Source organism: Anoxybacteroides tepidamans (assembly GCF_014201465.1).
Classification (GTDB): domain Bacteria; phylum Bacillota; class Bacilli; order Bacillales; family Anoxybacillaceae; genus Anoxybacteroides; species Anoxybacteroides tepidamans.
Window position 1 is genome coordinate 1 of record NZ_JACHEP010000021.1, and the last position, 53,792, is coordinate 53,792.

The window sequence follows — 53,792 nt, forward strand, 5'->3', positions numbered from 1 at the left end:
AAACTCTCCATTGAAAGTTTTATTCCATACTCATATCAATTACTCGTCATTCAATCGACGAGGACGCTTCGTTTTGTTCAGTTTTCAAAGAACATGCTGTCTGATCGACGGCTTTTTTATACTAGCACGACAAACATAATCTTGTCAATAAAAATTTCATTTAAATTTCCCAACGACGTCTATTAATTTAACACTATCTTCGTTTTTTGTCAACATCTTTCGTGCGTTATTTTGCTATTGCTATTCCAGCAAGTTTCTGCAAACAACAAAGCTTGATAAACGGACACTGCGATAAAAAGGCTTCATAATTCCATATGACAAGCATAAGATGTTCATAAAAACACCCCATCGGACAAAAGGAGGTGGAAATATTGCGTTTTTTCTACGCCTTAAACGGCCGTTCTTTAAAAAAGGGGCTTATTATTATGTTTGCAGCATTTTTTACTGCGTTTATTTTATATGTACAAAAAACGTATCAGCCTGCATTTTCAACACCAAATGGCCCCAAAGCGATTTATAAAGCGAAAAAAAGTAAACACGAAATCGCCTTAACGTTTGATATTAGTTGGGGAGACGAAAATGCATTACCGATTCTAAATGAATTAAAGAAAAACGGGATTAAAAACGCGACCTTTTTTCTATCTGCATCTTGGGCGGAACAACACCCGCAAATCGTCACACGAATTAAGGAAGACGGGCACGAAATCGGGAGCATGGGGTATAACTACACAGACTATACACAGCTCGAAGATGCAAAAATAAGACGCGATTTAATGCAAGCGGAAAAAGTGTTTGATACACTGGGCATTAAAAAAGTTACTTTACTTCGGCCGCCGGGTGGAAATTTCAATCCAAAAGTTTTAAAAATTGCTGATTCGCTAGGCTATACCGTTATTCATTGGAGCATCGATTCAAAAGATTGGCTAAATCCCGGAGTTAACGCCATTATAAATAACGTCGTTCGCGAGATGGAGGCGGGAGATATTATTTTGCTCCACGCTTCCGACTCGGCTAAACAAACGGTGAAAGCATTGCCGCAAATTATTCAAACGATGAGGCAAAACGGTTATCGCAATGTCAACATTTCGGAACTTATTGAAAATGGTGAAACTTTAAATAAAGAAATAAATTAAGAAAGAGGCCTCTCTGTTTTGTGGGGCCTCCCCTATCGTTATTTCGTCCCTGTTAATTTATGCAAAATGAGAAGCTGATACGCATTACATACTAGCAACGGAATCAACATTAAATATAACCAATATTCATCGTTAATTCGTAAAGCCGGAAACCACTCAATCACCGTAACAACCGTCATAAAAAACAGCGCCGGAACAAACGCTTCTTTATTCGTTTTTCTTTTCTTCATAAAAGCAACAACTAGTCCTACTAACAAGATGAACAATGCGACCAATATGTAGCTTACGATCGATTCGCCTTTTTCCGCAAATACTTGATAGCGGAAATAGACTAAATCAAACAACACAAAGGAAATGAGCACAAGTTGGACCGAATTCCAAAGGGAAACAGAACGAAAAATCCCGAGTCCGAACCGATGAACGGTTAAATAAGCAAAAAAGCCCATTTGGCTAATGACGCTGAAAATAAAACCAAATCCGATAAACCATACTAATACCGCGAAAAGTTCTCCTGCCTGCAACGGAACGAAAAGTTTTTTGTATTCACTCCATCGAATCACCATTCCCGTAATCGCCGTCGTTACCCCGCCGATTGCTAACGTTGTCAAAAATAAACGAACCCATTTGCGGCTGTTCACACCCGAAACCCCCATTATCTTTCTTATTCTAGGCGTGTTGATTAACCAATAAAAACCAGTTTACATGAATCTATTCCTAGCTTTTCTGCCGGAGTCGGCAAGCGAATTGCTTGCCCTCCTCGAACAATGGACGCTTTGCGGGCAAAGAAGTGAGCCCGCTGGCGTTCCTGTTCGAGGAATGTGGCAGAAAAGCTTATGTTCAGCCATACTTTCAAGTAAAATAATGGATAATCAACACTCGTGTTCTTATTCCTTTAAAATTTTATCAGCCGTCTTTTAAAAACGCCAGCTTATTAATGAGTCAAGCGTATATTTTTTTGCCGGAAATTCATATTAAGGATAAGGAACTTTTGCAGAAAGGAGCTTATCGATACATGAAAAACTGGACATTGCTCCTCTTATTTAGCTGTTTCGTTATTCTCGGTTCTTGCGCTCCGCAAGAAAGTAGTCCAGCTCCACCTGATTATGACCAAACAAAGAAAATGGTTGTTGATATTTTAAAAACAGATGAAGGAAAAAAAGCGATTCAAGATGTCATGACAGAAGATAAAATAAAACAACAATTAATTATGGATCAAACGGTTGTTAAACAAACGATTGAGCAGATTTTAACGTCTAAAAAAGGGATGGAATTTTGGAAAAAAGCATTTGAAGATCCGAAATTTACAGAAAGCTTTGCGAAAAGTTTAAAAGCTGAACAAGAAAAAACAATCAAAGCTCTAATGAAAGACCCTGAATATCAAGGAATGATGATAGATGTTTTGCAAAATCCTGAAATGGAAAAAGCATTGCTAACTGTTTTAAAAAGCAAAGAGTTCCGTGGACATCTCCAAAAAGTGATGACAGAAACGTTCGATAGTCCATTATTCAAAGCAAAAATTCAAGACCTTTTAATTAAGGCAGCGGAAAACATGCAAGGGACAAAAAAACAAGGCGCGACAGAAAGCGGAGGAGGAGAAGACAGCGGAGGCGATCAACAACAAGGAAAAACTCAATGATGTTAACGTATCTATAAGTTGAAATTTTATGTTACATCCAGCTGATCACTCACCACGTTATATCATATGAGCTTGTGTTGAGAGGAAAACAAAAACGAAAAATCGGAAATTCTTTATTGCAACTTATATAGACAACAAGGAGCTATCTTTTGACAAATAGCTCCTTTTTTTACTAATTGATTAACATTTCTCCACTACTTTTCGAGCGATGTTCATGTAAATTTCCCCAATTGGATGATCTTCTCCATATACTGACGGAGCGAAATCTTCTTCATTCCAGTCTGGCTGTTGGAGCGGCAATTGCCCTAAAAGTTCTGTTTGCAACTCTTTTGCCAGCTTCTCGCCGCCTCCTCTGCCAAAAACATATTCTTTTTCACCCGTCAGCTTACTTTCAAAATAAGACATATTCTCAATGACACCAATCACTTCATGCTCTGTGCGAAGCGCCATTGCTCCCGCTCGTGCCGCAACAAACGCTGCAGTTGGATGCGGCGTCGTCACAATAATTTCTTTACAGGAAGGAAGCATCGTATGAACATCTAAGGCAACATCTCCTGTTCCCGGAGGCAAGTCTAACAATATGTAATCCAATTCGCCCCATTCCACTTCTTTGAAAAAGTTATTGAGCATTTTTCCTAACATCGGGCCGCGCCAAATGACCGGTGCATTATCTTCGACGAAAAAGCCCATCGAAATCACTTTTACCCCGAATCGTTCTACCGGAATGATTTTTTCGCCACGCACAACAGGACGCTCGACAATTCCCATCATATCCGGGATACTAAACCCATAAATATCCGCATCCACTAGCCCTACTTTTTTCCCAAGACGCGCAAGCGAAACAGCGAGGTTCACCGAAACCGTCGATTTTCCAACTCCCCCCTTGCCGCTGGCGATGGCAATATACGTCGTTTGTTTTTCCTCACCGCGATGTTTAGCGATTTCCTCATCTGGTAGCTGAGCAAAACGTAACCCGACCGATGCCGCCCCAGCATTTTTTAACGTTTGGACAACAGCTGTTTGCACTTGCAGCTGTTCAGCCGTCCCCGTTTTCGCCAACGCAATTTTCACGCTTATGTGCCCCTTTTCTTCCTTAATTTTGATTTCTTGAATCGCATTCGTTTCTTTAAACGGTTTATTTAAAAACGGGTCTTGTATGTTTTCCAACAGCGTTTGTACATCTTTTTCCGTTAACATTATTCATCACCAATCCCTTATATGTATTCGTTTTCATATTTTTACTATACCATATATAGCTATTGATCGTGAATGTTCGCCATCACAGGAAAAATAAAATCCTCCTTAGTCAGGAGGGTTTTTTTCGTTTGAAAAATAACGCAGCACTCCTTTGTAAATAGAAGCAGCAAGCTGAGTTTGGTAATGATCGGAAGCGAGCAGTTTACGTTCTTCTGGATTCGATAAAAAGCCGATTTCGACAAGCGCACCCGGTTTTTTGGCATATTTCAATAAGTAGACGGTATTGATGATTTTCGCCGAGCGATCGGTATTTTCTAAATTACGGCGCAGTTCAGCCTGAATAAATTTGGCGAGCCGCTCATTTTCAATCAGAGACCCATAATAAAAAGTTTGCGCCCCACGCCATCTTGGCGACGGAATAGCGTTCAGATGAATGCTAATAAACAAATCCGCCTCCGATTCATTGATCAGTTGGACGCGCTTTTTTAAATCTTCCACTTTTCGCCGGCTATACCCTTTTGTATCTTTTGCCGCCAAGTCGCTGTCATCTTCGCGCGTTAACAGGACGAGCGCACCTTGCTGCTGCAAATAATCGCGCAGCTTCACAACTACATTCAACGCTACTTCCTTTTCTAACACATCCCCGCCGACCGCCCCGCCATCAGGCCCGCCATGCCCAGGATCTAAAATAATAATCCTTCCTGAAAGAGGAAGATTCCACGATTTCGTGGAACTTGTATTGGCAAAAATGTATTGAAAAAAAACGATGAGTAGAACGAAGCCAATTATTGCACCCCATAGTTTTATTTTCATTGCTTCTCCTCCTGCGTTTTCCCCTTATTTATCTTATATGGGACAAGAGGAGAAAGTAGAACCTTTTTAATGAAGTTTTAAACGCCAACGTTTTTTTCCTTTTTCAAATCCTTCTATCCACCAATAGGTAATATAACGTTCGCAAGTATCATACAACAATTCACCAATTCGCATATCGTTAAGATCACCCCAAAAATATAAAAAGTCGAACAACGCATCCATCAAATATTTTTCTTCCTGCGCTGAACGCTTTTTCACCATTTCTAACGGTTCCCCGTAATAACCGAACCGACTATAGCTTGCACCAAGTAAATATGCCTCTATCGCCATATCGATACACCCATCTTCAATCATTGAAGGAAATACACGATAAGCGGGATAAAAAGGGCGAAAATATCTATATGCTTGCTTTTGTATTTTTTTTAGCGACAACTCTCGCAGCATCTTTCGTTCATAGTTGATTTCTTTTTCCTTTTTCTTTTCTTTAAAAGATGTAATCACAGTCATTTGTTTTCACGCTCCTTTGGAATGTAGTTTCTTACGTTTTATTCCAAACATGCGCGAAAAACGGCCGCCATCAAAACAAAAATCCCAGCCATAACAGCCGGGATTTTCCGAGCATAATATTAACGTTTTGAGAATTGTGGTGCGCGACGTGCACCTTTAAGACCGTATTTCTTACGTTCTTTCATGCGGGCATCGCGAGTTAATAAGCCTGCACGTTTTAACGTTTGACGATACTCCGGATCTACTTCTAATAATGCGCGCGCAATACCGTGGCGAATCGCGCCAGCTTGGCCGGAGAAGCCACCACCATGTACGTTCACTAATACATCGTAGCTTCCTAATGTTTCTGTTAATACGAGCGGTTGTTTGACAACTTCAATTAATGCTTGAGATGGAATGTAGTCTCGAATATCGCGATGATTGATGACAATGCGTCCGTCACCAGGAACTAAGCGTACACGTGCAACAGAACTTTTGCGACGGCCTGTGCCGTAATATTGTACCTGTGCCAAAATAATACCCTCCTTAATCGATTATCCGCGAAGTTCGTAAACTTCTGGTTTTTGTGCTTGATGTGGATGTTCGCTTCCTCTGTAAACATGTAATTTTTTGAACATTTGACGGCCAAGGCGACCTTTTGGAAGCATGCCGCGGACCGCTCTTTCAAGCATTTGTTCCGGGTAGTTTGTGCGCATTTCAAGCGCTGTTCTTACTTTTAATCCGCCTGGATGCAAGCTGTGGCGATAGTATAATTTGTCTGTCAATTTTTTGCCGGTCAATTCAATTTTTTCTGCATTAATGATGATGACATGATCACCAGTGTCCACGTGTGGTGTATAAGTTGGTTTATGTTTACCGCGTAAAATTGCCGCTACTTCGCTAGCAAGACGCCCTAACGTTTTACCTTCAGCGTCGACAACGTACCATTTACGTTCTACTTCGTTTGGCTTCGCCATATAAGTTGTACGCATGATTTTCCCTCCTAAAATAAAAAATGAACGAAACGTTATATATTTATTTCAACACGATTATTTTCCGGGGCTAATCGTGGTTTTAAAATACATACCATATGATATGATATCTCTTTCCAATACCAATGTCAAGAAAATGTTACACTAGGATTAGTTGTCATAAGCTACCTTCCATAAATATAATCCATGAGGCGGTGCCGTTTTTCCTGCAAGACGTCGATCTTTTCCTTCCAAAATAGAAGGGATGCAGTCCCATTTTCTTTTTCCTTGGCCGATTTCAAGCATCGTACCGACAAGAATTCGTACCATATTATACAAAAAGCCGTCGCCGATCCATTGAAACTCAACTCCATCATCGGTAAAAAGAAGATTTGCTTCATAAATCGTCCGCACTCGGTCTTCAATTTCCGTTTTTGCGGAACAAAAACTTGTGAAATCATGCGTTCCTTTGACTAGCTGCAATGCTTGTTTGATCGCGTCATAGTCGAGCGGATACGGAAAATGATAAACATAATGGCGCGAAAATACGTCGCGCTCGACCGCCGTCCTGATTTTATAACGGTATTCTTTGGCAACCGCGCTGAATCGTGCGTGAAACGAAGCATCGACTTCTTGTATTTCCCGTATCGCAATATCATCTGGCAACATCGCATTTAATGCTTTTTTCCATCCGTCTGTTGGAAGGTGTAATGGAGAATCAAAATGAATCACTTGTCCATACGCATGAACCCCTGCGTCTGTTCTCCCGGAAGCAATAATACGGATCGCTTCCCCTTTATGCATGTTGGCCAAGACACGTTCCAGCTCGCCTTGCACCGTTCGCTTATTTGGTTGAATTTGGTATCCAGCAAAGTGCGTGCCATCATAAGAAATGATGCATTTAAATCGTTTCATGTTTCATTCCCCATTACGATCGTAGTAAAAACAAAAGAATCGCTACTGCCAAAACGGAAACAAGCAAGCACGTATCGAACCATCTCCACGTTAATAAACGATATTTCGTTCTTCCTTCCCCGCCGCGATATCCTCGCGCCTCCATCGCTATTGCCAGCTCTTCCGCCCGCTTAAACGAGTGAATAAATAAAGGGACGAGTAAAGATATCATCGCTTTGATTCGTTCTCCGAGAGGCCCGCCGTAAAAATCGACGCCTCGAGCGGCCTGTGCTTTCATGATTTTCTCCGTTTCTTCCATTAACGTTGGAATAAAGCGAAGCGAAATCGACATCATCAATGCCAGTTCATGAACAGGAACACGAAACCGCTTCAACGGACCGAACAAACTCTCAACCGCATCCGTTACTTCAACCGGTGTTGTAGAAATCGTTAACCATGTAGTAATCAAAATGAATAAAAGAAAGCGGAGCGAAATAAATATTCCTTGTCTTATACCACCTTCATAAATCGTAAGCTCCCCGATTTGATAAAGCACAGCCCCTTCTTTAGTCATGAAAACATGCAACAAAAACGTAAAAAGTACAATCCAAAGAATCGGCCTCAATCCCTTTATCACAAATGAAAACGGAACTTGTAATAAAAGAAGAAGCACAAGCGTAAAAATGGTCAAAACAGCATAAGTCGCACTATTGTTGGCTAAAAAAACGATCCCTACATACATAAAAACAAGCAATAGCTTAGCACGGGGATCCATGCGATGAATAACAGAATTTCCCGGCACATATCTTCCTATCATCATATTCATCATGGATTCCCTCCAGAAAACAGCTTTTTAATCCCGTCTACCAATTGATCGATCGTTAAGCATGGCGAAGGAATTTCTCTTCCAATTTTTTCTTCAAGCTTTCGCTTCAACAACACTGTTTCTGGCACATCTAAACCGAGCTGCAGAAGAGCGTCGGGATCATGGAAAATTTGCTGCGGCGTCCCTGTTTTCCACACCGTTCCTTTATGCATCACGATGAGATGATCCGCATATTTCGCCGCATCTTCCATGCTGTGAGTAACTAAAATCGTTGTCAGTTTTTTCTCGCGATGGAGACGGGCAAACATCTCCATCATCTCTTTTCGACCCCGAGGATCCAACCCTGCTGTCGGCTCATCTAAGACAATGACATCTGGTTCCATCGCCAGTATCCCCGCAATCGCAACACGACGCATTTGTCCCCCGCTTAAATCAAAGGGAGATTGATTTAAAACCTCCTCAGGAAGTCCTACTAATGAAAGAGCCTCTTTTGCTTTTTTTTTCGCTTCTTCCTCTGGAACGCCAAAATTAAGTGGCCCAAAGCAAACATCTTTCTCCACCGTTTCTTCAAACAGCTGATGTTCAGGAAATTGAAAAACAATGCCCACTTTGCGACGCAGCGGCTTTAACTGTTTCGGTTTTATCGCCTTGGTAATCGTGTGTTCCCCGATCATTACCGTTCCATTTGTCGGCTGTAACAGTCCGTTTAAATGTTGCAATAATGTCGATTTTCCGGATCCTGTATGGCCAATAATAGCGACATAAGTGCCACTTGCGATCGATAAATCGACATCATATAGCGCCCTTTGTGCAAACGGCGAGTTGGCATGATAAATATGTTCTACTTGTTCAAATATAATGTCCATAACTCATCCACCAACTCCTCTAATGTTACACTGTTTAACTGAAGGGGAAAACCTACCTTTTTCAATTCGTTTCTTACTTTCATCACAAACGGAAGATCTAATCTAATTTCCTCTAACTTCTCGCCAAGCGAAAAAATTTGTAGCGGCGTCCCTTCAGCTATCACTTCACCTTCGTTCATTACGATAACTTTGTCCGCTTTCACTACTTCTTCTAAATCGTGGGTAATCGAAATCACTGTCATATTTTGCTTGATATTTAAGTTATATATAGCTTCAAGCACTTCACGTCTTCCTTTTGGGTCAAGCATTGATGTCGCTTCGTCTAAAATAATGAGATCCGGCTGCAACGCAATAATTCCGGCGATCGCTACCCGCTGTTTTTGCCCACCTGAAAGGTAGTGAGGTTCTTTTAATAAAAATTCCTCCATTCCGACTTGCTGAATGGCTGCTCTTACCCGCTCGATCATTTGCTCGCGGGGAACCCCATTGTTTTCCAAGCCAAAAGCGACATCGTCTTGAACGGTCGTACCGACAAACTGATTATCTGGATTTTGAAAAACAATGCCCATGCGCTTGCGAATATCCCATATCGTTTCCTCATTTAATATAGTATCAAATATTTTGATCACGCCGCTTTTTGCTTTTAATAAACCCATTAACAGTTTCGCCACCGTTGACTTGCCAGAACCGTTATGTCCAACAAGCGCCACCCATTCGCCTTTGCGAACTTGAAAAGTGACGTTGCGAACCGATTCCTTCGGTTGATTCGGGTATTGAAAGGACAAATTTTTCACCGATAACGCGAGTTCCTTCACCCATTCTCTTCCTTTCCTCTATACTATATAAATACAACGGGGAGGTTTAACTTATGGCGGACGAAAAAGTAGACTCCCTATTTTTTTGACTGTCGGAGGCAAGTCTGTGATTGGCCTTCGCGTGACAGAGGACCGAACAACCAACCGCTTCACCGACAAATTCATTTGTCTGGAAGCGGTGTTGTTCGGTCACCCGACAGTCGAAACATACCGATTACTCCCTAAAAGACGAAAACGTTAAAGTTCCAAATGGCATTTATATACTCTACTTCTAACTCTACTATACAAGCAGTAGAAAGGGAAATAAAAAAAGGGCATAGATCCAGTTTGAAACAAACTGTCTCGCCCTTGTTAATCAACCGAATCACTTTAAACGAGTTCAATAACAACCATTGGTGCGCCATCGCCGCGACGCGGACCAAGCTTCATAATGCGCGTATAGCCGCCTTGACGATCTTGGTAACGTGGAGCAATATCGCTGAACAATTTTTGAATCGCATCTTGGCCTGTTTCCGTGTTGGCTACCTCTTTACGGATAAACGCAGCTGCTTGACGACGAGCATGCAAGTCACCGCGTTTTCCTAAAGTAATCATTTTTTCAACGACCGAACGCAATTCTTTTGCGCGAGCTTCTGTCGTTTCAATACGCTCGTTAATAATTAAATCCGTAGCTAAATCGCGAAGCAACGCTTTGCGTTGAGCGCTAGTACGTCCTAATTTTCTGTATGACATGAGATGTCCCTCCTTTTTTGAATGACTTGTAACATGAAAATGCCTAGTTAATCACACGTTAACTAGTCATCTTTGCGTAAGCCTAACCCTAACTCCTCAAGTTTCGCTTTTACTTCCTCCAAGGATTTTCGGCCTAGGTTACGCACTTTCATCATATCTTCTTCCGTTTTTTGTGCAAGTTCTTGGACGGTATTAATTCCCGCGCGTTTTAAGCAGTTGTAGGAACGGACAGACAGATCGAGTTCTTCGATCGTCATTTCGAGCACTTTTTCTTTTTGGTCTTCTTCTTTTTCAACCATGATTTCCGCGTTTTGCGCTTCATCTGTAAGACCAACAAAAATGTTTAAGTGCTCTGTTAAAATTTTCGCACCAAGAGAAACTGCTTCTTTTGGACCAATACTTCCATCTGTCCATACATCAAGCGTTAACTTGTCATAGTTCGTGACTTGGCCGACACGAGTATTTTCCACTTGATAAGCTACGCGCGATACCGGTGTATAAATCGAATCGATAGGGATAACACCTATTGGCTGATCCTCGCGTTTATTGGCATCAGCTGGAGCATACCCACGTCCACGTTTTGCCGTCATTCTCATGCGAAGGTGGCCGCCTTCAGCTAGCGTAGCAATATGAAGGTCCGGATTCAATATTTCAACATCGCTGTCGTGAGTAATATCAGCAGCCGTGACAACTCCTTCACCCTGTACATCAATTTCAAGCGTCTTTTCTTCGTCAGAGTAAATTTTTAACGCAAGCTTTTTCACGTTTAAAATAATTGCTGTCACATCTTCTACGACGCCTTCAATTGTTGAGAACTCATGCAGTACACCATCTATTTGAATAGATGTCACAGCGGCACCAGGGAGTGATTATAATAGGATACGACGTAAGGAGTTTCCCAAAGTTGTTCCTTATCCTCGCTCAAGTGGTTCAACGACGTATTTGCCATATTTGGCATCTTCGCTGATTTCAACCGTCTCGATTTTTGGCTTTTCGATTTCGATCATGATATATACCCTCCTTCAAAACGTCGAAACCCCGACCAAACGATACACGCCTAATCGAAATTCCCCCATGAATCAGTTCCCGAATGTGCGCAGTAGCTGAGTAAAATTTCTCTGCCAAAAACCATATCATATCCCATTATTGACAAGGATACAAAATCTATACAGAGAAATTAAACACGGCGACGTTTTGGCGGACGGCATCCATTATGCGGAACAGGAGTAACGTCTTTAATTGCTGTAATTTCCAATCCTGCAGCTTGAAGTGCACGGATTGCAGCCTCACGACCAGCACCTGGACCTTTTACGTTTACTTCAACAGTTTTCATACCATGCTCCATCGAAGCTTTTGCAGCTGCTTCTGCAGCCATTTGTGCAGCGAATGGAGTCGATTTACGAGAACCTTTGAAACCTAATGCACCAGCACTTGACCAAGAGATTGCATTGCCATGAACATCAGTAATCGTCACGATTGTGTTGTTGAATGTAGAACGAATATGAGCAATACCGGATTCAATATTTTTTTTCACACGACGTTTACGCGTATTTGTTTTACGTGCCATTCGTTCATGTACCTCCTTTGCTTAATTATTTTTTCTTGTTCGCTACTGTACGGCGTGGGCCTTTACGCGTGCGAGCATTGTTTTTCGTATTTTGACCGCGAACTGGTAAGCCACGACGATGACGAAGACCACGATAGCAACCAATTTCCATAAGGCGCTTGATGTTTAAAGATACTTCACGACGAAGATCCCCTTCTACTTTCAAACGGTCAACGATTTCGCGGATTTTTCCTAATTCTTCTTCTGTTAAATCACGAACACGAGTGTCTTCCGAAACACCTGCTTCTGCTAAAATTTTTTGTGCAGTTGGTTTACCGATACCGTAAATATATGTTAAAGAAATCACTACACGTTTGTCACGAGGAATATCTACACCTGCAATACGTGCCATTATTTGTACACCTCCTTAAAAATTACCCTTGTTTTTGTTTATGTTTTGGGTTTTCACAAATAACCATAACTTTTCCGCGTCTACGAATGACTTTGCATTTTTCGCAGATTGGTTTCACTGATGGTCTGACTTTCATGATCTTTACCTCCTTATTCATGCGGAGTGCTCATTATTTATAACGATACGTAATTCTACCGCGAGTTAAATCGTACGGAGATAATTCTACCGTAACTTTATCTCCAGGTAAAATACGAATAAAATGCATGCGAATTTTACCAGAAACGTGCGCTAACACCGTATGACCATTTTCAAGTTCCACTTTAAACATCGCATTGGGCAATGTTTCAACAACTGTTCCTTCCACTTCAATTACATCGTCCTTCGCCATGGATCGGCTCTCCCTTCTTCGAATCAGTAACATATTCGTTGACAAATTTCGTTAATGCATAACGCAATTTGCCGTTTGTCACACGACCAGTTTCAATAATGCTGTTTTGAACTTCCAAGGAAATATAGTCAAACACTTTGATGTGCTGGACATTTTTCCGTTTTGGAACGTCAAACTTCCGCCTACTTCCATCAGCAAGCAAAACAAATCGCTCATCCACGATTCCAACGACGACAGCATATTGCCCTGCTTCACGACCATGTGTGATTAATACAATTTGTCCGACTTGACATGGTGAGCCTATATGCAATGACCTCACCTTCGATTAGAGGGTAGTTAAAATCTCATAGCCGGTCTCTGTAATGGCGATTGTATGCTCGAAATGAGCACACATTTTTCCGTCTACTGTTACGACTGTCCAGTCATCTTCAAGCGTCCTTACATAACGGCTCCCCGCGTTGACCATCGGTTCAATGCACAACACCATGCCTGGTTTTAACCGCGGTCCTTTATTCGGAGGACCATAATGTGGAATTTGCGGGTCTTCATGTAAGTTTTGACCAATTCCATGCCCGACATACTCACGCACGATGGAAAAATTGTACGCTTCAACATATGTTTGAATCGCGTGAGAAATGTTCGATAAGCGGACGCCTGGTTTTGCTTCCTGTATTCCTTTATATAACGATTGTTCCGTTACTTCAAGAAGTTTTTTCGTTTCCTCGGCAATTTCGCCGACCGGATACGTCCAAGCTGAATCCGCGTGATACCCATTGTATTGGGCTCCGATATCAATGCTAATGATATCGCCTTCCTTTAAGACGCGGTCGCCCGGAATGCCGTGAACCAATTCCTCATTCACCGAAGCACAGATGCTGCCCGGAAACCCGTTATATCCTTTAAAGGAAGGAATTGCCCCATGTTGGCGAATCACAGTTTCCGCAATATGATCTAGCTCTTTTGTTGTAATTCCCGGCTTAATATGTTTTTGCAATTCTTGGTGAGTCAAAGCGACGATTCGCCCAGCTTCACGCATAATGTCAATTTCACGCGGGGTTTTGCAAATGATCATTATTTTAAGCCCCCAAGCAATTCGCAAATATCCGCAAATACTTGCTCGATTTCTTGTTGCCCGTTAATATTGCGCAAATACCCTTTCGTACGATAAAAATCGAGCAACGGTTGCGTTTGTTTCATGTTAACTTCCAAACGGTTCGCCACCGTTTCTTCGTTATCATCAGCGCGTTGATACAACTCACCACCGCATTTATCGCAAACACCCGGTTTAGCTGGTGGGTTAAATACGAGATGGTACGTCGCACCGCATTCTTTGCAAATACGTCTTCCTGTTAAACGTTCCATTAAAATACCTTTATCAACCTCAATATTAATGACATAGTCGATAGAACGATCGAGCTCAGCTAGAATGTTTTCTAGCGCTTCTGCTTGGGCTACTGTTCGTGGAAACCCATCAAGCAAAAATCCTTTTTGGCAATCGTCTTTGCTTAAGCGTTCACGAACAATGCCGATCGTCACTTCATCTGGTACAAGATCGCCGCGGTCCATATACGCCTTAGCCTGCAATCCTAACGCTGTCCCTTCTTTAATGGCCGCACGGAACATGTCGCCAGTCGAAATATGAGGAATCCCATATTTCTCTACAATTTTTTCTGCTTGAGTACCTTTTCCAGCACCCGGCAACCCCATTAAAACTAAATTCATGATAGTTCCCCCTCAGCTCTAGATGAGGTAGAGGGAATGAGCTTCCCCGCCAACCTCTCTACTTAATAAAACCTTTGTAATGCCGTTTGACTAATTGACTTTCAAGCTGCTTCATCGTTTCAAGTGCAACCCCTACAACGATCAGCAAACTCGTTCCACCAATTTGGGCGGACGCCGGCAAATTAGCAAACTTGACAAAAAAGACAGGAAGAACAGCGATCACTGCTAAGAATATTGACCCGACAAACGTAAGGCGATAAAGAACTTTTGTTACATACTCTTGTGTGTTTCTTCCTGGGCGAATGCCTGGAATGTAACCACCTTGCTTTTTAAGATTGTCCGCCATTTGTTCCGGATTCACTTGAACAAAGGCATAGAAATACGTAAAGGCAATAATCAGTGCCACATATATAATCATACCAACTGGTTGTGTATAATCAAACGTTTTCTTAATCCACAATGTTACATCATTCGAGCCGAAAAACGATGCAATTGTCGGTGGAGCAATAATAAATGACACTGCAAAAATAACAGGAATAACCCCTGCCGGATTCACCTTTAATGGCAAATGAGTAGAGTGACCGCCTACCGGACTGCGGCCCTCTAATCGCTTGGCATATTGAATCGGAATTTTACGAAACGCTTGTTGGATATAGATGACTCCAACAATCACCGCAATCACTGCTAAAGCGATAAGAAGTACGGTTACAATTCGTAAAAATAATTGATCGCCTGCATCTCCAAACTGCTGCGCATAAATTTGGTTAAGGGTCGATGGGATCCCTGAAACGATACCAGCAAAAATAATAATGGAAACTCCGTTTCCTACACCTTTTGCCGTAATTTGTTCCCCCAACCACATTAAAAATGCCGTCCCTGCCGTTAATACAGTAGCAATAAGCAAATATGTCGGTATTCCAGGGTTTTTAATTAATACCCCGCCCGTCAAATTATTAAAACCATACGACATCCCGAATGCTTGAATAAAACCAAGCACAATTGTAAAGTAGCGGGTAAACTGAGCTAATTTACGCCGTCCGACTTCTCCTTGTTTGGACCATTCCGTAAATTTAGGAACAACATCCATCTGTAACAATTGTACGATGATGGATGCTGTAATGTAAGGCATAATCCCCATAGCGAAAATGGAGAAGTTTTTTAGAGCCCCTCCTCCAAATGTGTTAAGAACACCAAACACATTCAGCTGATCTTGTATTTTTAGCACATCTGCGTTCACGCTTGGAACAGGAATAAACGTTCCAATCCGAAACACAATGAGCATAAGGAGGGTAAACAGGATTTTCTTTCTTATATCACCCACGCGCATAAAATTGGAGATTGTTCGAAACATTAAATCACCTCAGTTTTACCGCCAGCAGCTTCAATCGCTTCTTTTGCAGCAGAGGAGAATTTATGTGCTTTTACTGTTAATTTTTTCTCGATTTGGCCGTTACCTAAAATTTTCACGCCAGCTTTTAACTTGCTGACTACACCTGTTTCTAGTAAAAGTTCAGGTGTTACTTCTGTACCGTCTTCAAAACGGTTTAACGCGTCAAGGTTGACGATCGCATATTCTTTACGATGAATGTTTGTGAAACCGCGTTTTGGAAGACGACGGAACAATGGAGTTTGACCGCCTTCAAAACCGATTCTTACACCGCCACCTGAACGAGCGTTCTGACCTTTATGACCTCTACCAGACGTTTTACCGTTACCAGAACCGATACCACGACCCACACGGTTGCGTTCTTTGCGGGAACCTGGTGCTGGTTGTAATTCATGAAGTTTCATCGCGAGGCACCTCCTTATGTTCATTATTGTTCTAATTCTTGAACTTTCACAAGATGAGCAACTTTATTAATCATTCCGCGAATCGCCGGATTGTCGTTATGAACAACTGTTTGATGCAATTTCCGTAATCCTAACGTTTTAACCGTTACGCGTTGATCTTCAGGACGACCAATCACGCTGCGAGTGAGGGTAATCGCTAATTTTTTCGCCATTGTATTTCCCTCCTTATCCTAACAGTTCCTCAACTGTTTTACCGCGCAATTTTGCTACGTCTTCTGCACGTTTTAATTGTTTTAAACCGTCAATTGTCGCACGTACCATGTTAATTGGTGTGTTCGAACCGATCGATTTTGATAAAATATCGCTAATACCCGCTAACTCAAGCACCGCACGCGCAGGACCACCTGCGATAACCCCTGTACCTTCAGAAGCTGGTTTTAAGATGATTTCACCCGCACCGAAGTGGCCGATTACTTCGTGAGGAATCGTTGTACCAACGATCGGTACAGTAATTAAATTTTTCTTAGCGTCTTCAATCGCTTTGCGAATCGCATCTGGAACTTCTTGAGCTTTTCCTGTTCCAAATCCGACATGACCGTTCTTATCACCAACAACAACTAAAGCAGCGAAACGGAATCGACGTCCACCTTTTACTACCTTTGCTACGCGGTTAACGGCAACAACGCGTTCTTCAAGTTCAAGTTTATTTGGATCAATGCGACGCATCTCTGTCCCTCCTTTATAATTAGAATTCTAAACCAGCTTCACGAGCAGCGTCAGCGAGTGCTTTTACACGTCCATGATATAAATATCCGCCGCGGTCAAACACGACGCTTTTAATTCCTTTTTCGAGCGCGCGTTTTGCAACTAATTCGCCCACTTTTTGAGCTGCTTCTATGTTTCCTGTTGATTCTAAGTTAAACTCTTTATCTAATGTCGAAGCACTAACAATCGTTACTGCTTTTACATCATCGATAATTTGCGCATAAATGTGTTTGTTTGAGCGGAACACATTTAAGCGTGGACGTTCAGCAGTTCCAAATACTTTTCGGCGCACACGGGCATGTCTTTTTTTACGAACTGCATTTTTATCAAGCTTAGTGATCATTTCCGTCACTCCTTTCATTTACCTAAGCAGCATTATTTTTTACCTGTTTTACCTTCTTTGCGGCGTACAACTTCACCTTCGTAACGAATCCCTTTTCCTTTATATGGTTCTGGCGCACGTACCGCACGAATATTTGCTGCTAATTCACCAACGCGTTGTTTATCCGCACCTTTTACAACGATTTTTGTTTGTGAAGGAACTTCGATCTCAAGTCCTTCTTCCGGTTCGATTTCAACTGGATGAGAGTAACCGACGCTAAGGACAAGCTTTTTGCCTTGTTTCGAAGCACGGTAACCGACCCCTACTAATTCAAGGGCTTTCTCGTATCCTTTTGAAACTCCCTCCACCATGTTTGCAAGTAAACTGCGAGTTGTCCCATGAAGAGTACGATGTTCTTTTTCGTCGCTTGGACGAGTAACCGTTAAAACGTTATCTGCTAACGTAATTGTCATATCAGGATGGAAAGTGCGAGTCAATTCGCCTTTCGGTCCTTTTACTGTAACTGTGCTACCATCGATTGTTACTGTTACACCAGCCGGAATTTCAATTGGTTTTTTACCGACACGTGACATACTTGACACCTCCATTCTTCAAAAAACTAATTACCAAATGTATGCTAACACTTCGCCGCCAGTTCCTTTTTGACGTGCTTCTTTGTCCGTTAAAATCCCTTGAGACGTAGAAAGGATCGCAATACCTAAACCGTTCAATACGCGAGGTACTTCATGAGCTTTCGCATAAACGCGCAAACCAGGCTTGCTAATGCGTTTAAGACCAGTAATAACGCGCTCATTATTTGGACCGTATTTCAAGAAAATACGGAGGATACCTTGTTTGTTATCTTCAATGTACTCGACATCACGAATGAAACCTTCACGTTTTAAAATTTCTGCGATTTCTCTCTTCATTTTAGAAGCCGGAACTTCTAGTTTCTCGTGACGTACCATATTCGCATTACGAATGCGAGTAAGCATATCTGCAATTGGATCTGTCATCACCATTATGTTTTACCTCCTTCCCAATTCACGGGTTAATTACCAGCTTGCTTTTTTCACACCAGGAATTTGACCTTTATATGCTAATTCACGGAAACAAATGCGGCAAAGTTTAAATTTGCGATACACAGAATGTGGACGTCCGCAACGTTCACAACGAGTGTATGCTTGCACTTTAAACTTTGGCGTGCGTTTTTGTTTCGCGATCATTGATTTCTTAGCCACGTTTTCGCCTCCCTCTTTTTACGAATGGGATTCATTATTTTTGAAACGGCATACCAAGTAACGTTAGTAACTCGCGAGCTTCTTCATCTGTCTTCGCTGTTGTCACGATGACGATATCCATACCGCGAACTTTGTTCACTTTATCATAGTCAATTTCAGGAAAAATTAATTGTTCTTTAATCCCTAACGTATAGTTACCACGACCATCAAATGATTTTTTTGATACGCCACGGAAGTCACGAACACGTGGAAGAGATACAGAAATTAATTTATCTAAAAACTCGTACATACGCTCTCCACGTAATGTTACTTTTGCTCCGATTGGCATACCTTCACGAAGACGGAAGCCAGCGATTGATTTTTTCGCACGAGTCACAACTGGTTTTTGACCAGAGATTAACGCTAGTTCTTCAACAGCGCTGTCTAATGCTTTTGCGTTTTGAACCGCATCACCAACACCCATGTTGATGACGATTTTTTCAATTTTTGGAACTTGCATAACAGATTTATAGTTAAACTTGCTCATAAGAGCAGGCGTAACTTCTTTTGCATATTTTTCTTTTAGGCGGTTCATGTAAGTACCTCCTTTCTCACATCACGATTATTTATCTAAAATTTCACCAGATTTTTTCGCGTAACGTACTTTTTTACCATCTACTACTTTATATCCTACGCGAGTTGGAGTTCCAGTTTTAGGATCTAAAGGCATTACGTTCGAAACGTGAATTGGTGCCTCTTTGCTAATAATACCGCCTTGAGGATTCGCTTGAGATGGTTTTGCGTGTTTTTTAACGATGTTTACACCCTCTACAAGCACTCGGTTTTTCTTAGGGAATGCCGCAAGAACAACACCTTGTTTCCCTTTGTCTTTCCCAGAGATTACTTGTACTTTATCACCTTTTTTTACATGCATCGTAGTTCGCACCTCCTTGAAAGGCTTTCCCTTTTCATTAAATTACTTCTGGAGCTAAAGAAACGATTTTCATAAAGTCTTTTTCACGCAATTCACGCGCAACAGGTCCAAAAATACGAGTTCCGCGTGGACTCTTATCGTCACGGATGATGACGCATGCGTTCTCGTCAAAGCGAATGTAAGAGCCATCTGTACGGCGCACACCGCGCTTTGTGCGGACAACGACTGCTTTTACGACCTGACCTTTTTTAACAACGCCACCTGGTGTTGCGTCTTTAACTGTCGCGACTACAACATCACCGATGTTCGCATAGCGACGACCTGAACCACCTAACACTTTAATGACAAGCACTTCACGCGCACCAGAGTTATCAGCAACTTTCATACGAGTTTCTTGTTGAATCATTTACGAAACCTCCCTTCGGAATTATATCACCGATCCGAACATGATCATTAAACAATAACGGCTTTTTCTACCACTTCTACAAGACGGAAACGTTTTGTCGCAGAAAGCGGACGAGTTTCCATAATTTTTACGATGTCACCAACTTTTGCTACGTTGTTTTCGTCATGTGCTTTATATTTTTTAGAGTATTTTACACGCTTTCCATAAAGCGGGTGCTTTTTATAAGTTTCGACAAGAACCGTAATCGTTTTGTCCATTTTGTCAGACACAACACGGCCAACGTATACTTTGCGTTGATTGCGTTCACTCATTTCGCGAACCTCCTCTCAAGCATTTATTTATTAGCAGCGATCTCTCTTTCGCGAATAATTGTTTTCATGCGAGCGATAGCTTTGCGTACTTCACGAATGCGAGCTGTATTTTCTAATTGACCTGTCGCTAATTGGAAGCGAAGGTTAAACAACTCTTCTTTTAATGATTTAATTTTTTGTTCAATCTCGGCAGTGGTAAGGTCACGGATTTCTTTAGCTTTCATTAGATTCACCACCAATTTCTTCACGTTTTACAAACTTACATTTAATTGGAAGTTTATGAGAAGCAAGACGCAATGCTTCACGTGCCACTTCTTCAGAAACACCCGCAATTTCAAACATTACTTTACCAGGTTTTACAACAGCTACCCAACCTTCAGGAGCACCTTTACCAGAACCCATGCGCACTTCTAGCGGTTTTGCTGTATAAGGTTTTGAAGGGAAAATTTTGATCCAAACTTTACCGCCACGTCTCATATAACGAGTCATCGCACGACGAGCAGCCTCGATTTGACGGTTTGTAATCCAAGCAGATTCTAATGCTTGTAATCCGTATTCACCAAAATGTACTTCTGTACCGCCTTTTGCGCGGCCTTTCATGCGTCCACGATGTTCACGACGGAATTTTACGCGTTTTGGCATTAACATGATTAATTTCCTCCTTCCTCAGTTTTCTTTTTCGTCGGAAGGACCTCTCCACGATAAATCCATACTTTCACACCGATTTTTCCATATGTTGTATCCGCTTCTGCTGTTGCATAATCGATGTCAGCGCGAAGAGTGTGGAGTGGAACTGTTCCTTCACTATAATGTTCAGAACGGGCAATATCTGCACCGCCTAAGCGACCAGATACCATTGTTTTAATTCCTTTTGCACCAGCGCGCATTGTGCGTTGAATCGCTTGTTTTTGTGCGCGACGGAACGATACGCGATTTTCGATTTGGCGAGCAATATTTTCTGCCACTAATTTCGCATCTAAATCTGGCTTTTTAATTTCTAAAATATTAATGTGAACGCGTTTGCCTGTTAATTGGCTAAGAGCTTTGCGAAGCGCTTCTACTTCTGTGCCGCCTTTACCGATAACCATACCAGGCTTAGCTGTGTGAATAGTGATGTTCACGCGGTTTGCTGCACGTTCAATTTCAACACGAGAAACAGCTGCATCACTTAAACGTTTCGTAATGTACTCACGTACTTTAAGGTCTTCATGCAAAAGGTCTGCGTAATCTTTTTCCGCATACCATCTTGATTCCCAATCACGGATAATACCGATGCGAAGACCGACTGGATTCACCTTTTGACCCACTGATTATCCCTCCTTCTTTTCTGAAACAACGATCGTAATATGACTCGTACGTTTGTTAATCGCACTTGCACGGCCCATCGCACGAGGACGGAAACGTTTTAATGTTGGACCTTCATCAACATATGCTTCTGTGATCACTAGGTTGTTAACATCCATATCGTAGTTGTGTTCTGCATTGGCTACTGCAGATTTTAGTACTTTCTCGATGATTGGAGAAGCAGCTTTCGGAGTGTGACGAAGAATCGCTACTGCTTCACCTACTTGCTTACCTCGAATTAAATCAATCACTAAACGTGCTTTACGAGGAGCAATACGAACTGTTCTCGCAACAGCTTTAGCTTGCATAAATGATGCCTCCTCTCATATTAACGTTTTGTTTTCTTATCATCGCCAGCATGGCCTTTGAACGTACGTGTTGGCGCAAATTCACCGAGCTTATGTCCTACCATGTCCTCTGTAATGTACACAGGCACATGTTTGCGTCCATCGTACACGGCAATCGTATGACCGATGAATTGAGGGAAAATGGTTGAACGACGAGACCAAGTTTTAATTACTTGTTTTTGCCCTGCCTCATTTAATTTTTCAATTTTTTTCATTAAATGATCATCACAGAAAGGACCTTTTTTTAAGCTGCGACCCATAAATAAACCTCCCTTCGTGATTGTTCTACGGTTCTTAAGAACCGTAGTTCAACCCCGTTATTTTTTACGACGACGTACAATAAATTTATCCGATTTGTTTTTCTTTTTGCGCGTTTTGAATCCAAGAGTTGGTTTACCCCATGGAGTCATTGGTGACTTACGTCCGATTGGCGCTTTACCTTCACCACCACCATGCGGGTGATCAACAGGGTTCATAACAGAACCGCGAACCGTTGGACGAATGCCTAACCAGCGAGCGCGTCCTGCTTTCCCGATGTTGACAAGTTCATGTTGTTCGTTACCAACTTGACCAACCGTTGCACGGCAAGTTCCTAAAATCATGCGGACTTCACCAGAAGCTAAACGAACAAGTACATACTTACCTTCTTTACCAAGCACTTGCGCAGACGTACCAGCAGAACGAACAAGCTGTCCGCCTTTACCTGGTTTTAATTCAATGTTGTGTACTAATGTACCAACAGGAATGTTTGCAAGTGGCAATGCGTTACCTACTTTAATGTCCGCATCTGGACCAGACATGATTTCCATACCTACTTCTAAGTTTTTTGGAGCGATAATGTAACGCTTCTCACCATCTACATAATGGATTAATGCGATATTTGCTGAACGGTTTGGATCATATTCGATTGTAGCAACGCGTCCTGGAATGCCATCTTTGTCGCGTTTGAAATCGATGATCCGATATTGGCGTTTATGACCGCCACCTTGATGACGAACCGTCAATTTACCTTGGTTGTTACGACCACCTTTTTTCTTTAAAGGCGCAAGTAATGATTTCTCTGGCTTGTCAGTTGTGATTTCTGAGAAATCAAGAACTGTCATGCCACGGCGACCATTTGACGTTGGTTTATATTTTTTAATCGCCATGTCGGTTTCCCTCCTTCGCTTTTAAACTTATACTTCAAATAGTTCGATCTCTTTGCTGTCTGGCGTTAACGTAACAATCGCTTTGCGACGGCGGTTTGTAAGTCCGCTGTAACGGCCGACACGCTTAAATTTGCCTTTATAGTTCATGATGTTAACTTTTTCAACTTTTACACCAAAGATCGCTTCAATAGCGTCTTTTACTTCCGTTTTGTTCGCTTTCACATCAACTTCAAATGTGTATTTTTTTTGTGCCACTAAACTCATTGAGTTTTCAGTGATAACGGGGCGCTTAATAATATCGCGAGGATCTTTCATTACGCAAGCACCTCCTCTACTTTTTCCACAGCAGCTTTTGTAATAACAAGCTTATCGTGGTTTAAAACATCAAGAACGTTAATTCCATTTGCCGTAACAACCGTTACTCCTGGAATGTTGCGTGCAGACAACATAATGTTTTCGTTAATATCTGCTGTCACGATTAAAGCTTTGCGATCAACAGAAAGGTTGCTTAAAATTTTCACCATTTCTTTCGTTTTTGGCGCTTCAAGCGCTAAGTTGTCTAATACAACGATGTTGTTTTCAAGAACTTTTGAAGATAAAGCAGATTTAATTGCTAAACGACGAACTTTTTTCGGTAATTTATAGCTGTAGCTGCGTGGAACCGGACCAAACACCGTACCACCACCGCGCCATTGTGGAGAGCGAATCGAACCTTGGCGAGCGCGTCCAGTACCTTTTTGACGCCATGGTTTGCGGCCACCGCCGCTTACTTCAGCGCGATTTTTTGTTTTATGCGTCCCTTGACGTAAAGAAGCACGTTGCATAATCACTGCTTCAAATAACACATGTTTGTTTGGCTCAATACCAAATACGGAATCACTTAATTCGATTTCTCCAACAGTTGCTCCGTTTTGGTTATACAATGCTACTTTTGGCATTGGATAATTCCTCCTTTCTTAAGAAAGTTATTTCACTTTCGCCTTAACCGCACTTTTAATGACAACAAGTCCTTTATTCGGACCTGGTACGTTTCCTTTAATAAGAAGTAAGTTGCGTTCTGCATCTACTTTTACGATTTTTAAGTTTTGCACTGTTACGCGTTCTCCGCCCATGCGACCTGGCAATTCTTTAGATTTGAATACACGGTTTGGCGCAATAGGACCCATTGAACCAGGGCGGCGATGATAACGAGAACCGTGAGCCATTGGTCCACGAGATTGGCCATGGCGCTTGATCGCACCTTGGAATCCTTTACCTTTTGAAATTCCTGTTACATCTACAATCTCGCCTTCAGCGAAAATATCTACTTTGACTTCCTGACCAACTTCATATTCCGCAACGTTTGCACCGCGGATTTCACGAATGAAGCGCTTAGGCGCAGTATTCGCTTTCGCTACATGTCCTTTTTCCGGTTTGTTCGCCAATTTTTCCCGTTTATCTTCAAAACCTAATTGAATCGCTTCATAACCGTCGTTTTCAACCGTTTTCTTTTGAAGAACAACGTTTGGAGTCGCTTCAATTACCGTTACAGGAATTAAGTCACCGTTTTCCGCGAATACTTGCGTCATCCCGATTTTTCTACCTAAGATTCCTTTGGTCATTCGTCACACCTCCTATAATTTCATTTTTACAATTAAAGCTTGATTTCAATATCGACACCAGACGGTAAATCAAGACGCATTAACGAATCGACCGTTTGTGGAGTTGGGTTTACGATATCGATCAAACGTTTATGTGTACGCATTTCAAATTGTTCACGAGAATCTTTGTACTTGTGAACAGCGCGTAAAATCGTATAAACAGTTCTTTCTGTTGGCAATGGGATCGGCCCAGATACTTTTGCACCGGAACGTTTTGCTGTTTCTACGATTTTTTCAGCAGATTGATCGAGGATTCGATGATCGTAAGCTTTTAAACGAATACGAATTTTTTCTTTTGCCATTATTTTCCCTCCTTCTTCGCCTATTTTGCAAATAGACATTCTCCGTGGAAATTTCCTCACACTCGCCATGGCAAAGCGGCCGGGTGTGTCAGCAACCTTCCACTTCATCGCAGTCAAAGACCAACATTAAACATTATACAGAGATCGACGCTAAATTGCAAGTAAAATCTTGTATAAGGTTGTTTGTACACTTCCATTATTCATCTATATGTCTGCCTTCAACCGATCTTGAAAAAGCAGAAAAAAACAGGTTTGCCCTGAGACAAACCTGCTTTTGATTCGATTACTCAATGATAGAAGATACAACGCCAGCGCCTACTGTACGGCCGCCTTCACGAATGGAGAATTTTGTACCTTCTTCGATCGCGATTGGCGCAATTAATTCTACTGTCATTTCGATGTTGTCACCAGGCATAACCATCTCTACGCCTTCAGGAAGAGTGATGATACCTGTTACGTCCGTTGTACGGAAGTAGAATTGTGGACGATAGTTAGAGAAGAATGGAGTGTGACGTCCACCTTCTTCTTTCGATAATACGTAAACTTCTGCTTTAAATTTTGTGTGTGGTGTAATTGTACCTGGTTTTGCAAGTACTTGACCACGTTGTACTTCGTCGCGAGATACACCGCGAAGAAGCGCACCGATGTTGTCACCAGCTTCTGCTTGGTCAAGAAGTTTACGGAACATTTCTACACCAGTAACTGTCGTAGATTTTGGTTCTTCAGAAAGACCAATGATTTCTACAGCGTCACCAACTTTTAATGTACCACGTTCAACACGACCAGTTGCAACTGTACCACGGCCAGTGATCGAGAATACGTCCTCAACTGGCATCATGAATGGTTTGTCAGTTTCACGTTGCGGAGTTGGGATGTACTCATCAACTGCGTTCATAAGCTCGATGATTTTTGCTTCCCACTCAGCATCGCCTTCAAGAGCTTTTAATGCAGAACCTTTGATAACTGGAATTTCATCTCCAGGGAAGTCGTATTCAGATAATAAGTCACGTACTTCCATTTCAACAAGCTCTAATAATTCTTCGTCGTCTACCATATCGCATTTGTTTAAGAATACTACGATGTATGGTACACCTACTTGACGAGATAGAAGGATGTGCTCACGAGTTTGTGGCATTGGACCATCAGCAGCAGATACTACAAGGATCGCGCCGTCCATTTGTGCAGCACCTGTGATCATGTTTTTCACGTAGTCTGCGTGACCTGGGCAGTCAACGTGTGCATAGTGACGAGCGTCTGTTTCATATTCAACGTGTGCAGTTGAGATTGTGATACCACGTTCACGCTCTTCTGGAGCAGCGTCGATTTGATCGTAAGCACGAGCTTCTGCTTTACCTTGTTTTGCAAGAACTGTTGTAATTGCAGCTGTTAAAGTTGTTTTACCGTGGTCAACGTGGCCGATTGTACCAATGTTAACGTGTGGTTTAGAGCGTTCAAATTTCGCTTTAGCCATTAGAAATATCCTCCTTAATGTAAAAATTTAAAGTTTTATAAGTTATAGGATGCCTAGGAGTAAATCTGTTATGTATTTACTCCCAAGTCTTACATAAGTATTTATACTTGAACAATGCTAGAAAATCAATTATTCACCTTTATTTTTTTTGATGATTTCATCAGCAATATTCTTCGGAACTTCTTCATAGTGGTCGAATACCATCGAGAATGTTCCACGACCTTGAGTGTTAGAACGTAAAGAAGTTGCATATCCGAACATTTCAGATAGCGGAACCATTGCACGAACAACTTGTGCGTTGCCACGAGCTTCCATACCTTCTACACGTCCGCGCCGAGAAGTGATGTCACCCATAATATCCCCAAGATATTCTTCAGGGATGACCACTTCTACTTTCATAATTGGCTCAAGTAATACAGGAGCACATTTTGCTGCTGCATTTTTCAATGCAAGGGATGCAGCAATTTTGAACGCCATTTCACTCGAGTCAACATCGTGGTAAGAACCATCGAATAGTTTTGCTTTAATATCGACAACTGGATATCCAGCAAGAACCCCATTTTGCATTGCGTCTTCAAGGCCTGCTTGAATTGCTGGGATATATTCTTTTGGAACGACCCCACCAACGATCGCGTTTTCAAATTCGAATCCTTTTCCTTCTTCATTTGGTGAGAATTCGATCCAAACGTGACCGTATTGACCGCGGCCACCAGACTGACGCACAAATTTACCTTCTACTTGCGCAGACTTACGGAATGTCTCGCGGTATGCTACTTGTGGAGCGCCAACGTTTGCTTCAACTTTAAATTCGCGGCGCATACGGTCAACAATGATATCAAGGTGAAGCTCACCCATACCGGAAATAATCGTTTGGCCCGTTTCTTGATCCGTATATGCACGGAATGTTGGATCTTCTTCTTGAAGCTTTTGTAGCGCTGTACTCATTTTATCTTGGTCAGCTTTTGATTTTGGCTCGATTGCAACCGAAATAACTGGCTCTGGGAATTGCATAGACTCTAAAATAACAGGGTCTTTTTCATCACACAACGTATCGCCAGTTGTTGTATCTTTTAAACCTACTGCTGCAGCAATGTCACCTGCGTATACTTTTGAAATTTCTTCGCGGTGGTTTGCATGCATTTGTAGGATACGACCGATCCGTTCACGTTTACGTTTTGTTGAGTTCAACACGTACGAACCAGAATCTAACGTACCGGAATATACGCGGAAGAACGTCAATTTACCAACGTAAGGGTCTGTCATAATTTTGAACGCCAGTGCTGCAAATGGCGCATCATCACGAGATTCACGAACCGTTTCTTCTTCTGTATCTGGAACAACCCCTTTAATCGGCGGGATGTCCACTGGAGAAGGTAAGTAATTAACAACACCATCAAGCATTAATTGAACGCCTTTGTTTTTGAACGCAGAGCCGCAGAATACAGGAAAGAATTCAACCGAAACAGTCGCTTTACGGATAGCCGCTTTTAGCTCTTCTGTCGTAATTTCTTCTCCTTCTAAATACTTCATCATTAATTCTTCATCAAGCTCTGCTACTGCCTCGATTAATTTGCTGCGATATTCTTCTGCCATATCGCGATAATCTTCAGGAATTTCGATGCGCTCAATGTTTTTTCCCAACTCATCGTGATAGTGGTATGCGCACATCTCAACAAGGTCAATAATGCCAGAGAACTGATCTTCCGCACCAATCGGCAATTGAACTGGATGCGCATTCGCTTGTAAACGATCATGAAGCGTTTTTACAGAGTATAAGAAATCCGCGCCAATCTTGTCCATTTTGTTCACGAATACGATACGCGGAACACCGTATGTCGTTGCTTGACGCCATACCGTTTCTGTTTGTGGCTCTACCCCAGATTGCGCATCAAGTACTGCTACCGCACCGTCTAAAACGCGTAAAGAACGTTCAACTTCCACCGTGAAATCTACGTGTCCTGGTGTATCGATGATGTTAATGCGGTGACCTTTCCATTGCGCTGTTGTCGCCGCAGACGTGATCGTAATCCCACGTTCTTGCTCTTGCTCCATCCAGTCCATAGTAGCAGCGCCTTCATGAACTTCACCAATTTTATGGACGCGCCCTGTATAGAAAAGGATGCGCTCAGTTGTCGTTGTTTTACCGGCGTCGATATGAGCCATGATACCAATATTGCGAGTGTTTTCTAAGGAGAACTCTCTTGCCATCTTGGTTTTTTCTCCTTCCTTTAAGGTAAGTATCGTGTTTGATAAAATGTTGCAAATATAGGAATATAGGTGAGTATATGAACGAGGTCACCCGATCGTCTTCACCTATTTCCTAATTATGCAATAATGGATAACATAATTGTGAGATAATTACCAACGATAGTGTGCAAACGCTTTGTTTGCTTCTGCCATTTTATGCGTATCTTCGCGTTTTTTCACTGCTGCACCTGTGTTGTTTGCTGCATCTAAAATTTCATTCGCCAAGCGCTCTTCCATCGTTTTTTCTCCACGAAGACGAGCGTAGTTGACTAACCAGCGAAGACCTAGCGTTGTACGACGATCTGGACGCACTTCCACCGGAACTTGGTAGTTCGCACCACCTACACGGCGAGCGCGTACTTCAAGAACAGGCATCACATTCTTTAATGCTTGCTCAAACACTTCCATCGGATCTTTGCCAGTACGTTCACGGATAATATCAAACGCTGTGTAAAGAATTTTTTGCGCTTTTCCTTTTTTGCCATCAATCATAATTTTGTTGATAAGGCGTGTCACTAATTTAGAATTGTAAATCGGATCTGGTAGCACATCTCTTTTTGGAACCGGACCTTTACGTGGCATAGTTTTTCCTCCCTTCAAGAAAAAAATCCTAATTTTTCTTCCACAATCGATTATTTTTTCGCTGCTTTTGGTTTCTTCGCACCGTACTTAGAACGACCTTGCATACGGTTCGCTACACCAGCAGTATCTAACGCACCGCGAACGATATGATAACGTACCCCTGGTAAGTCTTTTACACGTCCGCCGCGAATCAATACAACGCTGTGCTCTTGTAAGTTATGACCGATACCAGGAATGTATGCTGTTACCTCGATACCGTTTGACAAGCGTACACGAGCGTATTTACGAAGCGCTGAGTTTGGCTTCTTCGGTGTCATTGTACCTACACGTGTACATACACCGCGTTTTTGCGGAGACGCAACGTTTGTTTGTACTTTTTTGAAGCTGTTGTACCCTTTATTTAACGCAGGGGATTTAGATTTCACCACTTTTTTCGTACGGCCTTTGCGTACTAACTGATTAATTGTAGGCATGATAAATTTCCTCCCTTCACACGTAAATTCAAGCCCACACATCCAGGTGGTTCATAATTTATGCAAAAACAAAGTTTTTGTAGTAAACCCACAAAAACAGTTTTAACGAATGATCGCAACAGCCGCTGCTCCTACTTGAATTTTACACACTTTCCCAAGCTTTTTCATGGAATCTACTTTCACAACAGGAATATTCGCTTCTTTTGCTGCTGTCACGATTTTATCAATAATCGCCGGATCAGCATCTTCAGCAACAATCACTTCCTGTACGTTCCCTTCTTTTAGAGCTCGCACTGTTTGCTTTGTTCCCACTACAAATTGTTGCGCCTGTAATACTTTTTCATAAGACATCTTAAAATATCCTCCAAAGTACCAGGTTTTTGGAACACCTTTATTACATTAACATGTTCTTATGACGTTGTCAACTCTTATTTAACGAATTTGTTACCGGCAAGGTTTCCCTTGCCGGTAACTCCGTTCGTTATTTATTTGATGTTGTTACTTGCTCATCCGACTGTTTTTTGACAACCGGTTTGATTTTTCGGTAGCGTGCCATTCCTGTTCCAGCAGGAACGAGTTTACCGATAATGACATTTTCTTTTAAGCCAAGCAACTCGTCGCGTTTTCCTTTAATCGCTGCATCAGTCAAGACGCGCGTCGTTTCTTGGAACGAAGCAGCGGATAAAAACGAATCGGTTTCCAGCGACGCTTTCGTAATGCCGAGAAGCACTGGCCGAGCTGTTGCTGGGCGTTTTCCTTCAAGCAATACTTTGGTGTTCGCATCCGTAAATTGATGGATATCAAGCAATGTACCTGGAAGCACATCTGTATCTCCCGCATCGATGACACGAACTTTGCGAAGCATTTGGCGAACCATTACTTCAATGTGCTTGTCGCTAATTTCTACCCCTTGCATCCGATATACTTTTTGGACTTCACGCAATAAATATTCTTGTACCGCTGTAATGTCTTTTACTTTGAGAAGTTCTTTCGGATCGATCGAACCTTCTGTTAATTCTTGTCCGCGCTCGACATGCTGACCTTCTTGAACTTTCAGTCTCGCATTATACGGAGCGGTATATGTGCGAGTTTCTACTTCGCCTTTCACGACGATTTCTTGTTGACGGTCGCGCGTTTCATTAACCGAAATGACTACCCCGTCAATTTCAGAGATGACCGCTTGACCTTTCGGATTGCGCGCTTCAAACAATTCTTGAACACGCGGTAAACCTTGTGTGATATCGTCTCCAGCTACCCCGCCTGTGTGGAACGTACGCATCGTTAACTGCGTACCCGGTTCACCAATCGACTGCGCAGCGATAATTCCGACCGCTTCGCCCACTTCGACTTCAGCGCCGGTCGCAAGATTGCGGCCATAACATTTTTTGCATACACCATGGCGCGTATTGCATGTAAATGCTGAACGAATCCACACTTTGTCAATGCCTGCTTTAATAATCGCATTGGCGATATCTTCGGTAATCATTTCATTTTCTCTAACAATAATTTCGCCTGTCTCCGGATGTTTCACCGTTTTTCTTGCATAACGGCCGACTAAACGCTCTTCTAGTTTCACAATGACTTCTGTTCCATCCGTCAATGCTCTGACAAGCATGCCACGGTCTGTACCGCAGTCGTCTTCGCGGACGATCACGTCTTGCGCAACATCGACAAGACGGCGCGTTAAGTATCCAGAGTCTGCCGTTTTCAACGCTGTATCTGCTAGCCCTTTACGCGCACCGTGCGTCGAAATGAAGTACTCCAATACCGTTAATCCTTCACGGAACGACGATTTGATCGGCAACTCAATAATGCGTCCGGCTGGGTTCGCCATCAAACCGCGCATACCGGCAAGCTGCGTAAAGTTCGAAGCGTTACCGCGAGCACCGGAGTCGCTCATCATAAAGATCGGGTTGCGCTTATCTAAAGACTCCATTAACTTGCTTTGAATTTTGTCTTTCGCCGCGCTCCAAATCGAGATAACGCGCTCATAACGCTCTTCATCGGTAATTAAACCGCGTCTAAACTGCTTTAATACCGTATCGACTTTCGTTTGCGCTTCTTGTAAAATTTCTTGTTTTTCCGGCAAGACGACGATATCGGCAACACCGATCGTGATACCAGCTTTTGTTGAATACTTAAAGCCAAGGTCTTTCATGCGGTCAAGCATTTTCGACGTTTCTGTAATTTTGAAACGCTTAAACACTTCTGCGATGATATTACCGAGAACTTTCTTTTTGAACGGCGGAACAAGCTCACGCTTGCGAATTTCCTCTTTAACGTTGACACCTTTATCAAGGAAATATTTGTCCGGCGTTCTTTCTTCGATATTTTCCTGCGTCGGCTCATTAATATACGGGAATGATTTCGGTAAAATTTCATTGAAAATGAGTTTACCGACTGTTGTAAGTAACAGCTTGTTATTTTGCTCTTCTGTGAATGTCTCGTTTTTCAACGAACCGGCATGGATCGCAATGCGAGTGTGTAAGTGCACATAACCGCTATGATAAGCAAGCAATGCTTCATCCGTATCTTTGAAAACCATTCCCTCGCCGATCGCTCCTTTACGTTCCATCGTCAAATAGTAGTTGCCTAATACCATGTCTTGTGAAGGAGTAACAACCGGTTTCCCGTCTTTCGGGTTGAGAATGTTTTGTGCCGCAAGCATAAGTAAACGAGCTTCCGCCTGTGCTTCGGCTGATAACGGAACGTGTACCGCCATTTGGTCACCGTCGAAATCCGCGTTATACGCTGTACATACGAGCGGATGCAAACGAATCGCACGACCTTCGACAAGCGTCGGTTCGAACGCTTGAATTCCGAGTCGGTGCAATGTCGGTGCACGGTTTAAAAGCACCGGATGTTCTTTAATCACCGATTCTAATACATCCCATACTTCCGGATGCACGCGCTCAATTTTCCGTTTCGCGCTTTTAATGTTATGCGCTAATCCTCGTTCAACAAGCTCTTTCATCACAAAAGGCTTGAAAAGTTCTAATGCCATTTCCTTCGGTAAACCGCATTGATACATTTTTAAATTAGGACCAACGACAATGACCGAACGACCTGAGTAGTCAACACGCTTACCAAGCAAGTTTTGACGGAAACGGCCTTGCTTACCTTTTAACATATGCGATAACGATTTTAACGGACGGTTTCCTGGACCTGTTACCGGACGGCCGCGACGACCGTTATCAATTAATGCATCGACCGCTTCCTGAAGCATCCGTTTCTCGTTTTGCACGATAATATTTGGTGCTCCAAGATCTAATAAACGCTTTAGGCGATTGTTACGGTTAATAACACGGCGATATAGATCATTTAAATCCGATGTTGCAAAACGACCACCATCTAACTGAACCATCGGGCGCAACTCAGGCGGAATGACCGGAAGTACGTCCAATACCATCCATGCTGGATCATTTCCGGAATTACGAAACGCCTCCAACACTTCCAAACGTTTAATCGCCCGAGCGCGCCGTTGTCCTTGAGCTGTTTTTAATTCTTCTTTTAGCGTTTCGACTTCTTTTTCAAGGTCGATATCTTGTAAAAGTTTTTTTATTGCTTCTGCACCCATCGATGCTTGGAATGAGTTTCCGTATTTTTCACGATAGGCTCGATACTCTTTTTCTGAAAGAAGCTGCTTTTTCTCAAGTGGTGTATCCCCTGGATCTGTTACGACATACGAAGCAAAATAAATCACTTCTTCCAAAGCGCGCGGGGACATGTCTAAGACAAGTCCCATGCGGCTTGGAATCCCTTTAAAATACCAAATATGTGAAACAGGGGCAGCTAGTTCAATATGACCCATGCGTTCACGACGAACTTTCGCGCGTGTGACTTCCACACCGCAGCGGTCACAAACTACACCTTTATAACGTACGCGCTTATATTTTCCACAATGGCATTCCCAGTCTTTTGTTGGACCGAAAATGCGCTCACAAAACAATCCATCTTTTTCTGGCTTTAATGTGCGATAGTTAATCGTTTCTGGTTTTTTGACTTCGCCGTACGACCAAGAGCGGATTTTTTCTGGCGAAGCGAGACCAATTTTCATATACTCAAAATTATTTACATCTAGCAAGGGGCCTACCTCCCTCTCAATCTCCAGGTTTTACCCTTATTGCCTTATCGGTTTATTCCTTTGTTACGGCGTCTTTTTCTTCCTCTTTTTCAGAGTCGATCCCAACTGTAATCGCCTCTGCTGGCTGAACATCATCATCTTCATCGAAGTTTTCCATATTGATTTCTTTCTCGTCACTAGAAAGGATTGTTACATCCATCCCTAAGCTTTGCAGTTCTTTAATCAATACTTTAAATGATTCCGGAACGCCAGGTTCTGGAACATTTTCGCCTTTGACGATCGCTTCGTATGTTTTAACGCGACCGACGACATCGTCTGATTTGACAGTCAAAATTTCCTGCAACGTATATGCCGCGCCATATGCTTCAAGCGCCCATACTTCCATCTCACCGAAACGCTGACCGCCAAACTGCGCTTTACCACCAAGCGGTTGTTGCGTCACAAGCGAATATGGGCCTGTCGAACGAGCATGAAGTTTATCGTCAACCATGTGCGCTAGTTTGATCATGTACATAATCCCGACCGATACACGATTATCAAACGGTTCACCTGTTCGTCCGTCATAAAGAACCGTTTTGGCATCACGAGCCATTCCCGCTTCTTCTAAGATCGCCCATACATCTTCTTCGCGAGCGCCGTCAAATACCGGAGAAGCGACGTGAAGACCGAGTTTTTTCGCTGCCATTCCAAGATGAAGTTCAAGCACCTGTCCGATGTTCATCCGCGACGGAACGCCTAATGGGTTTAACATAATATCAATCGGCGTACCATCCGGTAAGAACGGCATATCTTCTTCGGGAAGGATTCTTGAGATAACCCCCTTGTTGCCGTGACGACCAGCCATTTTATCGCCTTCGGAAATTTTCCGCTTTTGCACGATGTATACACGCACAAGCTGATTCACACCCGGAGGAAGTTCGTCGCCGTCTTCACGGTTAAACACTTTAACGTCCAACACGATTCCGCCGCCACCGTGTGGTACACGAAGCGACGTATCCCGCACTTCACGAGCTTTTTCGCCAAAGATCGCATGCAATAGACGCTCTTCCGCTGTTAGCTCCGTTACTCCCTTTGGCGTTACTTTACCAACAAGTAAATCTCCGTCTTTCACCTCTGCACCAATTCGGACAATTCCTCGTTCGTCTAAATTACGCAGCGCATCTTCTCCAACATTCGGGATATCACGTGTAATTTCTTCTGGTCCAAGTTTTGTGTCGCGCGACTCGGATTCATACTCCTCAATATGAATCGATGTGTAAACATCGTCTTTGACAAGACGCTCGCTCATAATAATGGCATCTTCGTAGTTGTAGCCGTCCCATGTCATGAAGGCAACAAGCACGTTGCGACCGAGCGCAAGTTCACCTTTTTCCATGGAAGGACCGTCCGCAAGAATTTCACCTTTTTCCACGATATCGCCTTTTTTCACAATCGGGCGTTGGTTGTAACATGTTCCTTGGTTGGAACGAACGAATTTGAGAAGGCGGTATTTATCAAGATCGCCTTTTACTTCTTTGCCATCGACTTCAACTAAACGGCGAACCCAAATTTCTTTCGCTTCCACCCGCTCGACAATTCCGCGATGCTTGCAAATGACTGCTGCTCCAGAGTCTTTCGCCGATACATATTCCATTCCAGTTCCGACAATCGGCGCTTCTGGCTGCAATAACGGAACGGCTTGGCGCTGCATGTTCGCTCCCATTAACGCGCGGTTCGAGTCGTCATTTTCTAAGAACGGAATGCACGCAGTCGCTGCCGATACAACTTGTTTTGGCGATACATCCATGTAGTCAACGCGATCACGTTTTACCACAATGTTCTCCCCGCGGAAGCGCGCCACAATATCTTCATCTAAGAATGTACCGTCTTCAGCGATTCTTGCGTTTGCTTGTGCAACAACGTAATTGTCTTCTTCGTCCGCTGTTAAGTAGTCAATGCGGTTCGTAACCTTTCCTGTTTCAGGATCGACACGACGGTACGGCGTTTCAATAAATCCGAATTTATTCACTTTCGCATACGTAGACAGCGAGTTAATTAAACCGATGTTCGGACCCTCTGGCGTTTCAATCGGACACATGCGGCCATAGTGAGAGTAGTGAACGTCACGCACTTCAAATCCAGCACGCTCACGAGTCAAACCGCCTGGCCCTAATGCAGAAAGACGGCGTTTATGCGTCAATTCCGCAAGCGGATTCGTTTGGTCCATAAATTGTGAAAGTTGTGAGCTACCAAAAAATTCTTTAATAGCGGCAATTACCGGGCGAATATTAATGAGTTGCTGCGGCGTAATCGTGTTTGTGTCCTGAATCGACATGCGTTCACGAACTACACGTTCCATGCGAGATAAACCGATTCGGAATTGGTTTTGCAACAATTCCCCAACCGAACGAAGACGCCGGTTTCCTAAATGGTCGATATCATCCGTATCCCCCACTCCGTGAAGAAGGTTAAAAAAGTAGCTGATTGATGCAATGATATCGCTAGGTGTAATATGTTTAACGCCTTCGGCAATGTGTCCGTTGCCAATGACATGAATGATTTGCTCGCCATCCGGATCATTCGGCGAGTAAATTTTAATGGACTGCAATGTAAACTCTTCATCTACCACGCCGCCAGACGGTTTATACGTACGGAACCCGATGCCTTTTTCTAAATAAGGCAAAATTCGATCTAGTGTTCGACGATCAATCACTGTTCCTTTTTCAGCAATAATTTCACCGGTTTCAGGGTGTACGAGCGTTTCTGCAAGGCGTTGGTTGAAAAGTCTATTTTTGATATGAAGCTTTTTATTAATTTTATAACGCCCTACACTTGCTAAGTCATAGCGCTTCGGATCAAAGAAACGAGAAATGAGCAAGTTTTTTGCGTTTTCTACTGTTGGCGGTTCGCCTGGACGTAAGCGTTCGTAAATTTCAAGTAACGCTTTTTCCGTGCTTTCTGTATTGTCTTTTTCAAGCGTATTGCGAAGATATTCATTCTCACCAATTAAATCGATAATCTCTTGATCAGACCCGAATCCGAGAGCGCGCAAAAGCACCGTTACAGGCAATTTGCGAGTACGATCAATACGAACATATACAACATCTTTCGCGTCTGTTTCGTACTCTAACCATGCACCACGGTTCGGAATAACGGTCGCAGAAAAACCACGCTTACCGTTTTTGTCTACTTTTCCGCTATAATATACACTTGGAGAGCGTACAAGCTGAGAAACAATGACACGCTCTGCACCGTTGATGATGAACGTTCCTGTTTCTGTCATGAGAGGAAAATCCCCCATGAAAACATCTTGTTCTTTAACCTCGCCTGTTTCTTTATTGATCAGGCGCACTTTCACACGAAGTGGTGCTGCATATGTCACATCGCGTTCTTTTGATTCTTCCACCGAATATTTCGGCTCCCCTAAACTATAATCGATAAATTCAAGAGAGAGATTTCCGGAAAAATCTTCAATCGGGGAAATTTCTTTGAACATTTCTCTCAGACCCTCGTCAAGAAACCATTGATAAGAGGAAGTCTGAATTTCGATAAGGTTTGGTAACTCTAGCACTTCACTAATACGCGCGTAACTTCTTCGTTGGCGGTGTCGTCCATATTGAACTAGTTGACCTGTCAACTGATTCACCCCTCAAATTCAAACATTGATGAAATAGAAGGCAATCTTCCTTTGAAGGAAGACAATTTTTGCCTTACTATTAGACAAAAGAAAAATGGTTTCTATAATAAGAAAACCACATTTTCACCTATTTATAGATTTTATAATCTTTCCCATTAAAAACAAAATTATACATAACGTACGTTGAATAACTCAATGAGGTTACACATTTGGCATTTTATAATGCTATCATAGGTAAAAAAAACTGTCAATCTTTTTTTGCCTTTATGATATAATATCCTTTTTTCTTTGTGACCACTTCTACTTCGGCAAACAACGACTGCAGTTTTTCAAGCGCGGAAGGGGCGCCTTGTTTCTTTTGAATAACAACCCACAACTCTCCGTTAGGAAGAAGGTGAAGAATACTTTGTTCAAAAATGGAGTACACCACTTTTTTTCCTGCGCGAATAGGTGGATTGGTTAAAATCGCCGCAAACTCTTTATTTTCTACTTGTTCAAATAAATCGCTTTGATACACGGTCGCATTATCAATCTGATTAAGCTGCCGATTTCGACTTGCTAATTCAATCGCCCGCTCATTAATATCGATCATTTCAATTTTACGATCCGGAAAAGATTTCGCTACCGCTAAACCGATCGGACCGTAGCCGCAGCCAACATCTAAAAAATTACCCTCGATCGCCGGCTCCTCAAACGTTTCGATTAATAAACGCGAACCGAAATCCACTTCACGCTTTGAAAAAACACCGCGATCTGTAGTAAATATGAACTCATGTCCCCTTAGTGTATAATTCCATATTTGCGGATTGCTCGAAGAAGAAGGAGTTTGGGAATAATAATGTTCGCTCAATGACATCATCCTTTCTCACTTAATCATCTTTTCCATTTTTCAACAAAACCATCATTATATAAGAAGGCCACGAGTGTTCATTATCCATTATTTTACTTAAAAATACAGGATCATATAGCTGAACACAAGCTTTTCTGCCTCATCCCTCGAACAAGAACGGCAGCGGGCAAATGAAGTTGCCCGCAAAGCGTTCATTGTTCGAGGAGGGCATGCGTATAGCATGCCCAGTCGGCAAGCGATTCGCTTGCCGACTCCGGCAGAAAAGCTAGGAATAGAGCCATCTAAACTTGTTTTTATTGGTTAATCAACACGTCTGATAAGGAGCAAAAAATATTAAAAAGCCCGCTATAATTAGCGAGCTTTTCAATCCGTCTAGGCGAAATTACTTAACTTCTACGCTAGCGCCAGCTTCTTCAAGTTTAGCTTTGATTTCTTCAGCTTCTTCTTTAGAAACGCCTTCTTTAACTGGCTTTGGAGTGTTGTCAACTAAGTCTTTTGCTTCTTTTAAGCCGAGGCCAGTAAGTTCACGCACAACTTTGATAACTTTGATTTTTTGTGCGCCGCCATCTGTAAGGATAACGTCGAATTCTGTTTTTTCAGCAGCAGCTTCGCCACCAGCAGCAGCACCGCCAGCAACTACTACAGGAGCAGCAGCCGTTACACCGAACTCTTCTTCGATTGCTTTTACTAATTCGTTTAATTCTAAAACAGTCATATTTTTAACCGCTTCAATGATTTGTTCTTTAGTCATTGTAATATTCCTCCCTTAGTATCATTTTTCAATGTGATGAAATTAAGACACAAACACTAAATTATGCACCTTGTTCTTCTTTCTTCTCTGCAACTGCTTTTGTAACAAGAGCGAAGTTGCGGATTGGTGCTTGAAGAACGCTAAGCAACATAGAAAGCAAGCCTTCACGAGAAGGAAGATTCGCAAGTGCTTTTACTTCTTCAACAGTAGCAACGTTACCTTCAATGACACCTGCTTTAATCTCTAACGCTTCGTGAGTTTTTGCGAATTCATTTAAGATTTTTGCCGGTGCTACTACATCATCGTTGCTAAACGCGATCGCATTTGGACCAGTAAGAACTTCGTCTAGTCCCTCTAAACCAACTTCTGCAAGGGCACGGCGAGTTAATGTGTTTTTGTACACTTTAAACTCGATGCCTGCTTCACGAAGCTGTTTGCGGAGCTCTGTTACTTCCGCCACGTTTAGGCCGCGATAGTCTACGATGATTGTCGATTTGCTTGCGCGGAACTTATCAGCGATTTCCGCTACAACTTGTTTTTTGAGTTCGATTGCGCTGCTCATCTTTACACCTCCTGTAGATCGTTAAAATCCAACACCACTTATACCGCAAAAAACCTCCATGTCAACGTAGACATGGAGGTATCGATCAAAGTGCCTATACAGTGCACTTTTTATATACACAAACACCTCGGTAGGAAATTAAGCTCTTTAGAGCACCTACTGTCTACGGTACAAATGATATTCGTTTTTTCAGACAACACATATCATACTAAACGATTTTTAAAAAGTCAATGATTTATCGCGCTACAACAAATGTAGAAGGATCAACTTTAATTCCAGGTCCCATTGTTGAAGTAACGGTTACGTTTTTCACGTACGTACCTTTCGCTGCAGCTGGTTTTACCTTTAAGATTGTTTCGTAAATTGTTGTGAAGTTATCGACAAGTTTTTCGTTGTCAAAAGAAATTTTTCCAATTGGAACGTGGATGTTACCTGCTTTGTCCACGCGATACTCCACTTTACCAGCTTTAATTTCTTTTACTGCTCTTGCTACGTCAAATGTAACTGTACCTGTTTTTGGGTTTGGCATTAACCCTTTAGGACCTAAAACACGACCTAATTTACCAACTTCACCCATCATATCAGGAGTTGCGACAATTACATCAAAATCAAACCAACCTTGTTGGATTTTATTGATATAATCTGTATCGCCAACGTAATCCGCTCCTGCAACTTCAGCTTCTTTTGCTTTCTCACCTTTCGCAAATACTAACACGCGTTGTACTTTACCTGTTCCGTGTGGCAATACAACAGCTCCACGGATTTGTTGGTCTGCTTTTTTAGGATCTACTCCTAAACGGAAAGCCACTTCTACCGTTGCATCAAATTTTGCAATGCTCGTTTTCTTTACAAGCTCGATTGCTTCTGTTACAGAATAAGCTTTAAAGCGGTCGACAAGCTTCGCCGCTTCTACGTATTTTTTTCCTCTTTTAGCCATTTTAAATTCCTCCTCATTGTGGTTTTAACGGAATAACCTCCCACGAATAAAGGTTGCGAAAAGGAATGACTCCTTACAGTCGCAACCTTCTTTAGCCAGCTTATGCTACATTAGTCTTCGATCACAATGCCCATGCTGCGGGCCGTACCTTCAACCATGCGCATTGCAGCTTCAATGCTCGCTGCGTTTAAGTCTGGCATCTTCGTTTCAGCAATCTCGCGCACTTTGTCGCGCTTGATCGTCGCTACCTTATTACGGTTTGGTTCACCGGAACCTGACTCAATACCAGCTGCTTTTTTCAATAAAACCGCAGCAGGCGGAGTTTTTGTAATAAATGTAAATGAACGGTCCTCGTATACCGTAATTTCAACAGGAATGATCAAACCTGCTTGGTCAGCTGTACGAGCATTGAATTCTTTACAGAATCCCATGATATTCACACCAGCTTGACCTAACGCTGGACCAACTGGTGGTGCCGGGTTCGCTTTACCTGCAGGGATTTGTAGCTTCACGACTTTAATTACTTTTTTAGCCACGAGACACACCTCCTTAAGTCCGTGATGTGGTATTAGGGATTTTCCCTCCCACTCCATTAGGTTATGAATAATGCCGTTTTGTCCAACATTATTCTTCGCTAAAGTGTTAACCTTACACCCTTTCATCTCCTAATTTAGACATAGGAGAACTCTTTTCTATTCTAAAAGCTCCCTTATACATCTTACGCTTTTGTTAAGACGCATAAGATCATTGCAACTTGAATAGAATTTGTTTATTTATCGATTTATGAACGGTTGAATGATATCAGCCTCTACCACGAGATATACTGACTATAAAATAGTATCACTTTTCCTTTTTGATTGCAAGTTATTTCATAATTATATTTTTTCAATTTGTGAAAAATCAAGTTCGATTGGTGTTTCACGGCCAAACATGCTCACAAGCACCTTTACTTTCCGTCTGTCCGTATCAATTTCTTCAATCGTACCTGTGAAATTCGCGAAAGGACCTTCCTTCACTTGCACGGTTTCTTTCAATTCGTAGTCAAAATCAAGCTCTGTTAGCGACACTCCCATACGTTTTAAAATTAAACGAACCTCTTCTTCAAGCAGAGGAGTTGGCTTCGATCCAGCGCCGCTCGATCCAACAAACCCTGTTACTCCCGGCGTGTTTCGCACCACATACCATGAATCGTCCGTCATCACCATCTCAACTAACACATACCCCGGGAACACTTTTCGTTTCGTCACTTTTTTCTTTCCGTTTTTCATATCTGTTTCTTCTTCTTCCGGAACAATGACACGAAAAATTTTATCTTGCATTCCCATCGATTCTACTCTTTTTTCTAAGTTGGCTTTTACTTTATTTTCATAACCTGAATACGTATGAATCACATACCAGTTCTTCTCCATCGGCTGGGACTTAAACGTCCTTCCCTCCCTAACATTTTATAAACAAAACAAAAACCCGTTTCCGGGCTTTCTAGTGTCTACACTTTATTATCTTTCATTATACCATACGAAAATGGTGGTTATTCAAGCACCAAACGAATTAAAGAAGAAATTCCTAAATCCACGACAGCAAAGAAGACAGTCATAAATGCAACAGTTGCCAATACAGTGATCGTATAGCTCACAAGTTCCTTCCGTTTTGGCCAACTTACTTTTTTCATTTCGCGTGCGACTTCATTAAAAAATTTGACGATATGTTTCATGATCGTAACCTCCAACAACTTCGAGCTGCCTTGACGATAATTCACTATATTACCATATTGTACATTTACTTCGTTTCACGGTGAACCGTATGCTCATTACACATTTTGCAAAATTTCTTGATCTCTAGACGCTCTTGAGCATTGCTGGCGTTTTTCATCGTTGAATAATTACGGTTGTTGCATTTGCTACAGGCTAACACTACTTTTTTGCGCATATATGTTCCACCGTTTCACAAGATGTCTTTAAAAATTTACCATATACGTATTTCTTATGTCAATGACAAATAAGTTTCAGCCTACTCCCATAGTTTTACAAACTAATTTCTCGGTACTCTAAATATCTTTCTAATTTTCGTTTCACTCGTTGCAAAGCATTATCAATCGACTTAACATGACGGTTGAGTTCTTCAGAAATTTCTTGGTATGACCGTCCATCTAAATATAACACAAGAACTTTTCTCTCTAAATCACTCAATAACTCCGCCATTTTTATTTCAATATCATCTACTTTTTCACGATTAATAATTAGCTCTTCCGGATCGGTCGCTTTCGTCCCAGAAATGACATCCATCAATGTCCGTTCTGATTCGTCATCATAAATCGGTTTGTCAAGAGAAACATAAGAATTGAGAGGGATGTGCTTTTGCCTTGTTGCCGTTTTAATTGCAGTGATCATTTGTCGCGTAATGCACAATTCTGCAAAGGCTTTAAAAGAAGTAAGTTTGTCCTCTTTAAAATCACGGATCGCTTTGTATAAACCAATCATTCCTTCTTGAATGATATCTTCGCGGTCTGCCCCTACTAAAAAATAAGACCGTGCTTTCGCCCGCACGAAATTTTGATACTTATGAATCAAAAAATCCAATGCATCGCTATCCCCTTGATGAACGCGTTCAACCAACTCTTCATCTTCAAACTGCTCGAATTTTTTGTCGTTTTTACTTTTGAAGCCCTCGCCCACGCCGATCCCTCCGACCGCACAAATCGATAAAATTATTATACAGTACAAATTTTTACAGCGTCAACCACTCATTTTTCGCCTCTTCGCCATTTTTCAAAAATTCTTGCAATTTCATCAGTCAGAGGAATTTTGGACATCGGTTTTTGTTCATGAATTTTCTCTACTTTTTTTGTAATGCTCTGTTCAATCGCCTCTACTTCCACCAGTAGTTCTCGCGCTGATTTCCGCAAAGCGCCTTGTCCAAAAATCGTCCATTGTTCCGTATAGTCAGACGTAGCGACATATACTTTTGTGCGAACATTGATTAATTGTTTTGCTAATTTTTCAATTCGCTCATCCGCCGTCTCATGCTCCCTTGTAAAAATGACATCCACTTGATGATTCGTATATTTTTTCTCGATTCCTTGTACGAGGTGTGCATCAAAAACGATAATAACTTTATTGCCGGTAAACCCTTGGTAATCGGCCATTTTCGAAATTAATAAGTCCCTTGCTGATGCTAGGTCATGTTCTTTTAGTTTTCGAAGTTCCGGCCAAGCACCGATAATGTTATAACCATCAACAATTAAAATATCCATGGAATTTATTCTCCTAAAGGATACCGTTTACGATACACCTCATACATTAATAGGCTAGCAGCCACCGAAGCATTTAACGAAGTAACATTTCCTCTCATCGGCAAACGAATTAAAAAATCGCATTTCTCTAAAATTAATCTGCCGATCCCTTTTCCTTCGCTTCCGATGACGAGCGCTAGTGGCATCGTTCCATCAAGCTGACGATAATCATCACGAGCTTTTGCATCTGTGCCAACAATCCATACTCCTCGCTCTTTTAATTCATTAATCGTCCTCGCTAAATTGGTAACGCGGGCAACAGCAACATGTTCGATCGCTCCCGTTGAAGCTTTCGCCACCGTTGATGTCAGTCCAACTGAACGACGTTTCGGAATAATGATTCCGTGCACCCCCACTGCATCGGCTGTTCTCATAATCGACCCTAAATTATGCGGGTCTTCTAATTCATCTAACAACAAGAAAAAAGGTTGTTCGGTTCGTTCAGCTGCGCGACGGAATAGTTCATCGACGTCATAATATTGATAAGCCGCAACTTGTGCAACGACTCCTTGATGATTCTCACCCACCATTTGATCGAGCTTCTTTTTTGGTACATATTGCACAAGCACGTTCTTTTGTTTCGCTAGCTGAATAATCAATTGCATCGCTCCCCGCTGCGATCCTTCTGCAATCCAAATTTTATTCACCTCTCGCTCTGACTTTAGCGCTTCTATTACAGGATTCTTTCCGATAATAAGGTCCATTTTTACAACTTCCTTTCTTGGCTTTCAATAACGTCAAACGAATGACATATCAACCTTTCCATTCGTTCTTCATTATTTTCTAAGAAATGATAACCGATAAGCGCTTCAAAAGCAGTGCTATATCGATACGTTTGGACATCAGTATTTTTAGGGATCGTGGCCGATTTAGCGTTTCTTCCGCGGCGTACGATAGCTTGTTCTTCTTCCGTCAATATCGATTGTTCCAATAGCGATAATAAAGCTTTTGCCTGCGCTTTTGCCGAAACATACTGAATGGCTTGTCTATGTAATTGATTCGGTTTGACGTTCCCTTTAGAAAGGAGGCGATGCCGCACATACAATTCGTAGACGGCATCTCCTATATAGGCAAGGGCAAGACCGTTTAATTGTTTCGCATCTTTTACTTCAGGCAAGAAGTTCATCGGATTTTATCCTCTTTTCCATCTTGTTCCTTGCGGTGTGTCTTCTAAAATAATGTTTCTTGCTTTCAATTCATCGCGGATTTGATCTGCTAAAGCAAAATTGCGATTTTTCCGAGCTTCGTTCCGCTTTTGAATAAGCTCCTCAATTTCGTTATCTAACAATAGTTCCGCTTTTAAAGAAATGCCTAATACATCGAGCAATTGTTCAAATTCATGCAAAAAGGCCCGGATCACGTTTTCGGATGTGTTCTTTTCCAACAAATAAACATTCGCTTGTCTGGACAGTTCAAATAACACGGCAATCGCATTGGCTGTATTAAAATCATCATCCATTTCTTTAATAAATGCATCATGGCATTGGTTAATTTTATTCAACCATTGCTCGTCGCCATCCGTTAAATTGGTGCTGCTAGCAAGGCGATGTTTTAAGTTAAAATACGAAGTCTTTAATCGTTCTAACCCGTTTTTTGTGCTCTCCAGTAACTCTTCGCTATAGTTGATCGGATGACGATAATGTACGGAAAGCATAAAAAAACGTAATACTTGTGGATCAGTTTGCTTAATCATATCATGAACAAGCACGAAATTCCCAAGCGATTTGGACATTTTTTCGTTATTAATGTTAATATAGCCATTATGCAACCAATATTTCGCAAATGTTTTCCCTGTCAATGCTTCGGACTGCGCGATTTCGTTTTCATGGTGCGGAAACGTTAGGTCTTGACCGCCCGCATGAATATCAATCGTATCGCCTAAATATTTGCGCGCCATCGCCGAGCATTCGATATGCCAGCCAGGTCTTCCTTTTCCCCAAGGGCTATCCCATGCAATTTCCCCCTCTTTTGCCGCCTTCCATAAAGCAAAATCGAGCGGATCTCGTTTCTTTTCTCCTACCTCAATACGCGCCCCAGCGCGAAGCTCGTCAATCGATTGATGCGACAATTTACCATACTCAGCAAAGTTGCGTGTTTTGTAATACACATCCCCATCTACTTCGTATGCGTATCCTTTTTCAATTAATTTTTCAATGAATTCAATGATGATATCAATATTTTCCGTCACGCGCGGATGGACGTTCGCCTTTTTGCATCCTAATGCTGCGATGTCTGCAAAATACGCTTCAATAAAGCGTTCGGCAATGGTCGGGACGTCTTCTCCTAATTCCCGTGCCGCCTTAATGAGTTTATCATCTACATCGGTAAAATTGGAAACATACTGAACCTCATAGCCGCGGAATTCTAAGTAACGGCGGATCGTATCAAATACAATTGCTGGACGTGCGTTTCCAATATGGATGTAGTTGTACACAGTCGGACCGCATACATACATTTTGACTTTATTAGGCTCAATCGGTTCAAATACTTCCTTTTTTCGCGTCAATGTATTATAAAGCTGAATGCTCATTTTGTGTCTTCCTTTCTTTTAGTTCTTTAATTTCGGTTCGCAATTTTTCAATTTCTTCTTCCAATTCTTTTAGACGGTCTGCGATTGGATCTGGTAAATCGGTATGATTTAAATCTTTTTTCACTTTTACTCCGTTGCGCACAACGACTTTTCCAGGAATACCGACAACCGTTGAGTTCGGCGGCACATCTTTTAATACAACGGAACCTGCCCCGATTTTCGAATTTTCCCCAATCGTAATCGAACCAAGCACTTTCGCGCCTGTCGCGATTAAACAGTTATCTTTAATCGTCGGATGACGCTTCCCTTTTTCTTTCCCCGTTCCTCCTAGCGTCACCCCTTGATATACCGTTACGTTATCACCGATTTCGCACGTCTCTCCAATCACAACTCCCATGCCATGATCGATAAAAAAGCGACGGCCGATTTTAGCGCCAGGATGAATTTCAATTCCTGTGAAAAAGCGGCTAATTTGCGAAATCAATCTGGCAATGAAATAAAATTTTCGTTTATAAAAAGCATGAGCAATACGATGCGCCCAAATTGCATGCAATCCTGAATACGTCAAAATCACTTCCAAATAACTTCTTGCCGCTGGATCCTGCTCAAAAATCACTTCAATATCTTCCTTTAAAGTTTTAAACAATGGTCTCCCCTCCAGTTTTCAAAAATGTAATAACAGGCGTGTTGATGAACCAATAAAAACCAGTTAAGTTGGCTCTATTCCTAGCTTTTCTGCCATACGATTCTGTATTTTTAAGTAAAATACTGGATAATCAACACTCGTGATGTAATAAAAAAACGCCTCTGTGCTTATCACACAGAGACGCTCAAACGCGCGGTTCCACTCTGTTTAGCTAAACAAATGTTTAGCTCACTCGGCTCTTATAACGGAAGAGAATCCGCTCCACTCTACTACAGAACGTCTCTGGTTCGAAAGGAGGCTCTGAGGGGCATTTCAAAAACATTGAACATGAATCACTTCCAGCCAAGGTGACTCTCTCTGTAATGCCAATGTTTTTTACTTCTCCTCATCCACGCTTTAGCCTATTGAACGAATCGCTTTTTCTAGACGGTTGATGACTGTTTCTTTTCCTAGTAATTGAATCGCTATAGGAAGCTCTGGGCCATGAGTTTGTCCAGTTGTCGCTACACGAATCGGCATAAACAATTTCTTTCCTTTTTGTCCCGTTGTCTTTTGCACAGATTTGATCGCCGCTTTAATAGCATCGACAGTAAATGTCTCCAACGGTTTAATTTCTTCTAAAAATGCGCTGAGCACTTCTCGTACTTGCTCTTCTGCAAGCACTTCTTTTGCTTCCTCATTATACTCAATATCTTTCTTAAAGAACAACTCAGACAGTTCGACAATTTCTGCTCCATAACTCATTTGTTCTTGATATAAAGCAATTAAGTTGCGCGCCCACTCCCTTTGCTCGTCGCTCATTTGCTCCGGCAACCGTCCTGCCTTTACTAAATGAGGAAGAGACAATTCGACAAGCCGATCTAAATCGAGTTTCTTAATATATTGATTATTCATCCAGGTCAACTTTTGTTTATCAAACATCGAAGGCGATTTTGATAAGCGAGATACATCAAATATACGAATGAGTTCCTCTTTTGTGAAAATTTCTTCTTCCCCTTCTGGTGACCATCCTAATAAAGCAAAGAAGTTAAACATCGCCTCTGGTAAATATCCGAGTTCTTTATACTGGGATACAAATTGAATAATCGATTCATCACGTTTCGATAATTTTTTTCGGTTTTCATTTACAATCAGCGTCAAATGCGCATATTGAGGCGTTTCCCATCCAAAGTATTCATAAATCATAAGCTGTTTCGGTGTGTTGGATAAATGTTCTTCACCGCGGAACACATGCGTAATTTTCATCAAATGGTCATCAATCACCACAGCGAAATTATACGTCGGAATACCATTGGCTTTTACAATGACCCAATCACCAATATCTTTCGATTCAAACGATACGTGGCCGCGAACCATATCCTCAAATTCATACACTTTTCCTTCAGGCACTTTTACGCGAATCGTATACGGCTTTCCTTCCGCTTCTAGCTGCTTTACTTGCTCTGGAGTCAAGTGGCGGCATTTTCCGCTGTACTGTGGTGCTGCAATCCCTGCGGCCTTTTGCACCTCACGCTCTTGTTCCAATTCTTCCGGCGTACAGAAACATTTATATGCATGTCCCTTTTCTAACAATTCATTCGTATATTGGCGATATATCTCAAGGCGCTCTGTTTGGCGGTAAGGGCCATATCCGCCGTCTTTATCTACCGATTCATCATATTCAATCCCAAGCCATTTCAAATTCTCTAGCTGGGACTGTTCCCCGCCTTCTATATTCCGCTCAATGTCCGTATCTTCAATACGAATGATAAATTTTCCGTTATGATGACGCGCAAATAAATAGTTAAACAGAGCTGTACGCGCGCCGCCAATATGTAAATGGCCGGTCGGACTCGGCGCATAACGCACTCTCACTTCTTGTGGCATGATCAAAGACCTCCATCAACATTAAACTGTGTACTGTTATTTTAACATTATACCGCTGCAAAGTTCAAAATGATTATTGCTTTTGCAATAAAACGACCGCCTGAGCAGCAATTCCCTCTCCGCGTCCCGTAAAACCAAGCTTTTCAGTTGTTGTTGCTTTTACGTTCACTCGAGAGCGCTCTCCTTCTAGTAGCTGAGCAATCCTTTCTTGCATTTTTTCAATATAAGGAGCCATTTTCGGCTTTTGCGCGATGATCGTACAATCTATGTTGACGAGCTTGTACCCTTCTTTTTTGACAAGATTCCATACATGTTGCAAAAGCAAAGCAGAATCGGCATTCTTATATTGCGGATCGGTATCCGGAAAATGTTTGCCGATATCCCCCGCACCAATCGCTCCTAAACAAGCATCCGCAATCGCATGCAATAGCACATCTGCATCGGAATGACCAAGCAGCCCTTTTTCATAAGGTATGTGAACGCCACCAATCATTAAAGGGCGGCCTTCGACTAATTGATGAACATCAAATCCTTGTCCAATTCGAAACATACATTCACCTTTCTTCCTTTACCGATAAAATCGCTTCCGCAAACAATAAATCATCTGGAGTGGTTAATTTAATGTTGCGATAATTTCCTTCGATGACTTTTACTTTCTTTCCAATCCGCTCAACGAGACTCGCATCGTCTGTTCCTACATAACCTTCTTGTCTTGCCCGCTCATGGGCTTCTAAAATGAGCGAAACACGAAAAGCTTGTGGAGTTTGTATAGCCCACAAGCTAGAGCGCTCCACCGTTTCATCGACAAATCCTTGCGAAACTCTTTTGACGGTGTCTTTCATTGGCACAGCAGGCACTGCTGCGCCATGCTCGTTTGCTTCCTTTACAAGTTCATGGATTTTTTCAATCGTAATAAACGGACGAGCCCCATCATGAATAAGGACAAAATCGCTCTCTTTAACCGCTTTAAGTCCATTATAAACGCTATGTTGCCGCTCCGCACCGCCGCTTACGATCGAAAGCACTTTTTTTATTTGGAACTTCTCTAGGAGCTCTTGAAACTGCTCTCGTTCAGCTTCGTTCACAACCATCACAATGCCTTGACACCAATCATCTTGCTCAAACACTTTCAACGTATGGATGATGACAGGCTGATGGCGAAGCTTGATCAATTGTTTGTTGATGCCCGCTTTCATGCGCTTTCCTTGTCCTGCTGCAGGAATGACAACTTGGTATAACATCATTAATTCCCCTAACTATAATGCCTTTTGAAGAAGTTTTAGCTTTGCAAAAATCATTCTCCCTGCTGATGTTTGTAACACGCTCGTGACTAATACGTCAACCCGCTTACCGATATATTCTTTTCCATCTTCTACAACAATCATGGTACCGTCATCTAAATACGCCACACCTTGATTGTGTTCTTTTCCGTCCTTAATAACTTGAACATTCAGTTCTTCTCCCGGAAGAACAACCGGTTTGACCGCATTCGCTAAATCGTTAATATTAAGCACTCGTACATTTTGAAGCTCGCATACTTTATTTAAATTGAAATCGTTCGTCACGACAACCCCTGATGTTAATTTTGCCAATTTCACTAATTTGCTGTCGACTTCTTGAATATCATCAAAATCTCCTTCGTAAATCTCTACTTTCATGTCCAGCTCTTTTTGAATGCGGTTTAAAATATCAAGGCCTCGACGACCGCGGTTTCGTTTTAAAACATCCGAGGAATCGGCAATATGTTGCAACTCCTCTAGCACAAAGCGGGGAATTACAATCGTTCCCTCTAAAAAGCCAGTTTGGCAAATATCAGCGATGCGTCCATCAATAATGACACTTGTATCAAGGATTTTTAAGGAGCGGCTTTTTTGGTTCTCATTCTCTTCTTCTGACCCTTTTTTCTTAGACATACGGTTAGAAATAGAAAATAAATTCATTAACTCATGCCGCTTTTTAAATCCAACTTGAAACCCTAAATAGCCAAGCAAAATCGTTAAAAAAACCGGTAACACTGTATTAACCACTTGAAATTGAAACGCTTTAAGCGGCATAACCACTAAAAAAGCAACGATTAATCCAAAAATCAATCCTAAACTGCCAAATAAAATATCGGTCACAGGCGCTTTCACCAATGACTCTTCCATCCAACGAATCAAATCGACGACATAATCCACTAACCAGAAAGTCATGATAAAGAAAATAAGTGCCCCTACAATCGCCAGCATATATGGATTATTTAAAAACGAAAGATGATCAATATTCAATAGTGAAAATAAATTCGGTAGGAACATAATACCTAACGTGCCTCCAACCACTAAGAAAAATAATTGAACCACTCTTCTTAACATATTTTCACCTCCTCTACTACATTATAAACAGTTTCCAATGTTTGAAACCAATCATAACACAGTTTTTAATCTTTTTAAAAAATTTGATACATATTTGTAAAGTTTCCATCGATTATTTATGTCTTAACGCATATTCAAGCGCTTCTGCAACGTGAGAAACACCGATCACTTCCACTCCTTTTGGGATATTCCATCCCCCAAGATTGTTTTTAGGGATGATCACGCGCTGGAAACCGAGTTTTACTGCTTCTTGCACACGCTGTTCAATGCGGGAAACACGGCGCACTTCCCCTGTTAGTCCTACCTCACCAATGATCACATCAGATGGGTTGGTTGGCTGATCGCGAAAACTAGAAGCAATGCTCACAGCAACCGCCAAATCAATGGCCGGCTCGTCTAATTTGACACCGCCTGCTACTTTTAAATAAGCATCTTGATTTTGCAGAAGCAAGCCGACCCGCTTTTCAAGTACAGCCATCAATAAAGACACGCGGTTATGGTCAATTCCTGTGGCCATTCTTCGAGGGTTCCCGAAACTCGTCGGCGAAATCAACGCTTGAATTTCCACCAATACGGGTCTCGTTCCTTCCATCGAAGCCACAACCGTCGATCCAGCTACTCCACTTGACCGTTCTTCTAGAAACACTTCCGAAGGATTTTCAACTTCCAGTAACCCAGATTCCCTCATTTCGAAAATACCGATCTCATTGGTCGACCCAAATCGATTTTTCTTACATAACCTAATGTTCATTTTTTAAATCTTCACTCATTTTTAGACGATTGACTTAAACAAACAACCAAATGTTGTTAAACAATTAAATGAACGATATGTTAAAAAACAAAAATTTATTACCGTATTATATGTAGTGAAAATCAAGAAATGTGGATGTCTTTTCTAATTATGCAATTGATAACTCAGAGACACAAATTATTGTTTTAGACGATAAACAACCACCACTTTAACCAAGTAATGTTAAATAATTCAACAAACAATCTGATATTTAAATGAACTAACAATAATATTATGAAGAAACACAGGAAAATTATTAAAAACAAAGCAATTTATTACGTAAACCAATTAATAGTTAGACGAACAAAAACACTAAAAAGAATGATACACTCTTCATCACATTGCACAAAATCCTCTTCGCTTTTAAAGATATTTAATACTTCTAAAAAGAGTGAACCCAGTATATACTGTTCCCTTATGTTTGCCAAGGGGCTAAATTAGGACTAGTTATTTACATCAAATAAAGTGCTGTTTTTTTAATTCGCCTCCAATTTCAATATCCCTCCCCAAACAAAGTTTCCATAATGTAGAATTTAATGTTGAAAATTGTTAATTTTTGTTGTTTGATATTAATGTACCTGAAACAACAAATTCACATAAAGAGAGATAGAACTGGGGAGAGGAATGAAATGACAAATACAGCTATATACATCGATTATGACAATGTGTTTATTACACTTGACCGATATTATAAAAAATATGATACCTTAAACATTCAACAGGATTTTATTCAAAAGTTCTTCGCAAAATTTTCTAGCGACAATGTATTACATTCAAGGGCATACTTAAATTTTCATAATATTAGCTTAACGGATGAATTATTTAATGAGTTTAGGAAAAATATGGTTCAGTTATACCACATTCATTCTGGAAACAATACCTCTGATGTTCAGTTAATTATAGATGTAATAAAAAGCCTATATGATCCCAATGTCAAAATTGATAAATATATTATCGTTTCATCAGACAGTGATATGATACCTCTCATTAATGAGTTAAAAATAAATGGAAAAGAATATGAAATTTATTATTTCGCATTCAATACCAACTTAGACTATCAAGACTATTTACAAGACACAAATTCAAAATTTACCACCATTGAAAGCATCCTTGGCTTAGAAGTATATTCAAGAGAAAATGAAAGTAAATTCGATGATACTGAATACCTAAAAGGTATATTGACTTTTATCAATAACTTAATAAACAAAACATATACAACATACTTAAAGGTAGACAATGGTGAAATTATTTCTGCTGGAGCTACACATAAAGGTCTTTTAAGGGATTATCTAGAGCAAAATAATGTCTTTGTTCGAGAAGATTTAAAAAGTGGTTTCGCAATAGATACACTATTTAAAAAAGGTATTCTTTATGAATACGAACTATCTAATGGGTTCAAGGCAATTTTGATAAACGAAACAATTATTAACAGTAAAGGCATTACTTTAAATAACATTAAAAAAGAATCAGATTTTAAATTTCCAATTACCGTTTGACAAAAACTCGTATCAATTATAGAATAATGGCATAAGATATATTAAGCGTTTTATTAACAAAAGTATTATAAGCGATCTTTTTAAAAAATTAATTCAAGCGATTTTTTAGAAAATGTAAGACTAAGCGATGATGAGAAAAAACTCCTTACGGGGAGTTTTTTCTTTTTTATTACCATTCATTTTCTTATTTACTGTAGTTGAGCAATTTCGATAACAATAATTACCATTTAAAAAGAGACAAACAGGGCACCCCTTAGGCGACATGGAGCTGTTTTTTCACAACA

At 41.5% G+C, this 53,792-nt stretch carries 68 protein-coding genes, 2 pseudogenes and 2 other annotated features; of the genes and pseudogenes, 3 read left to right on the forward strand and 67 right to left on the reverse strand.

Features of this window, described 5'->3' with window-relative positions; all coding sequences use genetic code 11:
* Positions 1 to 371 precede the first annotated feature (371 nt).
* A complete protein-coding gene (gene pdaB, locus HNQ34_RS13765) occupies positions 372 to 1,133 on the forward strand; it encodes a polysaccharide deacetylase family sporulation protein PdaB (protein WP_183255627.1) in 762 nt (253 codons plus the stop codon).
* Between the two features lie 38 nt (positions 1,134 to 1,171).
* Here pdaB and HNQ34_RS13770 read toward each other — a convergent pair whose 3' ends face one another.
* Positions 1,172 to 1,771: a KinB-signaling pathway activation protein gene (locus HNQ34_RS13770; protein WP_183255629.1), complete on the reverse strand. Its 600-nt coding sequence runs from the start codon at positions 1,769 to 1,771 to the stop codon at positions 1,172 to 1,174.
* Between the two features lie 374 nt (positions 1,772 to 2,145).
* On the opposite strand from HNQ34_RS13770, the gene gerD reads away from it, so the two are divergent.
* Positions 2,146 to 2,769: a spore germination lipoprotein GerD gene (gerD, locus tag HNQ34_RS13775; RefSeq protein WP_183255630.1), complete on the forward strand. Its 624-nt coding sequence runs from the start codon at positions 2,146 to 2,148 to the stop codon at positions 2,767 to 2,769.
* A 180-nt stretch (positions 2,770 to 2,949) separates the two neighbouring features.
* On the opposite strand, the gene HNQ34_RS13780 is transcribed toward gerD, so the two are convergent.
* The 66 genes and pseudogenes from HNQ34_RS13780 to HNQ34_RS14105 form a co-directional block, all read right to left on the reverse strand.
* Entirely contained in the window at positions 2,950 to 3,966 is a 1,017-nt protein-coding gene (locus tag HNQ34_RS13780) for an Mrp/NBP35 family ATP-binding protein (RefSeq protein WP_183255631.1), read from the reverse strand.
* A gap of 105 nt (positions 3,967 to 4,071) precedes the next feature.
* Positions 4,072 to 4,779 carry an N-acetylmuramoyl-L-alanine amidase CwlD gene (cwlD, locus tag HNQ34_RS13785; protein WP_183255632.1) on the reverse strand — a complete coding sequence of 236 codons (708 nt, stop codon included), beginning with the start codon at positions 4,777 to 4,779 and terminating at the stop codon, positions 4,072 to 4,074.
* Positions 4,780 to 4,845: 66 nt separating this feature from the next.
* A complete protein-coding gene (locus tag HNQ34_RS13790) occupies positions 4,846 to 5,286 on the reverse strand; it encodes a DUF2521 family protein (RefSeq protein ID WP_183255633.1) in 441 nt (146 codons plus the stop codon).
* Positions 5,287 to 5,405: 119 nt separating this feature from the next.
* Positions 5,406 to 5,798, reverse strand: coding sequence for a 30S ribosomal protein S9 (rpsI, locus tag HNQ34_RS13795; RefSeq protein WP_183255635.1), 393 nt, complete (start codon positions 5,796 to 5,798; stop codon positions 5,406 to 5,408).
* 21 nt (positions 5,799 to 5,819) lie between these two features.
* Positions 5,820 to 6,257, reverse strand: coding sequence for a 50S ribosomal protein L13 (rplM, locus tag HNQ34_RS13800; protein ID WP_183255637.1), 438 nt, complete (start codon positions 6,255 to 6,257; stop codon positions 5,820 to 5,822).
* Between the two features lie 150 nt (positions 6,258 to 6,407).
* Positions 6,408 to 7,151: a tRNA pseudouridine(38-40) synthase TruA gene (truA, locus tag HNQ34_RS13805; RefSeq protein ID WP_183255639.1), complete on the reverse strand. Its 744-nt coding sequence runs from the start codon at positions 7,149 to 7,151 to the stop codon at positions 6,408 to 6,410.
* Between the two features lie 13 nt (positions 7,152 to 7,164).
* Positions 7,165 to 7,959: an energy-coupling factor transporter transmembrane component T family protein gene (locus HNQ34_RS13810; RefSeq protein ID WP_183255641.1), complete on the reverse strand. Its 795-nt coding sequence runs from the start codon at positions 7,957 to 7,959 to the stop codon at positions 7,165 to 7,167.
* A complete protein-coding gene (locus HNQ34_RS13815; RefSeq protein WP_183255643.1) occupies positions 7,956 to 8,822 on the reverse strand; it encodes an energy-coupling factor ABC transporter ATP-binding protein in 867 nt (288 codons plus the stop codon). The genes HNQ34_RS13810 and HNQ34_RS13815 overlap by 4 nt, the downstream gene beginning before the upstream one ends.
* Entirely contained in the window at positions 8,798 to 9,637 is an 840-nt protein-coding gene (locus tag HNQ34_RS13820) for an energy-coupling factor ABC transporter ATP-binding protein (protein ID WP_183255645.1), read from the reverse strand. Before HNQ34_RS13820 ends, HNQ34_RS13815 begins: the two co-directional genes overlap by 25 nt.
* Positions 9,638 to 10,006: 369 nt before the next feature.
* A complete protein-coding gene (gene rplQ / locus HNQ34_RS13825; RefSeq protein WP_183255647.1) occupies positions 10,007 to 10,369 on the reverse strand; it encodes a 50S ribosomal protein L17 in 363 nt (120 codons plus the stop codon).
* Positions 10,370 to 10,431: 62 nt separating this feature from the next.
* Positions 10,432 to 11,376 (reverse strand): annotated as a pseudogene (locus tag HNQ34_RS13830) (DNA-directed RNA polymerase subunit alpha).
* A gap of 170 nt (positions 11,377 to 11,546) precedes the next feature.
* Entirely contained in the window at positions 11,547 to 11,936 is a 390-nt protein-coding gene (rpsK, locus tag HNQ34_RS13835) for a 30S ribosomal protein S11 (protein ID WP_003397692.1), read from the reverse strand.
* Positions 11,937 to 11,961: 25 nt separating this feature from the next.
* Positions 11,962 to 12,327 (reverse strand): 30S ribosomal protein S13, encoded by a 366-nt coding sequence (gene rpsM, locus HNQ34_RS13840; RefSeq protein WP_044895215.1) that lies wholly within the window; start codon positions 12,325 to 12,327, stop codon positions 11,962 to 11,964.
* A gap of 22 nt (positions 12,328 to 12,349) precedes the next feature.
* Complete coding sequence (gene rpmJ / locus HNQ34_RS13845; protein ID WP_000868344.1) at positions 12,350 to 12,463, reverse strand: 50S ribosomal protein L36; 114 nt, start codon at positions 12,461 to 12,463, stop codon at positions 12,350 to 12,352.
* A 33-nt stretch (positions 12,464 to 12,496) separates the two neighbouring features.
* Complete coding sequence (infA, locus tag HNQ34_RS13850; RefSeq protein ID WP_003178377.1) at positions 12,497 to 12,715, reverse strand: translation initiation factor IF-1; 219 nt, start codon at positions 12,713 to 12,715, stop codon at positions 12,497 to 12,499.
* Positions 12,693 to 13,025, reverse strand: coding sequence for a KOW domain-containing RNA-binding protein (locus HNQ34_RS13855; RefSeq protein ID WP_183255649.1), 333 nt, complete (start codon positions 13,023 to 13,025; stop codon positions 12,693 to 12,695). The genes infA and HNQ34_RS13855 overlap by 23 nt, the downstream gene beginning before the upstream one ends.
* Before the next feature lie 15 nt (positions 13,026 to 13,040).
* Positions 13,041 to 13,787, reverse strand: a complete 747-nt coding sequence (gene map / locus HNQ34_RS13860) for a type I methionyl aminopeptidase (RefSeq protein WP_183255651.1) — start codon at positions 13,785 to 13,787, stop codon at positions 13,041 to 13,043.
* A complete protein-coding gene (locus tag HNQ34_RS13865; RefSeq protein WP_183255653.1) occupies positions 13,787 to 14,437 on the reverse strand; it encodes an adenylate kinase in 651 nt (216 codons plus the stop codon). Before HNQ34_RS13865 ends, map begins: the two co-directional genes overlap by 1 nt.
* Before the next feature lie 58 nt (positions 14,438 to 14,495).
* Positions 14,496 to 15,788, reverse strand: coding sequence for a preprotein translocase subunit SecY (secY, locus tag HNQ34_RS13870; RefSeq protein WP_183255655.1), 1,293 nt, complete (start codon positions 15,786 to 15,788; stop codon positions 14,496 to 14,498).
* Positions 15,788 to 16,228 (reverse strand): 50S ribosomal protein L15, encoded by a 441-nt coding sequence (rplO, locus tag HNQ34_RS13875; protein WP_183255657.1) that lies wholly within the window; start codon positions 16,226 to 16,228, stop codon positions 15,788 to 15,790. Before rplO ends, secY begins: the two co-directional genes overlap by 1 nt.
* Before the next feature lie 23 nt (positions 16,229 to 16,251).
* Positions 16,252 to 16,440 (reverse strand): 50S ribosomal protein L30, encoded by a 189-nt coding sequence (gene rpmD / locus HNQ34_RS13880; protein WP_183255659.1) that lies wholly within the window; start codon positions 16,438 to 16,440, stop codon positions 16,252 to 16,254.
* A 13-nt stretch (positions 16,441 to 16,453) separates the two neighbouring features.
* Positions 16,454 to 16,954 carry a 30S ribosomal protein S5 gene (gene rpsE / locus HNQ34_RS13885; RefSeq protein WP_003397684.1) on the reverse strand — a complete coding sequence of 167 codons (501 nt, stop codon included), beginning with the start codon at positions 16,952 to 16,954 and terminating at the stop codon, positions 16,454 to 16,456.
* Between the two features lie 19 nt (positions 16,955 to 16,973).
* Positions 16,974 to 17,336: a 50S ribosomal protein L18 gene (gene rplR / locus HNQ34_RS13890; RefSeq protein WP_183255661.1), complete on the reverse strand. Its 363-nt coding sequence runs from the start codon at positions 17,334 to 17,336 to the stop codon at positions 16,974 to 16,976.
* Positions 17,337 to 17,368: 32 nt separating this feature from the next.
* Positions 17,369 to 17,908 carry a 50S ribosomal protein L6 gene (gene rplF, locus HNQ34_RS13895; RefSeq protein WP_183255663.1) on the reverse strand — a complete coding sequence of 180 codons (540 nt, stop codon included), beginning with the start codon at positions 17,906 to 17,908 and terminating at the stop codon, positions 17,369 to 17,371.
* A 30-nt stretch (positions 17,909 to 17,938) separates the two neighbouring features.
* On the reverse strand, positions 17,939 to 18,337 hold the full coding sequence (rpsH, locus tag HNQ34_RS13900; RefSeq protein ID WP_183255665.1) for a 30S ribosomal protein S8: 399 nt from the start codon (positions 18,335 to 18,337) through the stop codon (positions 17,939 to 17,941).
* A 33-nt stretch (positions 18,338 to 18,370) separates the two neighbouring features.
* On the reverse strand, positions 18,371 to 18,556 hold the full coding sequence (gene rpsN, locus HNQ34_RS13905) for a 30S ribosomal protein S14 (RefSeq protein WP_003397678.1): 186 nt from the start codon (positions 18,554 to 18,556) through the stop codon (positions 18,371 to 18,373).
* A 34-nt stretch (positions 18,557 to 18,590) separates the two neighbouring features.
* Positions 18,591 to 19,130: a 50S ribosomal protein L5 gene (gene rplE / locus HNQ34_RS13910; RefSeq protein WP_183255667.1), complete on the reverse strand. Its 540-nt coding sequence runs from the start codon at positions 19,128 to 19,130 to the stop codon at positions 18,591 to 18,593.
* A gap of 27 nt (positions 19,131 to 19,157) precedes the next feature.
* Entirely contained in the window at positions 19,158 to 19,469 is a 312-nt protein-coding gene (gene rplX / locus HNQ34_RS13915; protein WP_183255669.1) for a 50S ribosomal protein L24, read from the reverse strand.
* 37 nt (positions 19,470 to 19,506) lie between these two features.
* Positions 19,507 to 19,875 (reverse strand): 50S ribosomal protein L14, encoded by a 369-nt coding sequence (gene rplN, locus HNQ34_RS13920; protein ID WP_027410244.1) that lies wholly within the window; start codon positions 19,873 to 19,875, stop codon positions 19,507 to 19,509.
* 47 nt (positions 19,876 to 19,922) lie between these two features.
* Positions 19,923 to 20,186, reverse strand: a complete 264-nt coding sequence (gene rpsQ / locus HNQ34_RS13925) for a 30S ribosomal protein S17 (protein ID WP_183255671.1) — start codon at positions 20,184 to 20,186, stop codon at positions 19,923 to 19,925.
* Between the two features lie 23 nt (positions 20,187 to 20,209).
* The gene (gene rpmC, locus HNQ34_RS13930) at positions 20,210 to 20,410 is read right to left on the reverse strand and encodes a 50S ribosomal protein L29 (RefSeq protein ID WP_066322059.1); all 201 of its coding nucleotides are present in this window, start codon (positions 20,408 to 20,410) and stop codon (positions 20,210 to 20,212) included.
* Positions 20,400 to 20,834 carry a 50S ribosomal protein L16 gene (gene rplP, locus HNQ34_RS13935; protein WP_066322060.1) on the reverse strand — a complete coding sequence of 145 codons (435 nt, stop codon included), beginning with the start codon at positions 20,832 to 20,834 and terminating at the stop codon, positions 20,400 to 20,402. The genes rpmC and rplP overlap by 11 nt, the downstream gene beginning before the upstream one ends.
* Before the next feature lie 2 nt (positions 20,835 to 20,836).
* Positions 20,837 to 21,493, reverse strand: a complete 657-nt coding sequence (gene rpsC / locus HNQ34_RS13940) for a 30S ribosomal protein S3 (protein WP_066322063.1) — start codon at positions 21,491 to 21,493, stop codon at positions 20,837 to 20,839.
* A 3-nt stretch (positions 21,494 to 21,496) separates the two neighbouring features.
* On the reverse strand, positions 21,497 to 21,838 hold the full coding sequence (rplV, locus tag HNQ34_RS13945) for a 50S ribosomal protein L22 (protein WP_066322065.1): 342 nt from the start codon (positions 21,836 to 21,838) through the stop codon (positions 21,497 to 21,499).
* Between the two features lie 20 nt (positions 21,839 to 21,858).
* Positions 21,859 to 22,137: a 30S ribosomal protein S19 gene (gene rpsS / locus HNQ34_RS13950; protein ID WP_183255675.1), complete on the reverse strand. Its 279-nt coding sequence runs from the start codon at positions 22,135 to 22,137 to the stop codon at positions 21,859 to 21,861.
* Between the two features lie 57 nt (positions 22,138 to 22,194).
* A complete protein-coding gene (rplB, locus tag HNQ34_RS13955) occupies positions 22,195 to 23,025 on the reverse strand; it encodes a 50S ribosomal protein L2 (protein WP_183255676.1) in 831 nt (276 codons plus the stop codon).
* A gap of 27 nt (positions 23,026 to 23,052) precedes the next feature.
* A complete protein-coding gene (gene rplW / locus HNQ34_RS13960; protein WP_183255678.1) occupies positions 23,053 to 23,340 on the reverse strand; it encodes a 50S ribosomal protein L23 in 288 nt (95 codons plus the stop codon).
* Positions 23,340 to 23,963: a 50S ribosomal protein L4 gene (gene rplD, locus HNQ34_RS13965; RefSeq protein ID WP_183255680.1), complete on the reverse strand. Its 624-nt coding sequence runs from the start codon at positions 23,961 to 23,963 to the stop codon at positions 23,340 to 23,342. The genes rplW and rplD overlap by 1 nt, the downstream gene beginning before the upstream one ends.
* Before the next feature lie 27 nt (positions 23,964 to 23,990).
* A complete protein-coding gene (rplC, locus tag HNQ34_RS13970) occupies positions 23,991 to 24,626 on the reverse strand; it encodes a 50S ribosomal protein L3 (RefSeq protein WP_183255682.1) in 636 nt (211 codons plus the stop codon).
* A gap of 32 nt (positions 24,627 to 24,658) precedes the next feature.
* A complete protein-coding gene (gene rpsJ, locus HNQ34_RS13975; protein WP_003247558.1) occupies positions 24,659 to 24,967 on the reverse strand; it encodes a 30S ribosomal protein S10 in 309 nt (102 codons plus the stop codon).
* A gap of 283 nt (positions 24,968 to 25,250) precedes the next feature.
* Positions 25,251 to 26,438 (reverse strand): elongation factor Tu, encoded by a 1,188-nt coding sequence (gene tuf / locus HNQ34_RS13980; RefSeq protein ID WP_183255684.1) that lies wholly within the window; start codon positions 26,436 to 26,438, stop codon positions 25,251 to 25,253.
* 129 nt (positions 26,439 to 26,567) lie between these two features.
* Positions 26,568 to 28,646 (reverse strand): elongation factor G, encoded by a 2,079-nt coding sequence (gene fusA / locus HNQ34_RS13985; protein ID WP_183255687.1) that lies wholly within the window; start codon positions 28,644 to 28,646, stop codon positions 26,568 to 26,570.
* 150 nt (positions 28,647 to 28,796) lie between these two features.
* Entirely contained in the window at positions 28,797 to 29,267 is a 471-nt protein-coding gene (gene rpsG, locus HNQ34_RS13990) for a 30S ribosomal protein S7 (protein ID WP_183255689.1), read from the reverse strand.
* Between the two features lie 50 nt (positions 29,268 to 29,317).
* Entirely contained in the window at positions 29,318 to 29,740 is a 423-nt protein-coding gene (gene rpsL, locus HNQ34_RS13995; RefSeq protein ID WP_044744068.1) for a 30S ribosomal protein S12, read from the reverse strand.
* Positions 29,741 to 29,842: 102 nt separating this feature from the next.
* A complete protein-coding gene (locus HNQ34_RS14000) occupies positions 29,843 to 30,091 on the reverse strand; it encodes a 50S ribosomal protein L7ae-like protein (RefSeq protein ID WP_183255690.1) in 249 nt (82 codons plus the stop codon).
* A 130-nt stretch (positions 30,092 to 30,221) separates the two neighbouring features.
* The gene (rpoC, locus tag HNQ34_RS14005; RefSeq protein ID WP_183255691.1) at positions 30,222 to 33,824 is read right to left on the reverse strand and encodes a DNA-directed RNA polymerase subunit beta'; all 3,603 of its coding nucleotides are present in this window, start codon (positions 33,822 to 33,824) and stop codon (positions 30,222 to 30,224) included.
* A 52-nt stretch (positions 33,825 to 33,876) separates the two neighbouring features.
* Positions 33,877 to 37,440 carry a DNA-directed RNA polymerase subunit beta gene (gene rpoB, locus HNQ34_RS14010; RefSeq protein ID WP_183255692.1) on the reverse strand — a complete coding sequence of 1,188 codons (3,564 nt, stop codon included), beginning with the start codon at positions 37,438 to 37,440 and terminating at the stop codon, positions 33,877 to 33,879.
* 247 nt (positions 37,441 to 37,687) lie between these two features.
* Complete coding sequence (locus HNQ34_RS14015; RefSeq protein WP_183255693.1) at positions 37,688 to 38,290, reverse strand: class I SAM-dependent methyltransferase; 603 nt, start codon at positions 38,288 to 38,290, stop codon at positions 37,688 to 37,690.
* Positions 38,291 to 38,672: 382 nt separating this feature from the next.
* A complete protein-coding gene (rplL, locus tag HNQ34_RS14020) occupies positions 38,673 to 39,041 on the reverse strand; it encodes a 50S ribosomal protein L7/L12 (RefSeq protein ID WP_183255694.1) in 369 nt (122 codons plus the stop codon).
* A gap of 61 nt (positions 39,042 to 39,102) precedes the next feature.
* On the reverse strand, positions 39,103 to 39,603 hold the full coding sequence (gene rplJ / locus HNQ34_RS14025; RefSeq protein WP_181538846.1) for a 50S ribosomal protein L10: 501 nt from the start codon (positions 39,601 to 39,603) through the stop codon (positions 39,103 to 39,105).
* Between the two features lie 38 nt (positions 39,604 to 39,641).
* Positions 39,642 to 39,790, reverse strand: a sequence feature (ribosomal protein L10 leader region).
* Between the two features lie 48 nt (positions 39,791 to 39,838).
* Positions 39,839 to 40,540 carry a 50S ribosomal protein L1 gene (gene rplA / locus HNQ34_RS14030; protein ID WP_183255696.1) on the reverse strand — a complete coding sequence of 234 codons (702 nt, stop codon included), beginning with the start codon at positions 40,538 to 40,540 and terminating at the stop codon, positions 39,839 to 39,841.
* 110 nt (positions 40,541 to 40,650) lie between these two features.
* On the reverse strand, positions 40,651 to 41,076 hold the full coding sequence (rplK, locus tag HNQ34_RS14035; protein WP_027410223.1) for a 50S ribosomal protein L11: 426 nt from the start codon (positions 41,074 to 41,076) through the stop codon (positions 40,651 to 40,653).
* Positions 41,077 to 41,415: 339 nt separating this feature from the next.
* On the reverse strand, positions 41,416 to 41,949 hold the full coding sequence (gene nusG, locus HNQ34_RS14040; RefSeq protein ID WP_183255699.1) for a transcription termination/antitermination protein NusG: 534 nt from the start codon (positions 41,947 to 41,949) through the stop codon (positions 41,416 to 41,418).
* 119 nt (positions 41,950 to 42,068) lie between these two features.
* The gene (gene secE / locus HNQ34_RS14045; RefSeq protein ID WP_183255701.1) at positions 42,069 to 42,251 is read right to left on the reverse strand and encodes a preprotein translocase subunit SecE; all 183 of its coding nucleotides are present in this window, start codon (positions 42,249 to 42,251) and stop codon (positions 42,069 to 42,071) included.
* Positions 42,252 to 42,316: 65 nt separating this feature from the next.
* Entirely contained in the window at positions 42,317 to 42,466 is a 150-nt protein-coding gene (gene rpmG, locus HNQ34_RS14050) for a 50S ribosomal protein L33 (RefSeq protein ID WP_183255703.1), read from the reverse strand.
* A gap of 95 nt (positions 42,467 to 42,561) precedes the next feature.
* Positions 42,562 to 43,212, reverse strand: a complete 651-nt coding sequence (gene sigH, locus HNQ34_RS14055) for an RNA polymerase sporulation sigma factor SigH (protein ID WP_183255705.1) — start codon at positions 43,210 to 43,212, stop codon at positions 42,562 to 42,564.
* A 68-nt stretch (positions 43,213 to 43,280) separates the two neighbouring features.
* Positions 43,281 to 43,790 carry an NYN domain-containing protein gene (locus HNQ34_RS14060; RefSeq protein WP_183255709.1) on the reverse strand — a complete coding sequence of 170 codons (510 nt, stop codon included), beginning with the start codon at positions 43,788 to 43,790 and terminating at the stop codon, positions 43,281 to 43,283.
* A gap of 5 nt (positions 43,791 to 43,795) precedes the next feature.
* Positions 43,796 to 44,533 carry a 23S rRNA (guanosine(2251)-2'-O)-methyltransferase RlmB gene (gene rlmB, locus HNQ34_RS14065; RefSeq protein ID WP_183255712.1) on the reverse strand — a complete coding sequence of 246 codons (738 nt, stop codon included), beginning with the start codon at positions 44,531 to 44,533 and terminating at the stop codon, positions 43,796 to 43,798.
* Positions 44,534 to 44,535: 2 nt separating this feature from the next.
* The gene (locus HNQ34_RS14070) at positions 44,536 to 44,955 is read right to left on the reverse strand and encodes a Mini-ribonuclease 3 (protein ID WP_183255714.1); all 420 of its coding nucleotides are present in this window, start codon (positions 44,953 to 44,955) and stop codon (positions 44,536 to 44,538) included.
* 6 nt (positions 44,956 to 44,961) lie between these two features.
* Positions 44,962 to 46,359, reverse strand: a complete 1,398-nt coding sequence (gene cysS, locus HNQ34_RS14075; RefSeq protein ID WP_183255717.1) for a cysteine--tRNA ligase — start codon at positions 46,357 to 46,359, stop codon at positions 44,962 to 44,964.
* Positions 46,340 to 47,005 carry a serine O-acetyltransferase gene (cysE, locus tag HNQ34_RS14080; protein WP_183255719.1) on the reverse strand — a complete coding sequence of 222 codons (666 nt, stop codon included), beginning with the start codon at positions 47,003 to 47,005 and terminating at the stop codon, positions 46,340 to 46,342. The genes cysS and cysE overlap by 20 nt, the downstream gene beginning before the upstream one ends.
* A gap of 173 nt (positions 47,006 to 47,178) precedes the next feature.
* Positions 47,179 to 47,406: a binding site (T-box leader), on the reverse strand.
* Positions 47,402 to 48,871, reverse strand: a complete 1,470-nt coding sequence (gltX, locus tag HNQ34_RS14085) for a glutamate--tRNA ligase (RefSeq protein ID WP_183255720.1) — start codon at positions 48,869 to 48,871, stop codon at positions 47,402 to 47,404. It overlaps the preceding feature by 5 nt.
* A gap of 73 nt (positions 48,872 to 48,944) precedes the next feature.
* Complete coding sequence (gene ispF, locus HNQ34_RS14090) at positions 48,945 to 49,421, reverse strand: 2-C-methyl-D-erythritol 2,4-cyclodiphosphate synthase (protein ID WP_183255723.1); 477 nt, start codon at positions 49,419 to 49,421, stop codon at positions 48,945 to 48,947.
* A gap of 4 nt (positions 49,422 to 49,425) precedes the next feature.
* The gene (gene ispD, locus HNQ34_RS14095) at positions 49,426 to 50,112 is read right to left on the reverse strand and encodes a 2-C-methyl-D-erythritol 4-phosphate cytidylyltransferase (protein ID WP_183255725.1); all 687 of its coding nucleotides are present in this window, start codon (positions 50,110 to 50,112) and stop codon (positions 49,426 to 49,428) included.
* Between the two features lie 15 nt (positions 50,113 to 50,127).
* On the reverse strand, positions 50,128 to 51,222 hold the full coding sequence (locus HNQ34_RS14100) for a PIN/TRAM domain-containing protein (RefSeq protein WP_183255727.1): 1,095 nt from the start codon (positions 51,220 to 51,222) through the stop codon (positions 50,128 to 50,130).
* Between the two features lie 112 nt (positions 51,223 to 51,334).
* Positions 51,335 to 51,952: pseudogene (locus tag HNQ34_RS14105) on the reverse strand (magnesium chelatase domain-containing protein); the annotation flags it as partial.
* Positions 51,953 to 52,641: 689 nt separating this feature from the next.
* Here HNQ34_RS14105 and HNQ34_RS14110 point away from each other — a divergent pair.
* Entirely contained in the window at positions 52,642 to 53,508 is an 867-nt protein-coding gene (locus HNQ34_RS14110; protein ID WP_009361470.1) for an NYN domain-containing protein, read from the forward strand.
* The last annotated feature ends 284 nt before the right edge of the window (positions 53,509 to 53,792 follow it).

Coding starts and splice junctions, on each gene's coding strand:
- HNQ34_RS13790 (WP_183255633.1), bottom strand. CDS start 5,286: ATGACTGTGATTACATCTTTTAAAGAAAAGAAAAAGGAAAAAGAAATC.
- rplF (WP_183255663.1), bottom strand. CDS start 17,908: ATGTCACGTGTCGGTAAAAAACCAATTGAAATTCCGGCTGGTGTAACA.
- rplP (WP_066322060.1), bottom strand. CDS start 20,834: ATGTTAATGCCAAAACGCGTAAAATTCCGTCGTGAACATCGTGGACGC.
- cysS (WP_183255717.1), bottom strand. CDS start 46,359: ATGAGCATTCAGCTTTATAATACATTGACGCGAAAAAAGGAAGTATTT.
- rpsG (WP_183255689.1), bottom strand. CDS start 29,267: ATGCCACGTAAAGGTCCGGTTCCAAAAAGAGATGTGCTACCAGATCCG.
- rpmJ (WP_000868344.1), bottom strand. CDS start 12,463: ATGAAAGTCAGACCATCAGTGAAACCAATCTGCGAAAAATGCAAAGTC.
- infA (WP_003178377.1), bottom strand. CDS start 12,715: ATGGCGAAGGACGATGTAATTGAAGTGGAAGGAACAGTTGTTGAAACA.
- rplV (WP_066322065.1), bottom strand. CDS start 21,838: ATGCAAGCTAAAGCTGTTGCGAGAACAGTTCGTATTGCTCCTCGTAAA.
- rpsM (WP_044895215.1), bottom strand. CDS start 12,327: ATGGCACGTATTGCAGGTGTAGATATTCCTCGTGACAAACGTGTAGTG.
- HNQ34_RS14110 (WP_009361470.1), top strand. CDS start 52,642: ATGACAAATACAGCTATATACATCGATTATGACAATGTGTTTATTACA.
- rplC (WP_183255682.1), bottom strand. CDS start 24,626: ATGACCAAAGGAATCTTAGGTAGAAAAATCGGGATGACGCAAGTATTC.
- HNQ34_RS14000 (WP_183255690.1), bottom strand. CDS start 30,091: ATGTCTTATGAAAAAGTATTACAGGCGCAACAATTTGTAGTGGGAACA.
- rpsQ (WP_183255671.1), bottom strand. CDS start 20,186: ATGAGTGAACGCAATCAACGCAAAGTATACGTTGGCCGTGTTGTGTCT.
- rplJ (WP_181538846.1), bottom strand. CDS start 39,603: ATGAGCAGCGCAATCGAACTCAAAAAACAAGTTGTAGCGGAAATCGCT.
- tuf (WP_183255684.1), bottom strand. CDS start 26,438: ATGGCTAAAGCGAAATTTGAACGCTCTAAACCACACGTTAACATTGGT.
- rplR (WP_183255661.1), bottom strand. CDS start 17,336: ATGATCACTAAGCTTGATAAAAATGCAGTTCGTAAAAAAAGACATGCC.
- rplX (WP_183255669.1), bottom strand. CDS start 19,469: ATGCATGTAAAAAAAGGTGATAAAGTACAAGTAATCTCTGGGAAAGAC.
- fusA (WP_183255687.1), bottom strand. CDS start 28,646: ATGGCAAGAGAGTTCTCCTTAGAAAACACTCGCAATATTGGTATCATG.
- HNQ34_RS14060 (WP_183255709.1), bottom strand. CDS start 43,790: ATGGATATTTTAATTGTTGATGGTTATAACATTATCGGTGCTTGGCCG.
- rplQ (WP_183255647.1), bottom strand. CDS start 10,369: ATGTCATACAGAAAATTAGGACGTACTAGCGCTCAACGCAAAGCGTTG.
- ispD (WP_183255725.1), bottom strand. CDS start 50,112: ATGTTATACCAAGTTGTCATTCCTGCAGCAGGACAAGGAAAGCGCATG.
- rplE (WP_183255667.1), bottom strand. CDS start 19,130: ATGAACCGCCTAAAAGAAAAATATGCAAAAGAAGTTACGCCTGCTCTT.
- cwlD (WP_183255632.1), bottom strand. CDS start 4,779: ATGAAAATAAAACTATGGGGTGCAATAATTGGCTTCGTTCTACTCATC.
- rpsE (WP_003397684.1), bottom strand. CDS start 16,954: ATGCGTCGCATTGATCCAAATAAACTTGAACTTGAAGAACGCGTTGTT.
- rpsS (WP_183255675.1), bottom strand. CDS start 22,137: ATGGGTCGCAGCTTAAAAAAAGGTCCTTTCTGTGATGATCATTTAATG.
- rplM (WP_183255637.1), bottom strand. CDS start 6,257: ATGCGTACAACTTATATGGCGAAGCCAAACGAAGTAGAACGTAAATGG.
- secY (WP_183255655.1), bottom strand. CDS start 15,788: ATGTTTCGAACAATCTCCAATTTTATGCGCGTGGGTGATATAAGAAAG.
- rplB (WP_183255676.1), bottom strand. CDS start 23,025: ATGGCGATTAAAAAATATAAACCAACGTCAAATGGTCGCCGTGGCATG.
- gltX (WP_183255720.1), bottom strand. CDS start 48,871: ATGCCACAAGAAGTGAGAGTGCGTTATGCGCCGAGTCCGACCGGCCAT.
- ispF (WP_183255723.1), bottom strand. CDS start 49,421: ATGTTTCGAATTGGACAAGGATTTGATGTTCATCAATTAGTCGAAGGC.
- HNQ34_RS14070 (WP_183255714.1), bottom strand. CDS start 44,955: ATGAACTTCTTGCCTGAAGTAAAAGATGCGAAACAATTAAACGGTCTT.
- rplL (WP_183255694.1), bottom strand. CDS start 39,041: ATGACTAAAGAACAAATCATTGAAGCGGTTAAAAATATGACTGTTTTA.
- rpmD (WP_183255659.1), bottom strand. CDS start 16,440: ATGGCGAAAAAATTAGCGATTACCCTCACTCGCAGCGTGATTGGTCGT.
- rpmC (WP_066322059.1), bottom strand. CDS start 20,410: ATGAAAGCTAAAGAAATCCGTGACCTTACCACTGCCGAGATTGAACAA.
- HNQ34_RS14100 (WP_183255727.1), bottom strand. CDS start 51,222: ATGTTAAGAAGAGTGGTTCAATTATTTTTCTTAGTGGTTGGAGGCACG.
- gerD (WP_183255630.1), top strand. CDS start 2,146: ATGAAAAACTGGACATTGCTCCTCTTATTTAGCTGTTTCGTTATTCTC.
- HNQ34_RS13780 (WP_183255631.1), bottom strand. CDS start 3,966: ATGTTAACGGAAAAAGATGTACAAACGCTGTTGGAAAACATACAAGAC.
- rpmG (WP_183255703.1), bottom strand. CDS start 42,466: ATGCGCAAAAAAGTAGTGTTAGCCTGTAGCAAATGCAACAACCGTAAT.
- secE (WP_183255701.1), bottom strand. CDS start 42,251: ATGAAACATATCGTCAAATTTTTTAATGAAGTCGCACGCGAAATGAAA.
- rplD (WP_183255680.1), bottom strand. CDS start 23,963: ATGCCAAAAGTAGCATTGTATAACCAAAACGGAGCAACTGTTGGAGAA.
- rpsJ (WP_003247558.1), bottom strand. CDS start 24,967: ATGGCAAAAGAAAAAATTCGTATTCGTTTAAAAGCTTACGATCATCGA.
- nusG (WP_183255699.1), bottom strand. CDS start 41,949: ATGGAGAAGAACTGGTATGTGATTCATACGTATTCAGGTTATGAAAAT.
- rplN (WP_027410244.1), bottom strand. CDS start 19,875: ATGATTCAACAAGAAACTCGTATGAAAGTTGCTGATAACTCTGGTGCG.
- rplW (WP_183255678.1), bottom strand. CDS start 23,340: ATGAAAGATCCTCGCGATATTATTAAGCGCCCCGTTATCACTGAAAAC.
- HNQ34_RS13810 (WP_183255641.1), bottom strand. CDS start 7,959: ATGATGAATATGATGATAGGAAGATATGTGCCGGGAAATTCTGTTATT.
- HNQ34_RS13815 (WP_183255643.1), bottom strand. CDS start 8,822: ATGGACATTATATTTGAACAAGTAGAACATATTTATCATGCCAACTCG.
- map (WP_183255651.1), bottom strand. CDS start 13,787: ATGATCATTTGCAAAACCCCGCGTGAAATTGACATTATGCGTGAAGCT.
- rpsH (WP_183255665.1), bottom strand. CDS start 18,337: ATGGTGATGACAGATCCAATTGCAGATATGCTTACTCGCATTCGTAAT.
- rlmB (WP_183255712.1), bottom strand. CDS start 44,533: ATGGACCTTATTATCGGAAAGAATCCTGTAATAGAAGCGCTAAAGTCA.
- rplA (WP_183255696.1), bottom strand. CDS start 40,540: ATGGCTAAAAGAGGAAAAAAATACGTAGAAGCGGCGAAGCTTGTCGAC.
- rplO (WP_183255657.1), bottom strand. CDS start 16,228: ATGAAACTTCATGAATTACAACCAGCACCAGGTTCCCGCAAAGAACGC.
- truA (WP_183255639.1), bottom strand. CDS start 7,151: ATGAAACGATTTAAATGCATCATTTCTTATGATGGCACGCACTTTGCT.
- HNQ34_RS13865 (WP_183255653.1), bottom strand. CDS start 14,437: ATGAATTTAGTTTTAATGGGGTTGCCGGGTGCTGGAAAAGGTACTCAA.
- rpsL (WP_044744068.1), bottom strand. CDS start 29,740: ATGCCTACAATTAATCAGTTAGTACGCAAAGGCCGTACGAAAAAAGTG.
- rpsK (WP_003397692.1), bottom strand. CDS start 11,936: ATGGCACGTAAAACAAATACGCGTAAACGTCGTGTGAAAAAAAATATT.